At 59.9% G+C, this 57,671-nt stretch carries 51 protein-coding genes and 1 tRNA gene (2 of these 52 cut by a window edge); 29 read left to right on the forward strand and 23 right to left on the reverse strand.

Translation table 11 applies throughout. The features are described from left to right. Both KW403_RS03800 and KW403_RS03805 read right to left on the reverse strand, forming a co-directional pair. A protein-coding gene (locus KW403_RS03800) for an alpha/beta fold hydrolase (protein WP_223021425.1) crosses the window boundary here: on the reverse strand, positions 1–414 show its 5' portion. Its footprint begins 444 nt before the window's first position; 414 of the gene's 858 nt are visible here — the first part of the coding sequence; the start codon lies at positions 412–414; the stop codon falls past the left edge of the window. 69 nt (positions 415–483) lie between these two features. Continuing rightward, the gene (locus tag KW403_RS03805) at positions 484–1,077 is read right to left on the reverse strand and encodes a TetR/AcrR family transcriptional regulator (protein ID WP_223021426.1); all 594 of its coding nucleotides are present in this window, start codon (positions 1,075–1,077) and stop codon (positions 484–486) included. 146 nt (positions 1,078–1,223) lie between these two features. On the opposite strand from KW403_RS03805, the gene KW403_RS03810 reads away from it, so the two are divergent. From KW403_RS03810 to modC, 5 genes are all read left to right on the forward strand, one after another. Continuing rightward, the gene (locus KW403_RS03810) at positions 1,224–1,430 is read left to right on the forward strand and encodes a hypothetical protein (RefSeq protein ID WP_223021427.1); all 207 of its coding nucleotides are present in this window, start codon (positions 1,224–1,226) and stop codon (positions 1,428–1,430) included. Positions 1,431–1,601: 171 nt separating this feature from the next. Then, a complete protein-coding gene (locus tag KW403_RS03815) occupies positions 1,602–2,297 on the forward strand; it encodes a tellurite resistance TerB family protein (protein ID WP_223021428.1) in 696 nt (231 codons plus the stop codon). A gap of 360 nt (positions 2,298–2,657) precedes the next feature. Beyond that, on the forward strand, positions 2,658–3,395 hold the full coding sequence (gene modA, locus KW403_RS03820; RefSeq protein ID WP_223021429.1) for a molybdate ABC transporter substrate-binding protein: 738 nt from the start codon (positions 2,658–2,660) through the stop codon (positions 3,393–3,395). Between the two features lie 9 nt (positions 3,396–3,404). Further along, on the forward strand, positions 3,405–4,088 hold the full coding sequence (gene modB, locus KW403_RS03825; protein ID WP_223021430.1) for a molybdate ABC transporter permease subunit: 684 nt from the start codon (positions 3,405–3,407) through the stop codon (positions 4,086–4,088). After that, positions 4,085–5,206, forward strand: coding sequence for a molybdenum ABC transporter ATP-binding protein (gene modC, locus KW403_RS03830; protein WP_223021431.1), 1,122 nt, complete (start codon positions 4,085–4,087; stop codon positions 5,204–5,206). Before modB ends, modC begins: the two co-directional genes overlap by 4 nt. On the opposite strand, the gene KW403_RS03835 is transcribed toward modC, so the two are convergent. After that, entirely contained in the window at positions 5,181–5,690 is a 510-nt protein-coding gene (locus KW403_RS03835) for an OsmC family protein (RefSeq protein WP_223021432.1), read from the reverse strand. The two genes, modC and KW403_RS03835, sit on opposite strands and share 26 nt — an antisense overlap. Before the next feature lie 203 nt (positions 5,691–5,893). On the opposite strand from KW403_RS03835, the gene KW403_RS03840 reads away from it, so the two are divergent. From KW403_RS03840 to KW403_RS03855, 4 genes are all read left to right on the forward strand, one after another. Continuing rightward, complete coding sequence (locus KW403_RS03840; RefSeq protein WP_223021433.1) at positions 5,894–7,930, forward strand: 5'-nucleotidase C-terminal domain-containing protein; 2,037 nt, start codon at positions 5,894–5,896, stop codon at positions 7,928–7,930. Positions 7,931–8,057: 127 nt separating this feature from the next. After that, on the forward strand, positions 8,058–9,122 hold the full coding sequence (gene hemH / locus KW403_RS03845) for a ferrochelatase (protein ID WP_223021434.1): 1,065 nt from the start codon (positions 8,058–8,060) through the stop codon (positions 9,120–9,122). A 202-nt stretch (positions 9,123–9,324) separates the two neighbouring features. Continuing rightward, positions 9,325–10,284, forward strand: coding sequence for an SPFH domain-containing protein (locus tag KW403_RS03850; RefSeq protein WP_223021435.1), 960 nt, complete (start codon positions 9,325–9,327; stop codon positions 10,282–10,284). A 4-nt stretch (positions 10,285–10,288) separates the two neighbouring features. Next, a complete protein-coding gene (locus KW403_RS03855; RefSeq protein ID WP_223021436.1) occupies positions 10,289–10,750 on the forward strand; it encodes an NfeD family protein in 462 nt (153 codons plus the stop codon). A 38-nt stretch (positions 10,751–10,788) separates the two neighbouring features. Here the strand turns inward: KW403_RS03855 and KW403_RS03860 are convergent, their stop codons facing one another. Then, positions 10,789–11,418, reverse strand: a complete 630-nt coding sequence (locus KW403_RS03860) for a LysE family translocator (RefSeq protein ID WP_223021437.1) — start codon at positions 11,416–11,418, stop codon at positions 10,789–10,791. Positions 11,419–11,642: 224 nt separating this feature from the next. Next, positions 11,643–12,638 (reverse strand): KpsF/GutQ family sugar-phosphate isomerase, encoded by a 996-nt coding sequence (locus tag KW403_RS03865; protein ID WP_223021438.1) that lies wholly within the window; start codon positions 12,636–12,638, stop codon positions 11,643–11,645. Positions 12,639–12,815: 177 nt separating this feature from the next. On the opposite strand from KW403_RS03865, the gene KW403_RS03870 reads away from it, so the two are divergent. Next, complete coding sequence (locus KW403_RS03870) at positions 12,816–14,399, forward strand: outer membrane beta-barrel protein (RefSeq protein WP_246637882.1); 1,584 nt, start codon at positions 12,816–12,818, stop codon at positions 14,397–14,399. 87 nt (positions 14,400–14,486) lie between these two features. On the opposite strand, the gene galU is transcribed toward KW403_RS03870, so the two are convergent. Beyond that, positions 14,487–15,359: a UTP--glucose-1-phosphate uridylyltransferase GalU gene (gene galU, locus KW403_RS03875; protein WP_223021440.1), complete on the reverse strand. Its 873-nt coding sequence runs from the start codon at positions 15,357–15,359 to the stop codon at positions 14,487–14,489. 198 nt (positions 15,360–15,557) lie between these two features. On the opposite strand from galU, the gene KW403_RS03880 reads away from it, so the two are divergent. Continuing rightward, positions 15,558–16,784 (forward strand): lytic murein transglycosylase, encoded by a 1,227-nt coding sequence (locus KW403_RS03880; protein WP_223021441.1) that lies wholly within the window; start codon positions 15,558–15,560, stop codon positions 16,782–16,784. A gap of 22 nt (positions 16,785–16,806) precedes the next feature. Next, positions 16,807–18,048, forward strand: a complete 1,242-nt coding sequence (locus tag KW403_RS03885) for an SGNH/GDSL hydrolase family protein (protein WP_223021442.1) — start codon at positions 16,807–16,809, stop codon at positions 18,046–18,048. A gap of 24 nt (positions 18,049–18,072) precedes the next feature. On the opposite strand, the gene KW403_RS03890 is transcribed toward KW403_RS03885, so the two are convergent. The 3 genes from KW403_RS03890 to gltB are packed head-to-tail and all read right to left on the reverse strand — an operon-like array spanning position 18,073 to position 24,895. Then, positions 18,073–19,527: a glutamate synthase subunit beta gene (locus tag KW403_RS03890; RefSeq protein ID WP_223021443.1), complete on the reverse strand. Its 1,455-nt coding sequence runs from the start codon at positions 19,525–19,527 to the stop codon at positions 18,073–18,075. An 18-nt stretch (positions 19,528–19,545) separates the two neighbouring features. After that, positions 19,546–20,136, reverse strand: coding sequence for a glutathione S-transferase family protein (locus KW403_RS03895; RefSeq protein WP_223021444.1), 591 nt, complete (start codon positions 20,134–20,136; stop codon positions 19,546–19,548). 25 nt (positions 20,137–20,161) lie between these two features. After that, on the reverse strand, positions 20,162–24,895 hold the full coding sequence (gene gltB / locus KW403_RS03900; RefSeq protein ID WP_223021445.1) for a glutamate synthase large subunit: 4,734 nt from the start codon (positions 24,893–24,895) through the stop codon (positions 20,162–20,164). A 547-nt stretch (positions 24,896–25,442) separates the two neighbouring features. Between gltB and KW403_RS03905 the strand changes: the two genes are divergently transcribed. The 5 genes from KW403_RS03905 (at position 25,443) to KW403_RS03925 (ending at position 29,332) form a co-directional block, all read left to right on the forward strand. Next, positions 25,443–26,495, forward strand: coding sequence for a threonine aldolase family protein (locus tag KW403_RS03905; RefSeq protein WP_223021446.1), 1,053 nt, complete (start codon positions 25,443–25,445; stop codon positions 26,493–26,495). A gap of 168 nt (positions 26,496–26,663) precedes the next feature. Next, on the forward strand, positions 26,664–26,969 hold the full coding sequence (locus KW403_RS03910; protein ID WP_223021447.1) for a BufA1 family periplasmic bufferin-type metallophore: 306 nt from the start codon (positions 26,664–26,666) through the stop codon (positions 26,967–26,969). A gap of 44 nt (positions 26,970–27,013) precedes the next feature. Continuing rightward, positions 27,014–27,958 (forward strand): MNIO family bufferin maturase, encoded by a 945-nt coding sequence (gene bufB, locus KW403_RS03915; RefSeq protein ID WP_223021448.1) that lies wholly within the window; start codon positions 27,014–27,016, stop codon positions 27,956–27,958. Then, positions 27,942–28,757: an HvfC/BufC N-terminal domain-containing protein gene (locus KW403_RS03920; RefSeq protein ID WP_223021449.1), complete on the forward strand. Its 816-nt coding sequence runs from the start codon at positions 27,942–27,944 to the stop codon at positions 28,755–28,757. The genes bufB and KW403_RS03920 overlap by 17 nt, the downstream gene beginning before the upstream one ends. Positions 28,758–28,816: 59 nt before the next feature. Beyond that, the gene (locus KW403_RS03925) at positions 28,817–29,332 is read left to right on the forward strand and encodes a DoxX family membrane protein (RefSeq protein WP_246637945.1); all 516 of its coding nucleotides are present in this window, start codon (positions 28,817–28,819) and stop codon (positions 29,330–29,332) included. A 157-nt stretch (positions 29,333–29,489) separates the two neighbouring features. On the opposite strand, the gene KW403_RS03930 is transcribed toward KW403_RS03925, so the two are convergent. Then, positions 29,490–29,948 carry an Hsp20 family protein gene (locus KW403_RS03930; RefSeq protein ID WP_223021451.1) on the reverse strand — a complete coding sequence of 153 codons (459 nt, stop codon included), beginning with the start codon at positions 29,946–29,948 and terminating at the stop codon, positions 29,490–29,492. A 426-nt stretch (positions 29,949–30,374) separates the two neighbouring features. On the opposite strand from KW403_RS03930, the gene KW403_RS03935 reads away from it, so the two are divergent. Then, on the forward strand, positions 30,375–31,334 hold the full coding sequence (locus tag KW403_RS03935) for an alpha/beta fold hydrolase (RefSeq protein WP_223021452.1): 960 nt from the start codon (positions 30,375–30,377) through the stop codon (positions 31,332–31,334). Between the two features lie 6 nt (positions 31,335–31,340). Here KW403_RS03935 and hisN read toward each other — a convergent pair whose 3' ends face one another. Both hisN and KW403_RS03945 read right to left on the reverse strand, forming a co-directional pair. Continuing rightward, on the reverse strand, positions 31,341–32,111 hold the full coding sequence (gene hisN, locus KW403_RS03940; protein WP_223021453.1) for a histidinol-phosphatase: 771 nt from the start codon (positions 32,109–32,111) through the stop codon (positions 31,341–31,343). Positions 32,112–32,387: 276 nt separating this feature from the next. After that, a complete protein-coding gene (locus KW403_RS03945) occupies positions 32,388–33,278 on the reverse strand; it encodes an N-formylglutamate amidohydrolase (protein WP_223021454.1) in 891 nt (296 codons plus the stop codon). 184 nt (positions 33,279–33,462) lie between these two features. Here KW403_RS03945 and cpdR point away from each other — a divergent pair, with 184 nt between their 5' ends. After that, positions 33,463–33,825, forward strand: coding sequence for a cell cycle two-component system response regulator CpdR (cpdR, locus tag KW403_RS03950; protein WP_007008549.1), 363 nt, complete (start codon positions 33,463–33,465; stop codon positions 33,823–33,825). A gap of 117 nt (positions 33,826–33,942) precedes the next feature. Beyond that, positions 33,943–34,017 (forward strand) — tRNA-Val (locus KW403_RS03955). A 160-nt stretch (positions 34,018–34,177) separates the two neighbouring features. Here KW403_RS03955 and KW403_RS03960 read toward each other — a convergent pair. Further along, positions 34,178–34,852 carry an amino acid ABC transporter permease gene (locus KW403_RS03960; protein ID WP_223021455.1) on the reverse strand — a complete coding sequence of 225 codons (675 nt, stop codon included), beginning with the start codon at positions 34,850–34,852 and terminating at the stop codon, positions 34,178–34,180. Between the two features lie 133 nt (positions 34,853–34,985). Further along, on the reverse strand, positions 34,986–35,726 hold the full coding sequence (locus KW403_RS03965; protein WP_246637883.1) for a GntR family transcriptional regulator: 741 nt from the start codon (positions 35,724–35,726) through the stop codon (positions 34,986–34,988). Between the two features lie 87 nt (positions 35,727–35,813). Between KW403_RS03965 and kynU the strand changes: the two genes are divergently transcribed. The 5 genes from kynU to KW403_RS03990 all read left to right on the forward strand — a co-directional run bounded on the left by kynU (position 35,814) and on the right by KW403_RS03990 (position 42,990). Continuing rightward, positions 35,814–37,034, forward strand: coding sequence for a kynureninase (gene kynU / locus KW403_RS03970; RefSeq protein ID WP_223021456.1), 1,221 nt, complete (start codon positions 35,814–35,816; stop codon positions 37,032–37,034). 195 nt (positions 37,035–37,229) lie between these two features. Next, positions 37,230–38,402: an efflux RND transporter periplasmic adaptor subunit gene (locus tag KW403_RS03975; protein WP_223021457.1), complete on the forward strand. Its 1,173-nt coding sequence runs from the start codon at positions 37,230–37,232 to the stop codon at positions 38,400–38,402. After that, on the forward strand, positions 38,399–41,521 hold the full coding sequence (locus KW403_RS03980) for an efflux RND transporter permease subunit (protein WP_223021458.1): 3,123 nt from the start codon (positions 38,399–38,401) through the stop codon (positions 41,519–41,521). The genes KW403_RS03975 and KW403_RS03980 overlap by 4 nt, the downstream gene beginning before the upstream one ends. A gap of 67 nt (positions 41,522–41,588) precedes the next feature. Beyond that, a complete protein-coding gene (locus KW403_RS03985; RefSeq protein ID WP_223021459.1) occupies positions 41,589–42,113 on the forward strand; it encodes a MaoC family dehydratase in 525 nt (174 codons plus the stop codon). A gap of 169 nt (positions 42,114–42,282) precedes the next feature. Beyond that, positions 42,283–42,990 (forward strand): class I SAM-dependent methyltransferase, encoded by a 708-nt coding sequence (locus KW403_RS03990; protein WP_223021460.1) that lies wholly within the window; start codon positions 42,283–42,285, stop codon positions 42,988–42,990. A 73-nt stretch (positions 42,991–43,063) separates the two neighbouring features. Here KW403_RS03990 and KW403_RS03995 read toward each other — a convergent pair whose 3' ends face one another. The 7 genes from KW403_RS03995 to KW403_RS04025 form a co-directional block, all read right to left on the reverse strand. After that, entirely contained in the window at positions 43,064–45,070 is a 2,007-nt protein-coding gene (locus tag KW403_RS03995) for a BCCT family transporter (protein WP_223021461.1), read from the reverse strand. A 213-nt stretch (positions 45,071–45,283) separates the two neighbouring features. After that, the gene (locus KW403_RS04000; protein ID WP_223021462.1) at positions 45,284–46,294 is read right to left on the reverse strand and encodes a DUF2156 domain-containing protein; all 1,011 of its coding nucleotides are present in this window, start codon (positions 46,292–46,294) and stop codon (positions 45,284–45,286) included. 202 nt (positions 46,295–46,496) lie between these two features. Further along, complete coding sequence (locus KW403_RS04005) at positions 46,497–46,937, reverse strand: hypothetical protein (RefSeq protein ID WP_223021463.1); 441 nt, start codon at positions 46,935–46,937, stop codon at positions 46,497–46,499. 73 nt (positions 46,938–47,010) lie between these two features. Next, a complete protein-coding gene (locus tag KW403_RS04010) occupies positions 47,011–47,553 on the reverse strand; it encodes a sarcosine oxidase subunit gamma (protein WP_223021464.1) in 543 nt (180 codons plus the stop codon). Next, complete coding sequence (locus KW403_RS04015; protein ID WP_223021465.1) at positions 47,546–50,527, reverse strand: sarcosine oxidase subunit alpha; 2,982 nt, start codon at positions 50,525–50,527, stop codon at positions 47,546–47,548. The genes KW403_RS04010 and KW403_RS04015 overlap by 8 nt, the downstream gene beginning before the upstream one ends. Then, entirely contained in the window at positions 50,527–50,820 is a 294-nt protein-coding gene (locus tag KW403_RS04020; RefSeq protein WP_223021466.1) for a sarcosine oxidase subunit delta, read from the reverse strand. Before KW403_RS04020 ends, KW403_RS04015 begins: the two co-directional genes overlap by 1 nt. 16 nt (positions 50,821–50,836) lie before the next feature. After that, positions 50,837–52,090 carry a sarcosine oxidase subunit beta gene (locus KW403_RS04025; RefSeq protein WP_223021467.1) on the reverse strand — a complete coding sequence of 418 codons (1,254 nt, stop codon included), beginning with the start codon at positions 52,088–52,090 and terminating at the stop codon, positions 50,837–50,839. Between the two features lie 240 nt (positions 52,091–52,330). Between KW403_RS04025 and KW403_RS04030 the strand changes: the two genes are divergently transcribed. After that, positions 52,331–53,092 carry an SDR family oxidoreductase gene (locus tag KW403_RS04030; RefSeq protein WP_223021468.1) on the forward strand — a complete coding sequence of 254 codons (762 nt, stop codon included), beginning with the start codon at positions 52,331–52,333 and terminating at the stop codon, positions 53,090–53,092. Between the two features lie 10 nt (positions 53,093–53,102). Here KW403_RS04030 and KW403_RS04035 read toward each other — a convergent pair whose 3' ends face one another. Further along, positions 53,103–54,167, reverse strand: coding sequence for a hypothetical protein (locus tag KW403_RS04035; protein ID WP_223021469.1), 1,065 nt, complete (start codon positions 54,165–54,167; stop codon positions 53,103–53,105). 251 nt (positions 54,168–54,418) lie between these two features. Between KW403_RS04035 and rpsU the strand changes: the two genes are divergently transcribed. The 3 genes from rpsU to KW403_RS04050 all read left to right on the forward strand — a co-directional run bounded on the left by rpsU (position 54,419) and on the right by KW403_RS04050 (position 56,264). Then, positions 54,419–54,646, forward strand: a complete 228-nt coding sequence (rpsU, locus tag KW403_RS04040) for a 30S ribosomal protein S21 (protein WP_007008828.1) — start codon at positions 54,419–54,421, stop codon at positions 54,644–54,646. A gap of 142 nt (positions 54,647–54,788) precedes the next feature. After that, entirely contained in the window at positions 54,789–55,637 is an 849-nt protein-coding gene (locus tag KW403_RS04045; protein ID WP_223021470.1) for a tetratricopeptide repeat protein, read from the forward strand. A 141-nt stretch (positions 55,638–55,778) separates the two neighbouring features. Then, positions 55,779–56,264 carry a DUF992 domain-containing protein gene (locus KW403_RS04050; protein ID WP_223021471.1) on the forward strand — a complete coding sequence of 162 codons (486 nt, stop codon included), beginning with the start codon at positions 55,779–55,781 and terminating at the stop codon, positions 56,262–56,264. A 75-nt stretch (positions 56,265–56,339) separates the two neighbouring features. Here KW403_RS04050 and KW403_RS04055 read toward each other — a convergent pair whose 3' ends face one another. Next, positions 56,340–57,671 carry the 3' portion of an NAD(P)(+) transhydrogenase (Re/Si-specific) subunit beta gene (locus KW403_RS04055; protein ID WP_223021472.1) on the reverse strand. The gene runs 66 nt beyond the window's last position, so 1,332 of the gene's 1,398 nt are visible here — the last part of the coding sequence; the start codon falls outside the window, past its right edge; the stop codon is at positions 56,340–56,342.

Here is a 57,671-nt window from a genome sequence, read left to right on the forward strand (position 1 = left end):
CTCAGGCAGTCGCGAAAACATCTCGGGCGCGGCGAGCTCATCCTGCCCTGACACCACTGACACAGCCTTGACCAAACCGACATCCGCCAGTGCCAGGGCAAAGGGCGCTCCTTGCGAAAAGCCTATGGCAAAAGCTGCATCGTCCTCAAGGTGCTGAAGCAGGGAAGCGATGTCGCCACTCCAACTCGCAAAGCTCTTCTCCGTATTTGCGTCCGAGGCACCAAGACCCGCTCGGTCTACGGAAAGAATGCGCAAGCCCATTCGCCGGGCAGCATCCTCACCAAACGGGATAGCCCCAGCCATGCCGGCCCCAGGGCAAAAAATTACCGCCTTGCCATTCTCTGCACCCCATTCGTGCCAGCCAAGACGCCGACCATCGGGGAGATTCAGTCGGTGGGAAACAACGTCGTTCACGGTCAACACCTACAGCAATAAGGGGGGCGAGAGCGATTGCCACCGGACGTGCAAAATGTCAAAGCTAAATTATCCAGTGCCGGTTGCCACCGCGACGGTAGCACGCGCAAAATGCTCCAGGTCCGCTCGCATGACACCGGCACGCGCCTGGATCGCGATGCTGGCCAGCGTCGCTGACATCAACTGTGCGAGACCTGCCACATCTTTGACGTCCTGGCCCTCGACAGCGGCACGGAGGATCCTCCCTTTGAGGTCCTTCTCGATCTCCTTGAGCGCATCCGCAAGCACCGCACTGATTTCCTTATCCGCAGGCGCTTCTGCTGGAGCCGTACACAGCACAAGACAGCCCGGAGCAATGCCTTCATGATAAAAGGCGATAACTGCATCAAAGAAACGCACCAGAACCTCTGATAGCGCTCCATCACTTTCCAGAGCCGGGGAAACCGCTACCCGCATCCGCCTGCGGTAATCTTCAACGGCCGCCAGAAACATAGATTTCTTGTTACCAAAGGCTGCAAAAAGACTGGGCCGGTTCATCCCGGCCGCACGCGCGATCTCATCCAGAGAGGCACCAGCGTAGCCCCGCATCCGAAACGTTTCCGCAATCGCGAGGAGAGCCGCATCGCGATCATAGGCAGGCGGTCGGCCTCGACGAGCGTTCATTTTGTACCATCTTGCATAAAAATTACCTCTGTGTATTTTTATGCGAAACAGTACAAATATCAAGACGTGCCATGATGACCAGTAAATTTCATCCCGGACACGCGGCCATGGGGTCCCTTGCCTGGGGGCACGGCAGAGATGGGAGTTTGACCAGAACCGAGAAAATTCGCCTCTTGAGCAATCTTGCCTTTGTGCAGGTGCGTGAGGGGCTCGATACTCTGCGAAGCAGGCTTGGCCTTCTGAAGCCAGCGCAGCTGGAGCTCGATGTGGTCTTACCTTCGAATACCGCATTGGTCGAGGCGCTCAATTCGAAAACGCCAGGCATAGAAAAGCCACGCGCCCCGCCGTCATGACCAGTCTTTCAGGAGGCAAGACACCCAAAGAGCCGTTTAGATGACCGTCGATCATCTGTGATCACCGGCGTTGTCACGGCGATGCCCAGCGTTTTCATTGCAATGGGATAAATGCATCCCTACTTTTCTGCCAACCCTAGGGTGTATGCTGCGCGAAACGAGGAGATGCGGATGTTCGACCCCAAGAAACTGCTGAACGACCTTTTGGGCTCACAAGTGCCCGGAACTGAAGGCACAGTGCGTGACAAGGCAGGCCAGGCCGTTCAGCTGGCCAAGGACAATCCGCTTGCGACCGGCGCGATCGCCGCCGTTCTTTTGGGCACCAGCACAGGACGTTCGGTTACCGGCAGCGCGCTCAAGTTCGGCGGCATCGCTGCCGTGGCCGGTTTGGCCTACAAGGCCTATCAGAATTATCAGGCGGGCAAGGAGCCTGCCGCAGCAGCACAGGAAGGTGAACTCCTCCCCCCGCCGGAGGATACCAGTTTCAACCCCGCGCAGGCACCGCAGGGTGAAAGTGAATTCGCCCTTGCGCTCGTACGCGCCATGATTGCCGCTGCCCGTGCCGACGGGCACATTGATGAGGCCGAGCGCGGGAAGATCGCCGACAAACTCAGGCTGGCCGGCATAGATGGAGAAGCGGAAGCCTTCCTTCTAGAGGAACTGGAGCGCCCGGTGGATCTGGACGCTTTGGTCGAAGCTGCCCAAACCGATGCCCAGAAGATCGAGCTATACACGGCTTCACGGCTCACCATCGAACCCAAAACCCGCGCTGAGCGCGGCTACCTCGACATGCTCGCCGGCCGTCTGCGCCTCCCCGACCCGCTTGTCGAGCATATCGAGGCAACCGTCTCCGAAGCCACGGCCTGAGGTTCGTATTGGCCGGGGCTGTTCACCCCCGGCCAAGCTCACGAAGATCGGACACAGGGTCGAAACCCCTTCTCCCCACTGGCGGGGAGAAGGTGAGGATGCTCAAAGGCTGGCACCACCATTCCCGAAAGGTCTTCCTTCGACACAGCCGCCCCTTCACACCCCGCCCGGCGCTCAACTTCATCCTCCCTTGACCCCGCCACAACGCCCCCCCTAATATCCCTGCCAGGCAGCGTGTGATGGCTGCCTCTGGCCCAAGGTTCGGGCGGCATTCGGGGCGCGAATGTTCAGACCTGACCACCATGCATTCTTGCTGAACGGGCGCGACATCTGTCCGCGCCATTGATCTATGGTGGTTCCATGTTTCCACGCACTCTTGTGAGCTTCGCTTTCCTCGCGGCTCTTTCTACTGCGGCTTTCGCCGAAAAGCTCACCGTCTTCGCTGCCGCCAGCATGAAAGACGCCATTGAGCGCGCCGCGAGCGAGTATCAGACATCCGGCGGCAATGAAGTCGTCGTCTCGTTTGCCTCCAGTTCTGTTCTCGCCCGCCAGATCGAGGCTGGTGCGCCGGCGGATGTGTTCATCTCCGCAAACATCGACTGGATGGCGTATTTGGTCGAACGTGATCTGGTCCGCACCGACAGCGAGACCATCATCGCCGGCAACAATCTCGTCATCGCAGGTCCGGCAGGAACAGAGCCGGTGGAAAATCCTAGCGCCATGCTCAATGGGCGCTTCGCCATGGGGGACCCCACCCATGTGCCCGCTGGCAAATATGCTCGCACGGCGCTCGAAAACCTCGGCCTCTGGAAAAACGTCGAGAAGAACGCCGTGTTCGGCGAAAACGTCCGCGTGGCGCTGGAGCTCGCCAGCCGTGGTGAGGTGAAAGCCGTGATCGTCTACGGATCGGATCAGAAAGCCGCCGGCGAGTTGGTGCGCGCCTATGTCTTCCCGGCAGACAGCCATGCGCCGATCCTCTACCCCGCCGCCGCTACGAGGGATGGAGCCGAAAGCGCTGAAACCTTCCTCGCCTTCCTGAAAAGCGAGGCCGGTCGAGCGATCTTCACCGATCTCGGTTTTTCGAAAGCCACGGAATAGATTGCCGACATGGGTGAGACCGAACTTTCGATCATACTTCTTTCCGCGAAGGTGGCGTTCGCCGCAATCCTCTGCGCGCTCGTCCCGGCCTTTGCGGTCGCCTGGCTCCTTGCCCGCAAGGAGTTTGCCGGCAAAAGCATCGTTCAGGCGCTGGTCACCCTGCCGCTCGTGTTGCCGCCGGTCGTCACCGGCTATGGCCTGTTGATCCTGTTCGGCTCCAAAGGGACCGTCGGCCTGCTTTTTGAAAACCTGTTCGGCATCAGCTTCGCCTTCCGCTGGACGGGTGCAGCACTCGCCGCCGGCGTCATGGCGTTTCCGCTCCTGGTGCGGCCCATCCGCCTGTCGCTCGAAGCCATGGATCAGGGCTTTGGCGAGGCCGCGCGCACGCTCGGCGCATCGCGTCTCACCGTGTTCTTCACCGTCACCCTGCCGCTCGCCCTTCCAGGCGTCATTGCCGGGGCGGTGCTTGGCTTTGCCAAGGCGCTTGGCGAGTTCGGGGCGACGATCACCTTCGTCTCCAACATTCCCGGCGAAACACAGACCCTGTCGCTCGCCATCTATGCCCTACTGCAATCGCCATCGGGCGATGCGGCCGCCCTTCGCCTGATCGCAATCGCCATCGCCCTGGCGCTCGCCGCCATTGTCGCGTCGGAATATCTGGGCCGAAAACTCACCGCGGGAGCGCGCGCATGACTATGCTCGACGTCGATATCAGGGGCTGCGCCGGCAGGTTCGAGATCGAAACCGCCTTCCAGGCGGGCGCAGGCGTCACAGCTCTCTTCGGGCCATCAGGTGCCGGCAAATCCACGCTCCTGAAGATGATCGCCGGCACGGCACGTCCGCAGTCGGGGCGCATCATGGCTGGCGGGCGTACACTGTTCGATGCGGCCACAGGCACGAACCTCCCGCCGGAAAAACGCGGCATCGGTTTCGTCTTTCAAGACGCGCGCCTCTTCCCGCACCTCTCGGTGCTCAAAAACCTCACCTATGCCCGCTGGGCCGGTCGCCGACCGGCATCCCGCGCCTTCGATGAAGTGGTGGCCCTGCTTGGCCTTGAACAACGTCTCGACGCCGCACCCGCCACGCTTTCAGGCGGCGAGCGCCAGCGCGTCGCCATCGGCCGAGCGCTGCTTGCCGACCCCGCTCTGCTCCTCATGGATGAGCCGCTGTCCTCGCTCGACAAGGCGCGGCGCGCCGAGATCCTACCCTATCTGGAAGCAATCCGCACCGAAGCCGGTATTCCCATCCTCTATGTAAGCCATGAAACTTCCGAGGTCGCCCGTCTGGCCGATACAGTTGTTCTCATTGAAAACGGACGTGTTGCGGACAGCGGCCCCGCAGCAGCGATGCTCGCCCGCCTAGGCCTTGCCGCGGGCGGCGATCCCGATGAGGCCGGAGTGATCCTGGAAGGCTGCATCACCGCAATTGACCCCGCATACCAAACGGCCGTCATTGCGCTGGGAAATGATCGCATCGAGCTGACCGGAAACGGTTTCGCACCCGGGATGACGGTGCGGCTGCGTGTGCGGGCGGGCGATGTCGCCATTGCCAATGCGCCCCATGACGGCCTGTCGATCCGCAACCAGCTTCCCGTAACGGTCGAGAAAATTCGCCGCGAGGGCGCATTCGCCATCATTGCGCTCGGCTTTGGCGGACAGCAGCTTCTGGCCCGCATCACGGCGAAATCGGCGGATGCGCTCGACCTTCAGCCGGGCAGCCGGGTCCACGCCCTTCTCAAGGCCGTTTCCGTCGAGATGGCCCGCATCGAAAAGCCGCGCCCCGCGCTTACATCCGGGTCATCGCCACGCTGAGCGGAGGGCCATTCGCAATCGTCCGGTAGACCACGCAGTAGCGTTCGGTGAGCTTCAACAGCTGATCGAGTTGCTCCTGCGATGGATCCGTGTCGAGAGCAAACAAAAGCCGGATTTCCGTAAAACCCACTGGCGCATCCTTCACCACCCCCAGCGTCCCGCGAAAGTCGAGATCGCCCTCCGCCGAGACGGTGCCAGCCCGGAGCGGTATCTCCAGCGCCGTGGCCACTGCCTTCAGCGTCACGCCCGCGCAGGCGATCAGCGCCTCAAGAAGCATATCGCCGGAGCACAGCTCCAGCCCCGTTCCCCCCGTCGCCGGATGCAGCCCGGCAACGGCGATCGCACGACCGGTCTCCACCTTGCAGGCAATGTTATGATCGTCGAGCGCGCCCCTGGCGCGAAGTGTGATAAGAGCAGCACCCGGTTCTCCGCGATAGCGGTCCTTGATCGGCGCCTGAATGGCGCGCAGTTCTGCAGCGTCCATGGCATTCACCTCCCTGGAGCCCATTGGGCTCGTCAGCATCGCCCAGAATAGCACTTTGAGCGACCTTCAGCGAACTTTCGGTTCGCGACCCAACTTTCTCTTGCATCGCCATCTGCCCGGTGAAAACATGCTGGTCGAAGCCTTTAACAGGGCGTCACAATGCGGCGGTAGAGACCGCAAAGAGCCATTCGGGAGAAGTCACCATGCACAGATCGACCTTCAGAAAACGCCTCGCCATTGCATCGCTCACCGCATCCGCATTGACGCTGAGCGCCGGTGCGGCCTTTGCCGATTACACGCTCAACATTCTCCACATGAATGACTGGCATAGCCGTATTGAACCCATCAACAAATACGATTCCACCTGCTCGCCAGAAGACGATGAAGCCGGCGAGTGCTTCGGCGGCGCTGCCCGCCTCGTCACCGCCGTGGCCGAGTCCCGCAAGGCGCTTGAGGGCGAAAACGTCCTGCTTTTGAACGCCGGTGACAATTTCCAGGGCTCGCTCTTCTACACCACTTACAAGGGTGCTGCCGAAGCCGAGTTCCTGAACCTCATGAAGACCGACGCCATGGTCGTCGGCAACCATGAGTTCGATGATGGCGAAGACGGTCTCGCCACCTTCCTCGACAAGGTCGAGTTCCCGGTTCTGGGCTCCAACGTCAAGGCCAAGGAAGCTTCAGCACTCGGTGACCGGGTGAAGGAGTATCTCATCCTCGATGTGGGCGGCGAGAAGATCGCCATTGTCGGCGCAGTCGCCAATGACACGGCGGAGCTTTCCTCGCCCGGCGAAAATGTCTCAATCATCGAGGACGTGGCCGGCATCACCGCAGCCGTGAAAGCCGCCACCGCCGAAGGCGCAAACAAGGTCATCGCGCTCACCCATGTCGGCTATCCGCGCGACCTTGAAGCCATCGCGAAAATCCCAGGTGTCGACGTGGTCGTCGGTGGCCACTCAAACACGCTGCTGTCCAACACGGTGGAAGGGGCGGCTGGCCCCTACCCAACCATGGTCGACAATCCCGACGGCCATCAGGTGCCCGTGGTGCAGGCCGCATCCTATTCGAAATATCTCGGCGAGCTGAAACTTACCTTCGATGATGAGGGCGTCGTCACCGCCGCCACGGGCGACGTCAAGCTGATAGACGCCTCCGTTGCGAAGGACGAAGCTGTTGTTGCCCGTGTCAAGGAACTAGCCGGTCCCATCGAGGAACTGAAAAACAAGATCGTGGCCGAAACGTCAGCCGCTGTCGATGGCAGCCGCGAAACGTGCCGTGCCGGCGAATGCGAGATGGGCAATCTCGTTACCGATGCCATGGTGGCGCGCGCCAGGGATCAGGGCGTGCAGTTCGCCATCACCAATGGCGGCGGCCTGCGCGCCTCCATCGATGCCGGCGAAGTCACCATGGGTGAAGTGCTCGGTGTTCTGCCCTTCCAGAACACGCTTGCCACCTTCCAGTTGAAGGGTTCAGACGTCGTTGCCTCACTTGAAAGCGGCGTTAGCCAGATCGAGGAAGGCGCTGGGCGCTTCCCTCAGGTTTCGGGCCTGCGTTACAGCTTCGACCCGTCTGTCGCGCCCGGCGAAGGCCGCATCAAGTCCGTCCAGGTAAAGGACGGCGAAGGCTGGACAGCAATCGACCCGGATGCCACCTACACGATCGCCTCCAACAATTTCATGCGCAACGGGGGCGACGGTTACAAGCTCTTCGCGGAGAATGCCGAAAACGCCTATGATTACGGCCCGGGCCTCGAACAGGTGCTTGCCGACTATTTGGCCGAAAACAGCCCGTACAAACCTGCCATCGACGGCCGCATCACGAAAATCGATGCGAGCGTCGCCGCTGCTGAGGCTGAGGCCACGACCCCGGACCTGCCCGAAATGTCGAAAACAATCGCCAGCGAGGCACCCAAAGCCGTTGAGGAGACCATGGAAAAGGCAGGCGAGGCCGTCGAAGCCGTGACTGAAGGCGCAAAGGAAATGGCCGAGAAGGCCGCCGACGACGCCGGCGAAGCCATGGCGAAGATGACCGAGGCGACCGAAGATGCAGCAAAAGACGCCGGAGAGACCATGACAGCCGAGAAAAACACCCACACGGTTGTGCGCGGGGACACGCTCTGGGAGATCGCCCGCACACATTATGGCGACCCGGTGAAGTGGAAGGCCATCGCGGAAGCCAATCCGCAGCTAAACCCACACCGCATCGATGTGGGTATGGAGATCAATCTGCCGACCGCAAACTGACCCGCCCCATCGGCACCGGTCCAGAGCCTCGCCAGGCGGCGGGGCTCTTTTTTGCCCCTGCGGCTACGCGCTCCATTGAAAACCGGCTCGGCTTCGCTAGCTTCCCTTGCATGATCGGAGCCAAAGCATGAATCTCCCCACCACAATCGACCCCAAAGCAGCGAAAGCCGTCGGCCCGCTACCCGCAGAACACCCACCTATCCATATCGGCAAGGTAGGCGTTTTGCTTGTAAATCTCGGCACACCAGACGGAACCGACTACGCGCCGATGCGGCGATATCTGAAGGAGTTTTTGTCAGATCCCCGCGTCATAGAATGGCCGAAGGCGATCTGGTATCCGATCCTCTACGGCATCGTTCTCAATACACGGCCAAAGAAGTCAGGCGCGGCTTATGCGGAAATCTGGAACCACGAGCGCAATGAATCGCCGCTGCGCACCTTCACCCGGTCGCAGGGCGAAAAACTCGCCCAGGCGCTGTCGGGGCATGAGCATGTGATCGTCGACTGGGCCATGCGCTATGGCCAGCCCTCCATCGAGACGGTGACAAGGAGCCTGATGGAGCGCGGCTGCGACCGCATCGTCATGTTCCCACTCTACCCGCAATACTCCGCCACCACCACCGCAACGGTGAACGACAAATTCTTCGAAGCGCTCATGCAGATGCGCTTCCAGCCGGCCATACGCACCGTGCCCTCCTATCAGGACGAACCGGTCTATATCGAGGCTTTGGCCCGCTCCATCGAGAAGCACCTTGAGAGCCTGGATTTCGAGCCGGAAGTTGTCATCGCTTCCTATCACGGCATCCCGCAAAGCTATTTCAGGCGCGGCGACCCCTATCATTGCCATTGCCAGAAAACGACCCGCCTCCTGCGCGAGCGCCTCGGCTGGGACGAGAAGAAGCTCATCACCTGCTTCCAATCCCGTTTTGGTCCGGAAGAATGGCTCCAGCCCTACACCGACAAGACCGTCGAGAAGCTCGCAAAAGAGGGTGTCAAATCCATCGCGGTATTCAATCCGGGTTTTGTGTCCGACTGTCTGGAGACCCTGGAGGAGATCGCTGGAGAAGCCGGAGAAATCTTTCATGAGGCTGGTGGCAAGAATTTCACGCACATACCCTGTCTCAACGACACCGGCGAAGGGATGGCTGTGATCGAGACCCTGGTGCGCCGGGAGCTTGCTGGCTGGGTGTGAAACGTCCTGCCACAAGGGTGTCATAATTGGCGAAGCATATGCCGTACGCTGCAACTTTTTGTGGAAACAGCCTGTGTCGACGCGCTGTCCGTTTCCGCGGCAATGGGATCCGTGATCTTTCTGTTCACATCACAGCGCAGACCCTTAAACTGCGTGCCAGCCTAAACATCCGTTCCCGCACAAGCGGTTCCAGGAGCTGAATATGCTTTTCTCTGGTTTTGACATCATCATTCCCGTCCTCGTTGTCCTTGTCCTGCTTTTGCTCTTTGCAGGCATCAAGACCGTCCCTCAGGGTTTCAACTACACAGTGGAGCGCTTTGGCCGCTACACCAGAACGCTCACGCCCGGCCTCAATCTCATTGTCCCGTTCATCGACCGCGTTGGCGCGAAGATGAATATGATGGAGCAGGTGCTTGACGTCCCCACCCAGGAAGTCATCACCCGCGACAATGCCATCGTCGCAGTCGACGGCGTTGCCTTCTATCAGGTGCTCACCGCCGCTGAGGCTGCCTATCAGGTGTCGGGTCTGGAAAATGCGATCCTGAACCTGACCATGACAAACATCCGCTCGGTCATGGGGTCGATGGATCTCGATGAACTCCTGTCCAACCGGGATGCGATCAACGAGAAGCTTCTGCGCATTGTCGACGATGCTGCAAGCCCCTGGGGCATCAAGATGACGCGTGTCGAAATCAAGGACATCAATCCACCGGCCAACCTCGTGGAATCGATGGCGCGCCAGATGATGGCCGAACGCAACAAGCGTGCGCAAATCCTTGAAGCGGAGGGTCTGAAACAAGCTGAAATTCTGGAGGCCGAGGGCCGCAAGGAAGCCGCCTTCCGAGACGCTGAAGCGCGCGAGCGCGCTGCCGAAGCAGAAGCCCGCGCAACCCAGGTGGTTTCCGAAGCCATTGCTGCCGGCGACGTTCAGGCCGTGAACTATTTCGTAGCCCAGAAATATACGGAAGCATTGGCCACCATCGGCTCCTCCAGCAACAACAAGATCGTCCTCATGCCTTTCGAGGCTTCCTCACTGATCGGTTCGCTGGGCGGCATCGGCTCCATCGCGCGCGAGGTGTTTGGCGAAGGCAATGCATCCTCAGCAACCAGCCAGCGTGTCTCTTCTGCCCGCCCTCCCCGCACGGGACCGTCGCAGGAGTAACCCCATGATCGAGCATGTCATCGCGGAACTCGGCCCCTGGAACTGGATGCTCCTCGGCTTCGTCCTTCTTGCAGCCGAAATCCTGGTACCCGGCGTCTTTCTTTTATGGATCGGGATCGCCGCGATCCTGACCGGCGCGCTCTCGCTGCAATTGTGGGAACTGTCGGTCTGGACATGGCAGGTGCAGGTTCTGGTCTTTCTCGCCCTGGCCCTGATCTCGGTCTATGCCGGAAAACGCCTGATGGATTCGCGCCGCAATGAGGAAACCGACCAGCCGCTTCTGAACCGGCGCCGAGAACAGCTTATCGGCCGCACGGCAACGCTCGAAGAACCCATTGAAAACGGGTATGGCCGCATTCGGCTGGATGACACTTTGTGGCGTGTCGCGGGTCCTGAACTGCCGACTGGAACGCGCGTCCGGGTCGCATCGGTGGACGCCGGAACCCTGCGTGTCGAGGTTACCTGAATTCGCAGAAGTCCCGGAGCGCGTCCCTCCTCCGGGACTTATGATCTGGAAAAGAGCAGCCGAAAGCCGGCATAGCCAAAAACCACCGCCAAAGCTCCTTCAATCCATTGGCTGAACTTCTGGTAGGCCCGTCCCAGAACGTCAGTCGAGAAAAGCAGAGCGTAGCCCACATTCACTGTAAGCCCGAGAACGGCACACCCTGCTACGATTGTGATCAAAACATGTGATGGCGCATCATGCCCCAATCCGAGGGCCATGATTGCCACCCAGCCGAGAACGGCTTTGGGGTTGGACAAATGCAAGAGCACACCTCTACGGTAGAAGATTACCTTCCTTGCCGGCTCCATTGATTTCATGCCTACGGCCCGCGGCGACATGGCCGACCTCGCGGATTTCCAGGCAAGGTATAGAAGATAGAGCCCACCAGCGAGCTTGATGAAAAAGATCGCTTCGGCATAGGCGGTCAGCATCGTCGCCACGCCGGTCGCTGCACAAACGGCCCAGAACAAGCTTCCCGTCACCACCCCAAGGGCGAGAAGAACCGCACTTTCTCGCCCCTGTTTCATCGCAACCCCCATAATCGCCATCGTGCTGGGACCGGGGCTCGCAATCACAACGAAGTAAGCCGCAAAGACGACCAGAAGATGCTGAACGTGTTCTCCAAGCATCGGTTTTCCCCCAGATGATCCGGCCGTTGGGCGGCAAATGCTTCAGTTCTAAAAGGCCAGTATGGCACGGGGGGTAGACACCCCCAATTGAAGAATTGTCCCCCTTCGCATGGTCTTCTCGGGCAGCCCCCAGCTAAAACGATACGGCGAACCAAAAAAAAACGCCCCGTTTACAACGGGGCGTCTGTCTATGTTCTCACTGTGCGCGAAGTTGCGCACTTTCTTCAGGCGGCGCCAATTCGCAGCAGATCGTGGAGGTGTACGACGCCGCAAGGTTTGCCACCTTCGACCACCATCAGCGTGGTGATGGCCGAAGAGTTCACGATCTGCAACGCGCTTTCGGCCAGTGTTTCCGGTCCAATCGTCTTCGGATTGCGCGTCATCACCTGATCCACGGTCATTGCCAGAAGCTCACTGTCGATGTGTCGGCGCAAATCGCCGTCGGTAATGATACCGATCAATGCACCATCGCCGTCAGTGATGCCGACACAGCCAAAGCCCTTCTGTGTCATTTCCAGGATCGCCTCGCGCATCAACGCACCGCTTTTCGCCAGTGGCAGCTCAGCTCCCGAATGCATGATCTGGCGCACTTGGGTCAATTTCGCGCCCAGTTGACCACCAGGATGGAATGTACGGAAATGGTCGGCGGTAAAGCCCCTAGCTTCCAGCAATGCAACCGCAAGCGCATCTCCCATGACCAACTGCAGAAGGGTCGAGGTGGTCGGTGCCAACCCATGCGGACAGGCCTCAGGAGCACGTGGCAGACCGAGAACCACCGTCGCCTCTTTCGCAAGCGCGGATGACTTGCCTGCTGTGATGGCAATGATCGGAATGGCGAAACGTCGCGCATACGCGACAATGCCATGCAGCTCTGTGGTCTCCCCCGACCATGACATGGCGAGTATCACATCGTCATCACCAATCATGCCGAGATCGCCGTGGTTTGCCTCTGCCGGGTGCACGAAGAAGGCCGGCGTCCCTGTCGAAGCGAGCGTGGCGGCAATCTTGGAGCCTATATGACCACTCTTGCCCACACCGGTCACGATCAGGCGTCCCTTGACCCCGGCTATGATACGCACCGCGTCTGCAAACGGGTCGGCTAGACCATTATCGAGAGCGTCGGCCAGCTCTTTCAAGCCTGCCCGTTCTGTTTCGAGCGTGCGAACGGCAGAAGCGACTACGCTTCTCCGATCAATTTTGATGGAAGAGTCTTTCAGCATGGCACTGCCCTTACCGCCTTGATGGCCGGCTGTCCATTCAGTTTGTCCGTTGTTCAGTGGGTGAGCATAGAGCGGCAGAGCTCAACCTTCCGTTAACCACGAGGGTTTAGATTTCGGTAAGCATAAGAATGGCGCGTCTCGATAGTCTGGATCTGTATGTCTCGTCCCGGTGTCAGAGTGGGTTCCCGCATACGCGGATGGTACAGGTCGACCGCAATCGGCCTGTCGCTGATTGCGCTGACACCCGACTTCGCGGACGCACAACAGGCGGAAGGCCTGCGCGGGCTCGTGTCGGAAACAGACATTACATCCTCCATTCAAGACAATTCCGGAACCGGAATTTCCGCTCCGGCCTACACGCCGGTCACTCCTAGCCCGGAAGACCGGGCTGAAACGGAGAATGACCGTGCGACCCGTGCTCCCTCCACAGCCGTCGAGCGAGAACGCGTCCGTGCTGCGCGAAACAACCCTACGCTGACCATTACAGAATCAGCCCCCCTGGACCCCGTCGTCACCGAGGCAATTCCTGCAACGGGCGATGAAACATCGGCTGCGGAACGCATCGAGCGCGGGGAAGCACTCAATCCGCGGACCGGCGCCATCGAAAGCGACTATCAGGCAACCGATGAAAATCCCTACGCACCGCTGGGATTGCGGGTCGGCACCTTCATCGTCACCCCGACACTTGAACAGGGTTTGACGTGGACCTCAAACGCCGATTCCAGCACCAATGGTGCGGAAGCGTTGATTTCGGAGACAACACTACGCCTGAATGCGGCTTCGGACTGGTCGCGGCACGCCGCGACAGTCGGCGCCTATGGCATCTACCGGAAATCCGTTGACGGCGAAGAGGTGTCCGACCTCGAGGGCGGCATCGATGGCAGCCTTCGCTTCGATCTCGCACGCGATTACACTGCGCTTGCCAGCCTCGGTTACTCGATCAGTCCCGAATCGGCTTCATCCCCTGTGATCATCACAGGCGTGGATGATCGTCCGCTGCGTCACGCAATCGATGGCAGTCTTGGTCTGTCGAAGGATCTCGGAAAACTGCGCCTCAGCGTCACCGGCTCGGTATCGCGCCAGCAATATGGCGACGCCACGTTGATCGATGGGAGCACGCTCTCTCAGGACGAGCGAAACTCAACCCTGGCGACGATGCGGCTGCGCACAGGCTATGCTGTCTCACCGGCGCTAACACCCTTTATCGAAGGTGAGTTCGGACGCCGGCTCTACGATGAGAAGCAGGACAGCGCCGGTTATGAGCGTTCAGCAACACGCCTTGCCGCCCGAGCCGGCGTGATGGTGGACATCGAGGAAAAACTCTCCGGTGAAGCGTCCATCGGTTGGATTGCAGAGGATCTGGATGACGAGCGCCTCGATACGGTTTCGGGGCTCGCGCTCGCAGCAGCGCTTAACTGGTCGCCGCAGCGTGGCACAGATGTAAGGCTCGATGGATCGACCACCATTGAAGGCACGACAGACGCCGGAGACAGCGGATCGATCCTTTATGCCGGAACCCTGCGGGTTGAAAGGCAGATCCGCGCCAATCTGACTGCCGAAGCAGCGGCCGGCCTTTCATGGCGAGACTATATGAGCGGCGGCCATGACCTGACCATGAATGGCGAAGCGGGCATGACATGGTGGTTGAACCGCACGCTCGGCCTGACGGGTCGGGCCCGTTACGAAAAGCGGACCAGCAGCCTGCCTGACCGCGACTACGACGCCACAAGCGTCTTCATGGGCATCCGGATGCAGCGTTAAAAACCGTTTTCCGGAATTCCGCTGAAAACTCCGAAAAACAAACAAAAACGCCGCCATTTTAAGGAAATGGCGGCGTTTTCATGAAATTTAGCTACGGTCCGAAGCGGCAACCGCTTTCAGCACATGTTTGCGCAAATCGGGCCTCTCCAGAGCAAAGGCGAGATTGGCTTCAACGAAGCCTTCAGGCGATCCGCAGTCGAAGGTTCGACCAGTGAAATGGTACCCGTGGAACGGCTGCTCTTTCATTAGGGTGAGCATCGAATCGGTGAGCTGGATCTCACCGCCAGCTCCGCGTTCCTGCTTCGCGAGAAGATCGAAGATGGTCGGCTGAAGAATATAACGGCCATTGATATAGAAATTCGACGGCGCATCTTCCGGCTTAGGCTTCTCGACCATGGCGTTGATCTCGAACCCTCCGGCAACATCGGCGCCGCGTCCGACAATGCCGTATTTGTGTGTCTGCGAGGGGTCGCATTCTTCCACCGAGACCACATTGCCCCCGGTCTTCTCGAACACTTCCGCCATCTGTGAAAGACACCCTTTCGGCGCCTGCATGATCATGTCGGGCAAAAGAAGCGCAAATGGCTCATTGCCGACAAGTTCCCGTGCGCACCACACCGCATGGCCAAGGCCCAGCGGCTCCTGTTGGCGCGTATAGCTTGTCTGACCCGGTTGGGGCTGCAGACTGCGCAGCCGATCAAGCACTTCGGTCTTGCCGCGCCGCTCCAGCGTGTCATACAATTCCACCTGGATGTCGAAGTGATCCTCGATGACAGCCTTGTTGCGCCCAGTCACGAAGATGAAGTGTTCTATCCCTGCTTCACGCGCTTCATCCACCACATATTGAATGACGGGTTTATCGACAACGGTCAGCATTTCCTTCGGCACCGCTTTGGTAGCAGGCAAGAATCTCGTTCCAAGACCGGCCACAGGAAAAACCGCTTTGCGAAGTTTCGTCATCAGAAATTGACCCCCGAAGGTTTATGAGAATGAGATCGTCGTTGCCTTAGCAACGCCGGATTGATGTTTCCATAATGAATTCGCGTATTTCGTGACGGAAATGCGAGAAGTTTGTTCACGAAGGATAACAGCATGGTAAACGTTTTTCTAACCGGGACATGCCATGGATAGGCTGGAGTACCTGTAACGGAGATCGTGATGTTGTTCCGCTTGCCCCCACGAAACCTCGTCGCGACATTGGTCGCTTCTTTCGTGGTCGCCCTCACCGCAACCCTTCAACCGGCCAGCGCGGACGCCGGCTTCCAGAAATGGATTCAACAGTTCCGCAACGTGGCGATCCAAAACGGCATTTCCGGCGCCACCTATGACCGCGCCTTCCGTGGCATTACAGCCCCGGATCCGGAAGTGTTGGAAAAAGCACGCTACCAACCTGAGTTCCGCGCCGAGCCGTGGGAATATTTCGACAACCGTGTACAGGAAGACGCAATACAGCGCGGCCGCCAGCTTGCCCGCCAGTGGAAACCGTGGCTCGACCGCATTGAAAGCCAGTTCGGCGTCAGCCGCTACATTCTGCTCGCCATCTGGTCGGTTGAATCGAACTACGGCGAAGTGCTGAAGAATGACCGCATCATGCGCAGCGTCCCTCGCTCGCTTGCGACGCTCGCCTATGCCGACAAGCGCCGTGCGAAGTTCGCCCGTCAGCAGCTAATCGCAGCGTTGAAGATCCTGCAGTCTGGCGACATCGATGTGGGCCATCTCACCGGTTCCTGGGCTGGTGCGATGGGGCACACCCAATTCATACCCACCAGCTATCAGGCCTATGCAGTCGATATGGACGGCAACGGCCGGCGCGATATCTGGACCTCGATCCCCGACGCGCTGGCGACGGCTGCCAATCTGTTGCGCCGCAATGGCTGGCGAACCGGCGAGACCTGGGGTTATGAAACCGCAGCCCTTCCCAGCGGCCGAAAATTCCCCGGTGGCAACATGGCATTGAGCCGCTGGCAATCGATCGGTGTGGTCCGTGCCAATGGCAAGCCCTTCCCGCGACCCAGCGACACCGCAGAGCTGAAGGTACCGGACGGACGCAACGGACCGGTCTTTCTCGTGACCAAGAATTTCCAGGTCATCAAGCGCTACAACAATTCCGACAAATATGCCCTCGCAGTCGGACTGCTTGCAGACGAGATCGCGGGCTATGGCGGCTTGGAGCGGGACTGGAATCGTCCGTTCGAACGCCTGAGCTATTCTGAAACCGAGGAACTGCAAAAGCGCCTCGGTGCGCTCGGCTACTATGAAGGGCCGATTGATGGCAAGATTGGTTCGGGCTCGCGTGCCGCCATTCGGGCCTTCCAGGCTCGCAACGGCATGCAGCAGGACGGACATCCTGGCAAGGAAGTCCTGCGTCGCTTGCGCGGGAACTGAACCGGGACCAAGGGGAGCGGCCATGGAAATTGGACGAGGCAGTATCGATGGCGGCTACAAAAGCCGGTTGTTCGCGATCACTGTTGCCCTGGTTCTTGCCGTGCCCGCTTCTACCGCAATGCCTTCCTTCGCCGAGGCGCAGGAATCTCAACGAGAGCAGCGGCGTGGTCTGTTCGATCTTCTGTTTGGCGGTGCTCTACGTCAACGCGAACCGCAAAAACCGGTAACCCGCCAACGCTCGGCGCCCAGAAAACAGCAAGGTACATCACGGCGCCGATCGTCTGCCCCCGCTGCGCCTAGTCAACCGCCGCCTTCCCTGGAAGTCGAGAAGCTGGACAATGCGCGTGTCATCCTTGTCGTGGGGGACTTCCTTGCAGGTGGTCTTGCCGAGGGGCTGAGCACAGCCTACTCGGAATCGCCGGGTGTGCGAGTGGTCAATCGCAGCAATGGGTCGTCAGGCTTCGTGCGTGACGACTATTACGATTGGAACACCGAGATTGCAGGTATTCTGGACGATTTATCGCCCGCTGTTGTGGTGATGATGATCGGCTCCAACGATCGCCAGCAACTCATCGTTGACGGCAAACGCGAAGCTCCGCGCTCAGAGGCCTGGGTCGCAGAGTACACGCAGCGTGTCGAAGCCTTTGCTGCAGCGATTGAGGATAGACAAATCCCTCTCGTCTGGAGCGGACTGCCGTCATTCAAATCATCTACGATGTCCTCCGACATGCTTGCGTTCAACGATATCTACAAAACCACAGTCGAAGCTATCGACGGCTCCTTTGTCGATATCTGGGACGGCTTCGTGGACGAGAACGGCGGCTTCGTCTTCACCGGACCTGACATGAACGGTCAGCCCGTTCGGCTACGCGGCAGCGATGGCATCAACCTCACCCGCGCGGGAAAGCGCAAGGTGGCGTTCTATGTGGAGAAGCCACTTAACAAACTGCTCGGCGAGGCTGTGTCTCCAGATATCGGCGAGCTTGGTATCGAGAGCCTCCCGGCGCTTGTGCTTCACCCGGAAAATCCTGCGCCGGTAAACCGGACAATGCCTATCTCACTTTCCGATCCTTCCCTTGATGGCGGGCTGGAACTCATGGGCGCGGTCGTAAAACCGATCCAACGTCAAAAGCGCATCGAAAGCGAGGGAGGCCCTGGCGAGACTGAAACTCAGCCTGGCCGTGCAGACAATTTTTCCCTGCCAACAAGAAAATCACCGAAAAGCAAAACGCCGCCCGAACCCTCGGCCCAGGCGACGCCCTGATCTTTCAAACTCTGCTTAAAGCATTCAGCGCGGCAAGACGGAACTTCCCATAAGGAACTCGTCGATTGCATGTGCTGCCTGGCGTCCCTCACGGATGGCCCAGACCACGAGCGACTGGCCACGGCGGACATCGCCTGCGGCGAACAACCGGTCGACGGTGGTCTTGTAGTCGCGATCATTGGCATTGACGTTGACCGAGTTGCGGCGATCAACATCGGTTTTCAGGCGATCCCCGAATTCCGACAGAACACCCGTCTCGGCCGGACCGGAAAACCCGATGGCGATGAAGGCGAGATCGGCGCGGATAACAAATTCCGTACCGGCGACAGGCTTGCGCTTCTCATCCACCTCACAGCATTTCACACCGGTCAGAACGCCATCCTCACCGATAAACTCCAGCGTTGCGACCTGAAACTCGCGCTCCGCACCCTCGGCCTGCGAAGAAGAGGTACGCATCTTGGTCGCCCAATAAGGCCAGACTGCCAGTTTGTCTTCCTTTTCCGGTGGGCGCGGACGAATATCGAGCTGGGTCACGCGCACCGCCCCCTGACGGAACGAAGTGCCCACACAGTCGGATGCCGTGTCACCGCCACCGACAACCACCACATGCTTGCCGCCGGCGAGAATGGGATCGGAAGCCCAGGCCACGGATTGAATGTCCTCGCCGCCAACACGGCGGTTCTGCTGCACCAGATAGGGCATGGCATCGTGCACGCCTTCAAGATCAGCGCCGGGAATACCAGCCGGACGCGGACGCTCGGAACCACCGCAATAAAGAACGGCGTCATATTCGGCGAGCAGTTCCTCAACGGGCTTGTCGACGCCGACATTCACGCCGCAATGGAAGGTGACGCCTTCGCCCTGCATCTGTTCGACGCGGCGGTCGATATAATGCTTCTCTATCTTGAAATCGGGAATGCCATAGCGCATCAGACCGCCCGGCCTGCTCTCACGCTCATAGACATGAACCTGATGGCCCGCGCGGCCAAGCTGCTGGGCCGCCGCCATGCCAGCGGGACCGGAACCGATGATGGCCACGGTCTTGCCAGTCTTGTGCTCAGGCGGATAAGGGCGAACGAAGCCGGATTCATAGGCTTTGTCGGCAATCGCCTGTTCCACCGTCTTGATGGCCACGGGAATGTCTTCAAGATTGAGCGTACAGGCTTCCTCGCAAGGAGCCGGGCAGATGCGGCCCGTCCATTCGGGAAAATTGTTGGTGGAATGCAGGTTGCGGATCGCCTCGTCCCAATCGCCATTGTAGACGAGATCGTTCCAGTCCGGGATCTGGTTGTGAACCGGACAGCCTGTCGGCCCGTGGCAATAAGGGATGCCGCAATCCATGCAGCGCGCGGCCTGTTTCTCGACTTCCTTGTCCGACATGGGCAGCGTGAATTCGCGGAAATGGCGAATGCGGTCGGATGCCGGCTGATACTTGTGGACCTGCCGGTCGATTTCGAGAAAACCTGTAACCTTACCCATCGAGTAAACCCCGTAATTCTATTGAAGTGCCGGAAGTCCGAGGACATCCTCGCACCGTGCAATCCAGCGGGTGAGCGCCTTGCGCCCGTCGAATTCAAAACCGCCCTGCGGCGCAAGCCGCGTGTAGCCGAGCAGCGCAATGTCAGCGATGGTGAGCGCACTGCCCACAAAGAAATCGCGCGTCTTCAACGCCTGATCCATGAAATCGAGCGCGGCATCACCCCGCTCGACCTTGGCTGGATCCCGTGTTTCCACCGGCTCCCTGCGGTAAACCACGTGGAAGCGTGTGCCTGCCACATTGGGCTCATGAAAGTTCTGTTCCCAGAACATCCACTGATCGATTTCGGCCTGCATGAACGGATCATCGGGCAACAGCGCAGAGCCACGCGCGCAGTACCTGATGATCGCCCCCGACTGCCCGAGGACACACCCGTCATCAAACCGCACCACCGGCACCTGGCCGAACGGCGACATGGCGAGAAACGCATCCGTGCGGCTCTCACCCGCCATGATGTCGAGCTCGTGCCACCGATAGGCGAGACCAAGATGGTCGGCCGTGTATTTCACCTTCAGACAATTGCCCGAATTCTGATCGCCGAAGATATCCATTGGCAACAGACCCCGAAAGCGGCGGCTATTCAGCCGCCAGGCCCAGTTTCATGCGCTCCATCTCCTCCAGCGCCCGCCGGTATTCGACCGGCATCACCTTGCGGAATTTGGGGCGGTAATCGGCCCAGTTTTCCAGAATGGTGCGTGCCCGTTCGGACCCCGTGTGGTGGAGATGGTTGGCAATCAGCTGTGCGAGGCGCTCCTCGTCGTGACGGGTCATGTCGCCGGAAACGTCGACACGGCCCTTGTGCATGAGATCGCCGCCATGGTGGTGCAGCTTTTCGAGAATGTCGTCTTCCTCCGGCACCGGCTCCAACTCGACCATGGCCATGTTGCAGCGCTCGGCAAAGTCGCCCGCCTCATCCAGCACATAAGCCACACCGCCCGACATGCCGGCTGCGAAGTTGCGGCCCGTCTGACCAAGCACGACGACGACGCCGCCGGTCATGTATTCGCAGCCATGATCGCCAACACCTTCTACCACGGCGATGGCACCCGAATTGCGCACGGCAAAACGCTCGCCCGCGACGCCCCGGAAATAGCACTCGCCCTCGGTGGCACCATAAAGCACAGTGTTGCCGACGATGATGGAATCCTCCGCGACGATCTTTGAATCGTCTGTCGGACGAATGATGATGCGCCCGCCAGAAAGCCCCTTGCCGACATAATCGTTCGCATCGCCATGGAGCGTGAAGGTGACGCCGCGCGCCAGAAACGCGCCAAAGGACTGACCGGCGGTGCCCGTGAGGCGAACATCGATCGTATTGTCCTTCAGGCCCTTCTGGCCGTAGCGCTTTGCCACTGCGCCCGACAGCATCGCGCCGGCGGAGCGATCAGTGTTGCAGATCGAGACATCGATCGATACGGGCTCGCGGCTTTCGAGCGCGGGTCTCGCCGCCTCGATCAGCTTGCGGTCGAGAATGTCGTCGATCGGATGCACCTGCCGCTCGGTCCAGCGTAAAGCTTCGCGCGGGGCGTCGGGCTTGTAGAAGACCTTGGTGAAGTCGAGGCCACGCGCCTTCCAATGCGCGATCATCGCGTTTTTCTCAAGAAGATCCGACTGGCCGATAATGTCATCGAGCTTGGTGTAGCCCATCTCGGCCAGATATTGGCGCACCTCTTCGGCGACATAGAAGAAGTAGTTGATCACGTGCTCGGGCGTGCCCTTGAAGCGCTTGCGCAGCACCGGATCCTGGGTGGCGACGCCGACGGGGCAGGTGTTGAGATGGCACTTGCGCATCATGATGCAGCCGGCGGCGATGAGCGGTGCGGTGGAGAAGCCGTATTCGTCGGCACCGAGAAGCGCGCCGATGATGACATCGCGACCGGTCTTCAGCCCGCCATCGACCTGCAGCGCGACGCGCGAGCGCAGACCGTTCAGCACCAGGGTCTGGTGGGTTTCGGCAAGCCCCATCTCCCACGGGCTGCCGGCATGCTTGATGGAGGTGAGCGGGGAAGCGCCCGTGCCGCCATCATAGCCCGAAATGGTGATGTGATCGGCGCGTGCCTTGGCGACGCCGGCCGCGACCGTGCCCACGCCAACTTCCGAGACGAGCTTGACGGAGACATCCGCATCCGGATTGACGTTTTTCAGATCGTAGATGAGCTGCGCCAGATCCTCGATCGAGTAGATGTCGTGATGCGGCGGCGGCGAAATGAGGCCGACACCCGGCGTGGAGTGGCGCACCTTGGCGATGGTGGCATCCACCTTGTGACCGGGAAGCTGACCACCCTCGCCAGGCTTTGCGCCCTGCGCCACCTTGATCTGCATCATGTCGGAATTGACGAGATATTCGGTGGTGACACCGAAGCGGCCACTGGCGATCTGCTTGATGGCCGAACGCTCGGGGTTCATCGTGCCATCGGGCATCGCCGTGTAGCGGTCCGGTTCCTCGCCGCCCTCGCCCGTGTTGGACTTGCCGCCCAGCGCATTCATGGCGCGCGCCAGCGTGGTGTGCGCCTCGCGGCTGATGGAACCAAAGGACATGGCGCCGGTGGAAAAGCGCTTGACGATTTCGGACGCCGGCTCGACCTCGTTGAGCGAGACCGGCTTGCGGCCCATATCCTTTGCCGTCCTGACCGCGAAAAGGCCGCGAATGGACTTGGCGTCTACCGCCTCGCCATCGACCATTTTTGCGAAATCGCGATAGGTCTCCCAGGACTTGCCGCGCACGGCGTGCTGGAGGGAGGCGACGGCATCGGGCGACCAGATGTGGGATTCGCCGCGCATGCGGAAATTGTATTCGCCCCCCACTTCGAGCGCATTCTTAAGCACCGGGTCGGGGCCGAACGCCGACGTGTGGCGGCCAACCGTTTCGGCTGCGATCTCTTCCAGCCCGACACCTTCGATCGTGGTGGCGGTGTTGGTGAAATAATGTTCGATGAAATCGCTTTCGAGGCCGACGGCATCGAAGATCTGCGCGCCGCAATAGGACTGATAGGTGGAAATGCCCATCTTGGACATGACCTTCAGAATGCCCTTGCCTATGGCCTTGATGTAGCGCTGCACGACCTCCTGCGGGTCCACCTCCGGCGGGAACTCTCCGGCCTTGTGCATGGCAAGCAGAGTGTCGAAGGCGAGATAGGGATTGATCGCCTCTGCGCCATAGCCGGCAAGGCAGCAAAAATGATGCACCTCGCGCGGCTCGCCGGATTCGACCACGAGGCCGACCGCCGTGCGCAGTCCCTTGCGGATCAGGTGATGGTGAACGGCAGCGGTGGCAAGCAGCATCGGGATGGCGATGCGGTCCGGACCGATCTGACGATCCGACAGGATGATGATGTTGTAACCGCCGGCAACGGCCGCCTCTGCACGGTCGCAGACACGTTCCAGCGCGCCGCGCATGCCGGATGCCCCCTCGCCCGAAGCATAGGTGACGTCGATGGTCTTGGTGTCGAACCGGTCCTCGGTGTGGCCGATGGAGCGGATCTTTTCCAGATCGCCATTTGTGAGGATGGGCTGGCGCACCTCAAGCCGCTTGCGGCGCGAGGAACCGACCAGATCGAAAATGTTGGGACGCGGGCCGATGAAGGAGACGAGGCTCATCACCAGCTCTTCGCGGATCGGATCGATCGGCGGGTTGGTAACCTGCGCAAAGTTCTGCTTGAAATAGGTGTAGAGCAGCTTGGGCTTGTCGGACATGGCCGAAATCGGCGTGTCGGTGCCCATCGAGCCGATGCCTTCCTGGCCGGTCGTGGCCATGGGCGCCATCAGCATCTTCGTGTCTTCCTGCGTGTAACCGAAGGCCTGCTGCAGATCGAGCGGGGAAACATCCTTGCGCAGCGCGCGCGGCTCCACTGGCTTCAGATCCTCAAGAATGAGCTGGGTGTTGTCGAGCCACTTCTGGAAAGGATGCTTCGTGGCAATCTTCGCCTTCACCTCTTCATCGGAGATGATGCGGCCTTCTTCCATGTCGATCAGGAGCATCCGGCCGGGCTGAAGACGCCATTTGCTCACGATATTCTTCTCCGGCACCACAAGCGCACCGGCTTCCGACGCCATGATGACGCGGTCATCGTCGGTGACGACATAGCGCGCTGGACGCAGGCCGTTGCGGTCGAGTGTGGCGCCGATCTGGATGCCATCGGTGAACGCCACGGCGGCGGGGCCGTCCCACGGCTCCATCAAGGCAGCATGGTATTCGTAGAACGCCTTGCGCTCGTCGGTCATCAGACGGTTGCCAGCCCAGGCTTCAGGGATGAGCATCATCATGGAATGGACGAGCGAATAACCGCCCTGGAACAGGAATTCGAGCGCGTTGTCGAAACAGGCCGTGTCGGACTGGCCCTCATAGGAAATCGGCCAGAGCTTGGAAATGTCGTTGCCGAACAGCTCCGAATCCACCGAGGCCTGACGTGCGGCCATCCAGTTGACGTTGCCGCGCACGGTGTTGATCTCACCATTGTGGGCGACCATGCGATAGGGATGCGCGAGTTCCCAGGAGGGAAAGGTGTTGGTGGAGAAACGCTGGTGCACAAGCGCCAATGCTGTCTCGAAACGCGGATCCTTCAAGTCTTTATAATAGGCGCCTAGCTGGTAGGCGAGGAACATGCCCTTGTAGACGATTGTGCGCGCCGAAAGCGAAACGGTGTAGAAACCGTGCGTGCCGCCTTCCAGCTCCTCGCGCACACGGCCCGAGATCACCTTGCGGAGGATATAAAGCCTGCGCTCGAAATCCTCTTCATGTTCGATGCCGCCACCGCGCGCGATGAAAATCTGCCGGTGGACCGGCTCGGACGCCACGATTTCGGGTGCCTTGGAGAGGCAGGAATTGTCGACAGGCACATCGCGGAACCCGATCAGCTCCTGACCTTCCGAGCGCACCACGTCTGCGATGATCGTGTCGATCTTCTCGCGCAGCGCGCCATCGCGCGGCATGAAGAAATGACCGACGCCATATTGACCGGGCTCGGGAAGCTCGACGCCACGTTCAGCCCACTCCTCACGATAGAAGCGGTCCGGGATCTGCATGAGCATGCCCGCACCGTCACCCACGAGCGGATCAGCACCCACCGCACCACGATGGGTGAGGTTTTCGAGCATGGCAAGCCCGTCCTGAACAATGCTGTGCGAACGCTTGCCCTTCATGTGGGCAACAAAGCCGACACCGCAGGCATCATGTTCGTTGCGCGGATCGTAAAGCCCCTGCGCAGCCGGCAGGCCGGGGACGATGGTCGATCCTGTGCGTTTGACGGTGGCCGCTCCAGCCTCGGCGGCAGGTTCGAACTCAGTCGAAACAGATGGCGTCATTTCCGTCATCGCAATTCCTCACAATTGTTGCCCGGAGCCTCTCCTCACCGGGCGGTCGTTCAGTCGCCGGGCTGCCCTTGCGGCCATCCGGGGTGCATGCTCGGCATTTCATTATAAAAGCCGGGGAACGCTACCGGTTCGCTCCGGCGCATTTTCTTGTTCTTGGGCGGAGCACTGCTGCCTTGCTGATTATCCAGCGCAGCCCGGACCGCCTATGTCGCGCCAATCGACCGACACACTACCACAACCTCATCAGGCCATTGCAATGCATCGGCGAAACGATTTACGCGCAATAAGACAGGATTGCTGTCCTATTGGCTGAAATGCCAGAAATACCAACACCAGACAAGACCGAAATGCAAATTTTTTGCGCAAAAAGCGAAAGAAAATTCCCGTGCTGCAAGTATTGTCGAAATTATCCATCACCACCGCAGATCATGCTGTAGAGGAGCCGAATGGCCGCAACATCTGATCTTCGGGACTTGATACAGGGGCATGATATGCGCAATGTCGCACCGCCACTGCTTATTTTAAGGTCAAAAGAGAGATCGACTGCATGAATTTCGCCTCCGACAACTGGGCCGGCGCCCATCCGCAAATCGCTGAAGCGCTCACAAACAATGCAGGCGGCTATGCATCGGCCTATGGGACAGGCGATCTGGACAAACAGGTAGAGCGAATCTTCTGTGACGTCTTCGAGCGCGACGTGGCGGTTTTCTTCGTCGGGACCGGTACGGCTGCCAATAGCCTTTCACTGGCCTGGGCTGCCAGGCCGGGCGGGGTCGCCTTTTGTCATGCGGAAGCCCACGCTATCGAAGATGAGGGCGGGGCGCCGGAATACCTGACCGGCGGCGCGCGTCTGAAAGGGGTCGCGGGACGATTGGGACGCATGGATCCGAACGCGCTCGGCGCTGCGATCCGCGAGCACCCGGCCGAATTCGTGCATGCGGGACAACCCATGGCCGCTTCCATCACACAGGCCACCGAGATCGGCACGCTCTACTCTCTCGACGACATCGAGACGATTGCCGGCATCTGTCGTGAAGCGGACATCCCACTGCATCTCGATGGCGCCCGATTTGCCAACGCACTTGTGGCTCTCGACACCACGCCGGCACAGATGACGTGGAAACGTGGTGTCGACATCGTATCCTTCGGCGGCACCAAGAATGGCTGCTGGTGCGCGGAGGCCATCGTGGTGCTCGATCCCGCGAAGGTCGGGCAAATGCATTTTCTGCGCAAGCGAGCCGCGCAGCTCTTTTCCAAGTCGCGCTTCATCGCCTCACAGTTCGAAGCCTATTTCAGGGACGATTTGTGGCTCAAAACGGCGCGACACGCCAACGCTATGGCCCGCGAACTCGCCACTGCGCTTTCCGCAGCAGAGGGGGTGCGCCTTGCCTGGCAACCTCAAGCGAACGAGGTGTTTGCACTCATGTCTGCCGAGAAGGCAAAAGCCCTTCAGGCCTCCGGCGCCCGTTTTTACCCCTGGAAACCGCCATTGTCTTTCGCCAGCGAGATCAGGGATGGAGACGTACTCCATCGCTTCGTAACCAGCTTCGCAACCGAGCCTTCTGAAATCACGCAATTTGCAGACCTGCTGCAAGGCTGAGCTCACGCGCGCGTGCCTGACATAACGACGCTGCGATAAACACGCTTTCACGCCCATGTGATGGTGGCTCGCGCGCGCTTGATTTCCAAGTGAAGTGTCCCTCTGAAAAAACGGTATGTGCCGGAGCGGAGATCCGGCTTCGACAAGACCTCGAGAGGAGACCATCCCATGTCCACGAAAACCGCACTGACCGCTGCCTATATCGCAGGCACAGTTGCAGCGGCCCTGTCTGCAAGCACTTTTGCTACCACCACAGCCGCCCAGGCGCAGGAAAAAGAGAAATGCTATGGCGTGTCCATGGCGGGCAAGAATGATTGTGCGGCCGGTCCCGGCACCACCTGCGCCGGCACATCGAAGGTCGATTATCAGGGCAATGCCTGGACTTATGTGGATTCCGGCACCTGCACCACGATGGAGCTTCCTGGCGACCGCATGGGTTCGCTTGAGCCACTCGATCGCGATCTGCCGTCCTGAGCGGCCTGACAGCATCCTGAACCCACAATGCCGGGAGGCGCCCGATGCTACGCGAAGTCAAACTTCCATCCGCAGACGACAGTCGCTTCCCGGCATTCCATCCGGCCGGCAGAGCCGGTGCAAGCTTCAAGCCGCAACATTTCGATGCGATCACTGCGGAGCCCGCCTCCGTAGGGTTCCTTGAGATCCATGCAGAAAACTATATGGGCGCGGGCGGTCCGCCTCATGCCGTCCTGACCGAAATCCGCAAACTGCTCCCCGTCTCGCTGCACGGTGTCTGCATGTCCATTGGGGGTCGGGACCCGCTCGATCCCGAGCATCTGTCCCGCTTCGCCAGTCTCGTCGGACGCTACGAACCCTTCAAGGTGTCCGAACATCTTGCATGGTCGACCCATGACGATGTGTTTTTCAACGATCTCCTGCCCCTGCCCTATACCGACGAGACGCTGGCGCGTGTGTGCGAGCACATCGATCAGGTGCAGGAAGCCATCGGCAGACCCATGCTGCTTGAAAACCCGTCAACCTATGTTCTCTTCTCCGAGTCCAACTGGAAGGAGACCGATTTCCTGCGTGAAATCGTGAAACGCACGGGTTGCGGCCTGCTGCTCGACATCAACAATGTGTTCGTTTCGGCCACCAATCACGGCTTCAGCGCCACCGAGTATCTGGCCGAGTTTCCGCTCGAACATGTGGGCGAGATACATCTCGCCGGCCATGACGAGCAGAAAGATGACGAGGGCGCACCGCTCCTGATCGACAGCCATGACCGGCCCGTCGCGGATCCGGTGTGGAGCCTTTACGAGACGGTGATCGAACAATGCGGTCCGATCGACACACTTGTTGAATGGGATTCGGACGTACCCGACTGGCCAATCCTGCGCTCGGAGGCCATCGCCGCTGAACGCATCCTCGATCGCCATCGTGGTCGCAATCGTGGTCGCAATCGTGGTCACCGGGCATCAGTGAAACCGCATGAGCTCCAATCCTGAGATGGCCGTCGAACGCAAACCTGCGACCTTTGACGTCGCGTTTGGCTCGGTTCTGCTGGATCCTGAGTGCGCAACTCCACAGGGCGTTTCCGGCCCACATGGCAAGGCCGCGAACAAGCGTTTCAATGTCTATCGCAACAATGTCACTCACAGTCTCGTCACGGCGCTGACCGAGATTTTCCCTACGGTGATGCAAATTCTCGGTGCGGACAACTTTCGCATGATCGCGCGAGACTTCATCCGCGCACGGCCCCCGCGCTCACGGCTCGTTTTCGAATATGGACGCGACTTCGCTGCCTTTCTCGCCGACTACCAACCCATCCGCCATCTTCAATATCTGCCTGACGTCGCCCGGCTCGAGCGCGCCTGGCTGGATGCCTTTCATGCAGCCGACCAAGCCCCGCTCGCCGCTGAGGATCTGAGTGCGCTGCCACCGGAAGCTCTGGCAGATGCGGTTTTCGTGCCGCATCCGGCCACCAGGCTCATCTCGTCCATCTATGCGGTTCACACGATTTTCACCGCGCATCGACAAGGACCGATGCCCGAACGCATCAATGCCGGCATTGCTGAGGCGGCTCTTGTGACGCGACCGGGCCTTGAAGTGCAGGTACGTGGAATCGACCACGGCCAGTTTCTGTTTGTCGATGCACTCAGCCGGGGAGTGCCTCTTCAACGGGCCGCCGGCCGGTCGATCGAAGCTGAACCGGACTTCGACTTTCCAGCTGCCATCGCCTTGACCATTGAAAGCGGCGCTTTTGCAGGTTGCCGTGCCAGCAACGAGAGTGACGAAAAGGATTAGGCCCCGTGTTTCAGACAATCGAGGCGCTGCATGCGCGTGTATTCTCGACCGTGGAGCGGATGCTCGATGGATGGTTCCTGGGCCTGGTGGCCCGCTTTTCATTTCTCGCCGTCCTCTATTTGTACTTTCTCAACTCCGCACGTACGAAGGTCGGAGACGGCTTTTTCGGCTTCTTTCACATCGCTGACGGCGCCTATTACCAGATCGCGCTGCCGGCCGTGGAAGCGGCAGGCGGCAACGTCTCAGCCGTATCATTCATCCCATGGGGGCTCATTGTCTGGCTGGGGACATATTCCGAGTTCGTGTTGCCATTGTTGATCGTGCTCGGACTGCTCACCCGCATCGCCGCACTTGGCATGATCGGTTTCGTGCTTGTCCAGTCCTATGTCGACATCGTGGTTCACAATGTAGGTTCCGAGACGGCAGGCGCCTGGTTCGACCGCTTTTCAGACGGGCTGATCTGGGACCAGCGCACGCTCTGGGTTTTTCTGCTTCTCTATCTGGCGGTCAAGGGTGCGGGCCTGGTCTCGCTCGACGCGTTCCTTTCGCATCGCCGCGCGATTTCAAAGGTCTGAACCAAAGGCGGCGCCACAAGGGCGCCGCCGACAGCTCAAAGAGCATTGCGATGGTTTGGAACATCGGACCGAAAGTTGGAGACCGGTGTCGGATTATCCCAATGTCCCGTTTACGGTTCAGATCGTCCTTTGTGTGTCCGGATGGTCACGCGGCGATCTAGTGGGCCTTGGCCTCGATCTCCTTCGCATCCTTCACCGAAACGATGGGGATCCGGCGCGGCTTCATCTCCTCGGGGATGTTGCGTGTGAGCTCGATATGAAGCAGGCCATTCTCCAGATTGGCACCCGACACCTCAACGTGATCGGCAAGCTGGAACCGGCGCTCGAAGCTGCGTGAGGCTATGCCGCGATAAAGAAGCTCGCCGCCATCTTTCTGCTCCGCGCTCTTCTCACCCTTGATGGTCAGCACGTTGCGGTGAGCCTCGATGGAAATGTCCTCGTCGCCAAATCCGGCGACCGCCATCGAAATTCGGTAGGAATCCTCACCTGTGCGCTCGATATTGTAGGGTGGATAGGTCTGGCCATTCTCCGGCTGCCCGAGCGTGTCGAGCATCGAGAAAAGCCGATCGAAGCCCACGGTAGAGCGATAAAGAGGGGAAAAATCAACATGACGCATGGTCTGTTCTCCTGTTGAGCAACATTGCGTTATGGCCGTCTCCGAAACCCGCGAATGGGCGTTTCTGTCTGACCAACGGTCCCGTTCTGGCGACCGCAGAATTTATATGGGGACGTCAAAAATCCGGTTCAAGAGCGCGCCGCTCGCACATGAACAGCCGATGAACAGCCCAATCGGAAACTGTTCAGCTTGATCACGTTATGGTTGGTGAACCTGATGGATGGCCTTGTGCTGCCATCAGGCAAGCACCGGATGTAACGTCCCTTCCACCGGTGCGGAACGCCGGAAGCGGCACCTCGTCGCTTCCGGCATTCGTTTCCGCAAACCTTTCGGATTCTTGCCTTTCCGGCAACTCGGCTCTATCAATCCGTAGGAATATCCTCTTCTGTCGCCCCTCATCTTCACTCTTGAGGCCAGTGTTTCCACATGGATGACCTGCTTATCGTGGTTCCGGAAAATCCCGCGCCAGACGGGATTGCGGCAGGTTTGTTGCGGACAGGCGACGGGCTATCGATCCGGTACGCACGCGTACCGGGCCGGGGCGAGGCAAAACGCGGCACGGTGGTGCTGCTTCCCGGCCGAAACGAATACATCGAGAAATATTTCGAGACCGCCGACGATCTCGCGAAACGCGGCTATGGATCGGCGATCCTCGATTGGCGTGGACAGGGTGGCTCCGAGCGGCTGTTGGCGAATGCCAACCGGGGCTATGTGGAGAGCTTTGACGATTATGTCCGCGATCTGGATGCGCTGTTTGAACAGGTTGTCTTGCCGGATTGCCGGGGCCCCTACTATATCCTCGCACATTCGACCGGTGTGCTGATTGCCCTTCTCGCCTCCCCCGGCCTGACCAACCGGGTTCGCCGCATGGTGCTTTGTGCGCCTTTGCTTGGCCTTGCCGCTTCATCTTCGACCACGGTCTGGGTAACGCGGCTTGCCCGGGTTCTCTACGCGATAGGGCTCGGCAAAATGTACATGCCGGGCCGCCGCAACCGCCACAAGACCCCGGAATTCTCGCCTGTGGCACTGAGCTCCGACCCAGTACGCTTCAACCGCAACCGCGCGACTGTGACGGCCTGGCCTGGACTTGCCATCAACGGGCCGACGGTGGCCTGGACGCGGGCAATGTTCCGCGCCGTGGAACAGGTAACGGATCCGGAATTCATGGCGCGGCTCCACATCCCGTCGCTGATACTGGCAGCGGGCAGCGACCAGGTCGTTTCCAACAGGGCGATTGAGGCCTATGCGCGGCATCTGCGCAGCGGGTCCCTGTTGACGATCGACGGAGCGCGGCACGAATTGCTTCAGGAAGCCGATCGCTATCGCGAACAGGCGCTTGCAGCTCTGTTCGCCTTTCTGGAAGGCACAGGCGACATTGACTACTGAGCAGGGTCAGCGCAGAAGCGCCATCGCTTTTTCGTGAAGCTCGCCGGTGGCCGCCGCAATGATGTCGCCGCCGCTTTCAGGTCTGCCTCCTGCCCAACTCGTGATCACCCCACCCGCCTGCTCGATGATCGGGACCAGCGCGACAATGTCGTAAGGTTGCAGCCCCGATTCGATGACGAGATCGACCTGCCCGGCCGCCAGCATGGCATAGGCATAGCAGTCCGTCCCATAGCGGGGGAGGCAGACCGCCTCTTCCACCCGATCGTAGGCTGGACGACGCAGGGCATCGAAGAGCGCAGGCGTGGTGGTGCACAGCGTGGCGTCAGAAAGCTCGGTCGTACCACGGGTCTTCAATTGGCGCCCACCGCCGGGGCCCTCATAATGGGCACCCTCACCGACCGTGTAGAAAAGCTCGCCCGTGAAAGGCTGTGACATCATGCCCGCGACCGCGCGGCCCGCGACCGTGAGCCCCACAAGCGTTCCCCACAGCGGAAGCCCGGAGATGAAAGCGCGGGTGCCATCGATGGGATCGATGATCCAGCGGTGTTCACTCTCCTCGCCCTCGAGGCCAAACTCCTCGCCCAGTATGCCATGGTCGGGATAGGCCTCGCCGATCAAAGCGCGAATCGCCTTCTCGGCCTCGCGATCGGCTTCCGTCACCGGATCAAAACCGCCCTCCATCTTGTTGTCGACCAGCACCGGCTGGCGAAAGCGCGGCAGTGTTTGTGCCGCGGCAGCCTCGGCAATACGGCGCATCAGCGCCGGTGATACGGTCATGGAAAACTCCTGGATGCTGGATTTGCTTGCGGGCGATCGGTCGGGAGCCGATCTTCGCTGTGATTGCGACGGTTTGCAACGGTTCAGGAACGGTTAACGCTTGACAATGCTGCAATGCAACATAAACTTCACATCAGGCAGTTTATCTGCCGAATGCCCTTTTTGGGCGTTTCCTCCCTAGACTTTTGACCGTGTCGCCGCTGCGATACGGTCTTTTTTTTCGCTCTATGCCGGAAACTGAAGCCGGAATATGCTGCACTGCCGCATACTTACGGATCATTCCGCTGCCAGAGGGAAAGCGCTGAAATGCCGACTGGCGATCAGCATCAATTCACGGGCGAAATCTGATAAATCCTCCTTCAAGGCGTAAAAGCCGGAGTTTTTTTCGAGCGTACGCTCGTCCATGTAGAGACTTCGATTGATCTCGATCTGCAGGGCGTGAAGCCCCTGTGCGGGGCGTCCGTAATGCTCGGTGATGAAGCCTCCCGCATAAGGTTTGTTGTGCACCACGCAATAGCCGCGCGCCGTCAGCAACCCGATCACCCATTCCGTAAGAACGGGAGCCGCCGAAACGCCGAATCGGTCGCCTATTATGAAATCAGGCCTCAGCCCCCCCTCGCCGGAACGCACACCAGTAGGCATGGAGTGGCAATCGATGAGAACGCCATGCCCAAACGCGCAATGCGTGTCGATGAGAAGGCGTTTGAGGCATTCATGATAGGGCTGGTAGATCGTCTCTATCCGTGACACCGCTTCTGCGAGCGGCAACCGCCCCTGATAGATATCGAGCCCCTCTCCCACAAGTTTGGGCACCGTGCCTAACCCTCCCGCCACCCTGGGCGAGCGGATATTGGCGTAAGGCGGCACCGGCTCGGAAAACATGCGCGGATCGAGTTCCCAGGGCTCACGATTCACATCGAGATAGGCCCGCGGGAAATTGGCTTTGAGGAAGGGAGCGCCGCAGGCAACGACGCCGGAAAAGAGTTCATCCACGTAGCAATCCTCCGAACGGCGGATCACCTGGGCGTCGAGCCGGCTCATCTGGAGAAATCGTTGCGGATAATGGCGTCCACTATGTGGCGAGTTGAAAACGAAGGGCACATCTTGCGACGCTGGAGAATGCACCTCGAAGGCAGGTACCTTGCCGAAATCCGCTGCAGCATTCATCCGTGTTTTGCGCCTCCGCAACGCCGTATTCTGCCAAAGCCTGCCACCGGCGCACCCGCCTGTCCAGCCGCTCCACAGACTGGCCTATAAGGATTCACTTGATATTTACCATGCGAGAATCATATAGCTGGGAACACATAAGCGGTTTGCGGGACAACCGCTCTCGCACGATTCGGACGGCACAATGGCACGGATTCTCCTGGCGGAAGACGATAACGATATGCGGCGCTTTCTCGTGAAGGCGCTGGAACGGGCAGGCTACGAAGTGGTGGACTTCGACAATGGCGCTGGCGCCTATGACAGGCTGCGTGAGGAGCCCTTTTCTCTCCTTTTGACTGACATCGTGATGCCGGAAATGGACGGCATCGAGCTGGCAAGGCGCGCGACGGAAATCGACCCCGACCTCAAGGTGATGTTCATCACCGGTTTCGCCGCTGTCGCGCTGAACCCGGATTCAAACGCTCCGCAGGATGCAAAAGTCCTGTCCAAGCCCTTCCACCTGCGCGATCTCGTGAACGAGGTGGAGAAGCTTTTGCAGGCGGCCTGAGGGCCGATCCGCCCAGGGGGATCGCGGCATTCGGGACGCTTTTCGAAATTGGCGCAAAATCCCCAAACTACCTATTGACGCCTGCCGCAATTTTATGATCTATGCGCGGCGTCGGATGGGCGTGTAGCTCAGCGGGAGAGCACTACGTTGACATCGTAGGGGTCACTGGTTCAATCCCAGTCACGCCCACCATCCGCTTCTCATTAAAATCAGTAGTTTATTCTTGAACATCGACCGCGCCGTGTTGGCATGCATGGTCCGTGTTGCCGTCCGTTCTGACTATCGTTTTTGGTGCGCGCCGCGCCCTTGAAGAGCGCGGCATTGCCGGGGACAAAACCGGAGTGAGGCTGGTTCAGCGCTTCACCGTTCGAAAACGCTCTTCCAAATACGAAACGAGCCGCACCGCCGGCCAAAGGACGATCAGATACATGACTGCGGCGGCAATCAACGGCGTGGGGTTGGCTGTCAGTGCCTGGGCGTCGGTCGCCTGCTTGAGAAGATCAGGCATCGCAACCACGGAAGCCAGAGATGTGTCCTTGGCGATTGCCACGGAATTGCTCGTGTGCGGCGGGATCGCAACGCGGAAGGCTTGGGGCAGAATGATCTTGTAGATGATTGCCCAGAAAGGCATACCGAGAGCCTTCGCCGCCTCGGTCTGCCCCTCGGGAATGGACTGTATGCCAGCGCGGAAAACCTCAGCCGTGAAAGCCGAAAAGACCAGCCCAAGCGCCAGGGTCGCTGATGTGAAGGCGTTGAGGCGGATGCCGACAAACGGCAAGGCATAATAGATCAAGACGAGGACAACGAGGATCGGCAGCGCGCGAAATACATCCACGTGCAACACTGCCAGAAGGCGCAACGGACGCGGACCATAAAGTCTTGCGAGGCATATCAGCACCCCCGCAAGCCCTCCGAGCGTGATCGTCGTCAGGGCGAGGAGGATCGTGTTTCCAACCCCCTTCAAGAGCATCGGGAAGATGCGAAAAAACACCTCGGCATTCAAAAAAGTGTCGACGAAACCCGGCATGATTCTACCCCTCCCACGGCACTTCCCGTTTTTCCACGGCTGGCCCATTGATCCTGATGGCCTGAGGAACGGGTCTAACGACCTATCTCTCGCTTTGCCTCACTTTGACGTCACGCCCCGGCCGATGCATCGCTCATCGGTTGTGCGATACCGATTGATAAACCGCCAGCGTGAATTGGACATGCTCACGCAACAGACCGACTGCCTGCTCGGCATCGCGCGCAAGAACGGCGTCCATCAACCGGGTGTGATTGGAAATAGACAGAGCCTCGCCGAGCAGCGCCTCCGTTGCCTCACCCTGTTCGGACGAGCGCCCCGCAATGTTCTCCGGCAGAAACAGAAGTGCCTGATGATGCCGCCTCAATTGCTCGGAAATCTGCTGCTGAAAGGATTTCAACCAGCCTGATCTGGCAGCCGAAAGAAGTGACTGATGGAATGCATCATGCGCGTCCATCCATGTGGCTACTTCTCTCGAGCGATCTCGAACAAGGGCAGCCGACGCGCATGACAATCGGTGATGACTTGCCACGATTGCGCTTTCCCATTCCAGATCGCCCTGCGCTATGGCGTCCTTGACGAGAGCCGTTTCCACCACACTGCGCGCCTGCTCGAGATCCTCCAGTTCCGCGACGGAAACGGAGGCGACACGATAACCGCGATTGGGACTGAGAACCGCAAGACCAGCCTCTTCAAGCCGTGGCAACGCTTCTCGCAGTGGCGTGTATCCAATTCCATAGCGCTTCGACAGCGCCATCAGGCGCAACGGCTCCCCTGGAGCCAGAACTCCGTCAACGATGTCCCTTTTGAGCGCGGCGAGCGCACCTTCATGCTCCTGCAGTTCACGCCCCGGCATTGTTTCAGGCTCAGATTTCATATAATCAGCTATATTATATATAATATATCGGGCCAACAGGATTTTGATCAAATGAGCATAGCCGACCAAAATCAGGATACAAAGAGGATGGCAAGTGCCCAGGAGAGCGACCACCTCGACCCGTTGAAAGACCTCCGCTCCCGTTTCACGCTACCAGACGGCCTGATATACCTTGACGGCAACAGCCTTGGCGTTCTGCCGACTGGTCTCGGTGATCGCATGAGCGAGGTTATCGAACGTCAGTGGGGCGAACGTCTTGTGCGCGGTTGGAACGACGCGGGCTGGATCGACCTGTCTTCTCACGTGGCGGGAAAGATTGCCGCTCTGGTCGGCACAGGTGCCAACTGCGTTGCAGTTGGTGACTCCACATCCATCAACATCTTCAAGGTGCTCTCCGCCGCCCTCTCCCTGCGCCCCTCTCGCCGCGTCATTCTCTCCGACAAGAACAACTTTCCGACCGATCTCTATGTGGCCGATGGCCTCACGCGTCTCATCGGGCAAGGTTATGAATTGAAGCTGGCCACGGCCGAGACGATGACCGACGCCCTCGACGACAGTGTCGCTGCGGTTCTTTTGACGGAAGTCGATTATCGGACCGGCGAACGCTACGACATGAAGGCCATGACCCGGCACATTCACGACAAGGGCGCGCTGGCGATCTGGGACCTGTGCCACAGCGCCGGTGCCTTCCCGGTTCATCTCGATGCCGCAGGGGCGGATTTTGCCATCGGCTGCGGCTATAAATACCTGAATGGAGGGCCTGGCGCGCCCGCCTTTCTTTATGTTGCCCAACGCCACCTGGAAGACATAACCCCGGCCCTGTCGGGATGGATGGGGCATGACGCCCCGTTCGCCTTCACAACGGATTACAGGCCGGCAGAGGGAATTGGCCGCATGAAAGTGGGCACACCGCCGATCCTCTCCCTCTCCGCGCTCAACATAGCACTCGATGCGTTTGACGGTGTCGACATGAGCCTGCTACGCCGGAAATCGCAGGAACTGTGCGATCGTTTCATTTTCGAAGTGGAGCATCGTTGCCCTGAACTGGAACTGGTCACCCCGCGCGACCGAGCCAGGCGTGGAAGCCAAGTCTCCTTCAGACATCCTGAAGGTTATGCGATCATGCAGGCCCTGATCGCCAATGGTGTTATCGGCGATTTTCGGGCCCCCGATATCTTGCGCTTCGGCATGACGCCACTCTATTTGCGGCATATCGACATTCTGGCCGCAGCAGAAATCCTGGAGCGTGTAATGCAGGGAAGGCTGTGGGATCGGGAAGAATACCGCGCACGCGCCAAAGTAACCTGACAGCCGTCACCCATACCGTCTTCAGGCCCAAGCCGGGAAGCAACTCCGTTTGCTTCCCGTAGCCTTACGATAATTTAATACTAGAATAGATGAAAAGCCGCCCGGAAGCTGGCATAAAGAGCGAGGCTCGAAGCGACCGGTCCACCGGCTGATGAGTGCCGCCTCCATTGTCAAAACCGAATCGCCGGAGCGTGCATGTCTTTTTGGAAACAGGCAATTGCCTGCCTCATCGTTCTTATCGCCGCAGCATTCGTCTGGTTTCTGTACTACCCAGGCGCGCAGGATGTCTTGGCGCGCACAGGGCTTGTCTCAACTGGCGCAGGCTCTACACAGACAACCGCCGAGCGCGGTCCGCAGCGGGGTGGCCGTGGCGGAGGTGGTGCGCCAGGACCGGTCGTGACTGCACCAATCACGCACGCCACGATCAATGACCGGCTCACCGCTATCGGCACCGGCCGGGCCCGGCGCTCGGTCGTCGTCAATCCGCTCACCGCTGGCACTCTGGTCGAGATCGCGGTCGCTTCCGGAGCGGACGTAAAGACTGGCGACCTTATCGCCAAGCTCGATTCTGACGCCGAGGAAATCGCGCTCGATCGCGCCGTCATCGCCCTGGATGACGCCAACGCGACGCTCGAGCGCATCAAGGCGCTGCGCACGTCCAATACCGTGAGCGTGGTGCAGCAGAACGAAGCCGAGCTTGCCTTGCGCAACGCCGAGCTGGCGAAACGCGAGGCTGAACTCGCGCTTGAACGGCGCTCCATCACCGCTCCGATCGACGGGACGGTGGGCATTCTTCCCATCTCCGCCGGCAGCTATGTAACGAGCAGCACGGAAATCGCCAGCATAGACGACCGGTCGCAAATTCTGGTGGATTTCTGGATTCCCGAGCGTTACGCCGGATTGGTCGATATCGGCTCGCCACTGACGGCCGTTTCCGTCGCCCGCGCATCTTCGGTTCACGAAGGCGAAATAAGTGCGATTGACAACCGCATCGACCCGGAAAGCCGAACACTGCGCATCGAGGGGCGCATCGACAATCCCGACGACCGGTTGCGCGCCGGCATGGCCTTTACCATCTCCATGCGCTTCCCCGGTGAGACCTACCCGGCCATCGACCCTCTCGCCATTCAGTGGAGCTCCGACGGGCCTTTCGTCTGGGCTGTGGAAGACGGTACGGCCCGCCAGAAACCGGTACGCATCGTGCAACGCAATGCGGACAGCGTGCTTGTTGACGCCGAGTTCGACGAGAACGCCCTCGTTGTCACCCAGGGCATTCACAACGTGCGGGAGGGCTCTCCCGTTGAAACGGCCGGCAATCCGGCCAACGCCGGCGCCAGGCAGGCCAACGCGGGAGGATCCGCGTCATGAAGGAAACGCTTCAGAACGCCCAGACCGGCATCACCGCTCTTTTTGTCCGCCGCCCGGTCCTTGCCTTTGTATTCAATACGCTGATTGCAGTTGCAGGTCTTGCGGCGCTTTTCGGCATCGAGGTCCGTGAACTGCCCGACGTCGATCGTCCCGTCATCACCGTCTCCACCGATTTCTCCGGCGCCGCCGCCGAAACGATGGACCGAGAAGTCACGGCGATGATCGAAGGCGCTGCAGCCCGTGTTTCCGGCGTGGTGGCGATATCTTCAGACTCCTCCTATGGCCGCAGCCGGGTGACTGTGGAGTTCAGCGACAACGTCAACCTGGATACAGCCGCTTCCGATCTGCGCGATGCGGTAAGCCGCATCCAGAACAGTCTTCCCGATGATGCCGACGCGCCGCGCATCATCAAATCCGACAATGACGCGCAGGCGGTCATGCGGATTGCACTCACCTCCGTCAGCCTACCCGTACAGCAACTCACGACCCTGGTGGAAGATGAAGTCGTCGATGCGTTTTCGGCCGTGCCGGGGGTTGCCGACGTTCAGGTTTATGGCGACCGAACGGAAATCTTCCGCGTCGATATCGACCAGACCAAGCTCTCAAGCATGGGGCTGACGGTCGCCGATGTTTCCAAGGCGCTTGACACTGTCGCTTTCGACACTCCGGCGGGCTCCCTCAGCAACACGACACAGGACCTGACGGTACGCGCCACAGCCGCCATCTCGACACCGCAAGAGTTCGAAGCAATCTATCTCAAGGACAATGTCCGCCTGGGAGAGGTGGCGACCGTGACCCTTGGCGGTGATTTGGGGGAAAGCCAGCTGCGGGCCAACGGCCGCACCGGCATCGGACTGGGCATCGTGCGCCAGGCTCAATCGAACACGCTCGAGATCTCCACCGGCGTCCGCAAGGCGGTGGAAGAAGTGCGCGCAATTTTGCCTGAAGGTGTCGACATCGAGGTGACCAGCGATGACGCGACCTTCATCAATGGCGCCATTCACGAGGTTGAGATCGCACTGTTGATCTCCGTAACGGTCGTGCTTCTGGTGATCTTCATCTTTCTGCGCGACGTCCGTGCGACGATCATACCGGGTCTTGCCATTCCGGTGGCGCTGATCGGCACGCTGGCCACCATTTATCTCACCGGCTTTTCCATCAACATCCTGACCCTTCTTGCCCTCGTTCTGGCGACTGGCCTTGTGGTGGACGACGCCATCGTGGTTCTGGAGAACATCGTGCGCCGGCGCAATGAAGGCATGGGCGCGCGCGCTGCCGCCGTGCTCGGCACGCAGGAGGTCTTCTTCGCGGTTCTGGCAACGACAGCCACGCTTATCGCCGTCTTCGTTCCCATCTCCTTCCTCCCCGGACAGGCTGGCGGCCTTTTCAAGGAATTCGGCTTCGTGCTGGCCATGGCCGTCTTCCTGTCCTCGATTGTAGCGCTATCGCTATGCCCGATGCTCGCCTCCCGCATGCTGGCCTCGCACCCCGAAGGGGAAGCACAGAAAGAGGGCGGTGCCGGGTCGGGCACCGGCCGGGTCCTGTCCGCGCTGTATCGGCGCTGCCTGCAGGCCTGCCTCAACGCGCCTGCCGTTGTGGTGGTGATTTCTGTGCTGTTTGCTGCCGCTTCCTACGGTGCCTTCGGCTTCATCAAATCCGAGATCACGCCGAACGAGGATCGTTCGCTCGCCTTCATGCGCGTTTCGGCTCCGCAAGGGGTCAGCCTTGACTACTTTGCCGAGCGAATGCGCCGCATCGAAACGCTGATAGAGCCCTTGCGCGACAGCGGCGAGGTGGTCAGCACATTCTCGATAGCCGGGCGCGGCGCCTCCAACAGCGGCTTTCTCGTGCTGCAACTTGCCGACTGGGAGAACCGCGAGCGCAGCCAGCAGGAAATCGTTGCCGATATCTCCGCCCGTGTACGCAATGAGCCGGGTGTTCGCGCTTTCGTCTTTCAGCCGAACAGTCTGGGCATTCGTGGCGCTGGCAACGGCCTCAGTTTCGCGATTGCCGGCAACAATTACGCCAAACTGACGGAGACCGCCGAGAAGATCGTCGCCGCCATGGAGGAGGATCCGAGTTTCCGCCAGGCCCGGCTCTCCGATGACACGACACAACCCCAGCTTTCGATCGCGATCGACCGCGACCGCGCCTTCGATCTCGGGATCGATATCGACGGACTTGGCAACACGATCCAGGCGATGCTCGATGGCCGCAAGATCGGCTCGGTCTTCATCGACGATCGCAGCGTGGACGTGAAACTGGTCTCGACCACGAACCCGGTCAATGATCCAACCGATCTGGAGAACATCTACATCAAGGCTGGTGACGGTCGCTTTGTGCCGTTGTCCGTTATTGCAACGCTCCAGGAGAAGGCGGTCCCGCCCTCCCTCTCGCGCGAGGACCAGTTGCGCTCCGTGGGCGTCAACGCTGCCCTCGGCAATGTCGCCCTCGGCGAAGCATATGAACGCGCACAGGCGATCGCCGAACCGTTGCTCGAACCCGGCATGCGGCTCGTGCCGCTCGGCGAGGCGGCCGCACTCGGCGAAACCGCCAATTCGATGTTGATCATTTTCGGCTTCGCGCTGGTCATCATCCTCCTTGTGCTCGCCGCCCAGTTCGAGAGCTTCACCAGCGCGGTCATCATCATGGCAACAGTACCGCTCGGGCTCGCCTGTGCTGTCTTCGCGATGCTGCTGACGGGCACCAGCCTCAATGTCTACAGCCAGATCGGCCTCGTCCTTCTGGTTGGCATCATGGCCAAGAACGGAATTCTCATCGTCGAGTTCGCCAATCAGCTGCGTGATCGGGGGATGGGTGTCCGCCAGGCCATTGAAGAGGCATCGCTGATCCGTCTGCGTCCGGTCGCCATGACGATGATCTGCACCATCGTCGGCGGGGTACCGTTGGTGCTTGCAAGCGGCGCGGGCGCGGAAGCGCGTGTCGCTCTTGGCTGGGTGATCGTGGGCGGGCTTGGCCTTTCCACATTGTCGACCCTTTTCCTGACCCCGGTGGCTTATCTGCTGCTTGGCCGGTTCATTACCCCGAAAGTGGAAGAAGAAGAAAGGCTGGAGCGCGAGCTTCAACACGCATCGCGGATCGGTGGCAAGCTGTCCTGAACATCGGACCGGAAGCGGGTGACAACCGCAGGACAAAACTGTATCTGTGCGCGGCGCGCGGGGGCGAATGCATCCCGCGCGACCCCTTCAACAGCCACGGAGTGCCCCGTTGATTACCGGGACAATCAGCATTGAGGAAGCCGAGAAACTGGTGGGCCAGGAAGTCGGCCTATCCAACTGGCGTGTCGTCACCCAGGAAATGATCGACCAGTTCGCTGCGGCGACCGATGATCATCAGTTCATCCACACCGATCCCGAACGCGCCGCGCGAGAAACCCCCTATGGCGGCACGATCGCGCACGGCTTTCTCTCCCTGTCCCTTCTTTCAACCATGGTGTTCGAGGCGGTGCCGCGTCTTGAAGGGGCAGCGATGGGCGTTAATTTCGGTTTCGAGCGGATCCGCTTCCTGGCGCCCGTGCGATGCGGCGCCCGCATTCGCGCGCGCTTCGTGCTCGCCGCGATCAAACTGCGTCCCTCGGGTATCGCCGAGGTGAACTATGATGTCTCGGTGGAAATAGAGAACTCTCTGAAACCGGCTCTGACAGCGCATTGGCTGACACTGGCGATGCCCGATCGTAGTCGGGAGGAATAGAGGAGCGAGTTTCCTTTAGAATAATCCGGTCTGGCTTCGAATCGAGGCACTGCGTTAACGTTACCGGGCAGCAAACAATTGCTCGTCCGTCTTCATACAGTTATTCAACTAATGAATACTTGCAGCCTTCAGATTCTGGAAGGCATTTCTGTTCCTCCAAGAGTTATCCATGCCGCTCAGTTCCAGCCCATCGCTCCAAGAGGAAGAACGGAAAAATCCATACCGAGATCCTGAAAGCCTGGAGTTCAACTTCAGAGCAAGACGATTTCAGCATATCCGCCCGCTTATCGAAGACGCTTTGGACGAGGCGCAACACATCAACATTCTCGATCTCGGCGGCACGGAAGAATACTGGCGGATCGGCGCTGATTTTCTGAACCACCATCGTCACAAGCTCAAAATCACGCTTCTCAATCTGGAAGCGGAGCAGGTGGAAGATACAGAGATCTTCGAAGCATGTGCTGGTGATGCTGCAGATCCCCTATTGCTGGAAGGTGAGCGTTTCGACCTCGTGCACTCCAATTCCGTTGTCGAGCATATGGGTAGCTGGGACAGGATGCAGAGATTTGCCGAAAACAGCAAAAGACTCTCCAGACGCTACTTCGTCCAGACCCCGAATTACTGGTTTCCCTTCGAGCCGCATTTCCGTCTGCCGGGATTTCAGTATCTGTCCAAGACCATGAAGGTCTCACTCGTGCAGCGGTTTCAACTCGGGTTTTTTCCCCGGACACCGGATCGGGGAGAAGCGTGCGATCTGGTCAGGCACAACACGCTGATTTCAGCGACACAGATGCAACGACTGTTCGATGACGGGACCATTGTTTTCGAGAAGTTCGCTTTCTTGAACAAGTCGATCATGGCGGTCCGCGCGCGCTGACCACGCGCTTCCTCTGCAGGCTGGCCGGTCAGGTGAGGCCGGACGCGACTGCAACCCGGCCTCAATGAGCGTGCTATTCTTCTTTCTGCGCCTGAACGTCATGTTCCGGTGCGGCCGAGACCAGCTCTGAGGCCGTCGACTGGACCAGCAGCAGATAGCGCTCATACTGGATCAGAACATCATGGATGATCTGGTCGCGCGTCATCCCCATGACGTCATACCCCTTGCTGCCACTTGAGAACTCGGTCCGGGCTTCGTAACGCAGGCCGGATCTTGCAGCATCGAAGGCGGAGAATGCAGGTAGTTTCTGAGAGGCTGGTGCGACACCGTAGACAAAGTTTCGCATGTCTTCGGCAGGCGAAGTCAACGCGATGGCCCCGCTTTCCTCTTGCTCGACAAATGCCTCCCGTCCCCGCTCGGTTAGTTCCTTTGCCACCTGTTCAAGCGCGGGCTTCACCTCCTTCTGAATGAAGGCGAGGATCTCCTTTTCGCTCGGCGCATGCAGCATCAACCCAAGTCTCCGCTGCCAGGTCAGCCCGGAAGCCGGAAAGGCTGGAGCAACCTGTGGCACAGCGGCATGAGCTTCGCGTTGCGCCAGATCGGCCCGCATCCCTACATAGAGCGCCCAGACCAGGGCCAGCATGACGAATGTGAAGGGCAAGGCGCTGGCAATCGTGGCCGATTGCAACGCACCCAACCCACCCGCAAGAAGCAGGGACCCAGCAACCAAGCCTTCAAGCGCACACCAGAAGACGCGCTGGATGGTTGAGGTTTCCGTTTCGCCACCGGCCGCGATGGTATCGATAACGAGCGAACCGGAATCGGAGGAGGTGACAAAAAAGATTGCGACCAGCGCGACGGCCAGCGCCGATGTCAGCCCCGTGAGTGGCAGATAGGTGAAGAATTGGAAAAGGCCAACTGAGACGTCCTTTGCCACTTCCGCCCCCAGCTCGCCAGCAGCGATGCCCGTATCCACGAAAATCGCCGTGTTGCCGAAAACGGTCATCCAGAAGAAGGTGAAGCCGGCTGGAATGAAAAGGACGGCCGTCACGAATTCCCGCACTGTGCGACCGCGTGAGATGCGGGCAATGAACATGCCCACGAAAGGTGACCAGGAGATCCACCACGCCCAGTAGAACAGCGTCCAGCCATCAACCCAGGGCGTCGGCTCATAGGCATAGATGTTGAAGGTGCGCAGGACAAGCGTGTCGAGATAAAGTCCGATATTCTGAACGAAATCGCGAAAGAGATCCGCTGTCGGCCCAACGACAAGCACGAAGATCATCAATAGGACCGCCACGATCAGGTTCGTTTCCGAGAGGATGCGAACCCCCTTGTCCAGCCCTGTGACCACCGAGATGGTGGCAAACGCGGTGATGACAGCGATAAGGGGCAACTGCACCCAGGGCGCAATGGGCAATCCGATCAGGTAGTTGAGACCTGCGTTGATCTGGGTGACACCCAGACCAAGCGATGTCGCGATCCCGAACATAGTGCCCACTATGGCAAAGATATCCACCGCATGGCCGATGGGTCCGTTAATCTTGTCCTTCAACAGCGGATAGAGGCCCGAACGGATGGTGAGCGGCAAGTTGTAGCGATAGCCGAAATAAGCAAGCGAAAGTCCCACCACTGCGTAGATGGCCCAGGCATGGATACCCCAGTGGAAAAAGGTGACCGTCATGGCCTCGCGCATCGCAGCGATGCTTCCCGGCTCTGCTGTTGGCGGCGCCAGAAAATGGGTCATTGGCTCGCCCACCGCATAGAACATGAGCCCGATGCCCATACCCGCGGCGAACAGCATGGCAACCCAGGAATGATACTTGAACTCAGGTTCGGAATCATCCGGTCCCAACTTCAGTCTGCCAAACTGCCCGAACGAAAACAGAAGCACTGCAGCCAGGAAAATACCGACAGAGAGGAGATAGAGCCAACCGAAGCTCGCCAGGATGCTGCTCTGCAAAGCAGAAAACATCTCCCCCGCCCGGTCGGGAAACACGATACCGATCAAAAGAAACACGGCGATGATGGAAACCGCACCGAAAAAGACCGGTGGATTGATAACAAAGCGATTGAACATGAAGGAATACTCTCTGCGCTTCCGTTTTCGAAATGGCGATTGGCGCTCTCAAAAAATGGCTCGCGGAGGGTAACCCCCCGAATGTCTAGCACACGCTAACAGAGCGCCGGCGGCAAGCGACTCGTTTCTGCGGTGCATGACGTGGATTGTCAATGATTGGAGACCAATGCCAAGGCGCGCACTCGGGGGGGCCTTAACAGAAGATGTATGTTTTCAGACGACTCCGCATGCCCGAACAAGCTTGAGAAGGCGGGGCAGCGAGGGCTTCGTGTTCATCGCGCACCAGGTCTCACGCGTTTCCCCCCCATAGCTTTCCTTATGTCTTGCGAGCGATTGCGTGGGATAGACGAGCTTTTGTGCGATCGGATTGGTGTAGATGAACCGGAATGCGCGGCGGGTCAGCCAATCCTTCTCGAACTCCTGATCCTCAATCTTGTGAAATGGCATGAGACCCAGATAAAGCTTCGGCACGCCTTCAGCCTGAAACGTTTCAACAGCATTGCGGACGAGAAAATATGCCGCCAGCGGATCCGTATCGGGCAACCAGCGCCGCGTGGCCGAGAGGTAGCCCATCAGCTTGCCGTCTTCATATAACGGATCGAAGAAGGCGAAGGCGAGCGGCTGGTCATTCCCGTCCAGAATGAAAAACTTTCGGACATCGGGTTCGTCACGCAACTGGATCGGACGCACGAGAAAGGAAAGCTCGCGGCGCTTCGTGGTGCGGGTGCGCCGCCAGCCAAGGGAGATATCCTCGACCTGTTCCGGCTGCAGCGAGGCCAGGGGAACTTCGGCAACGCGGCACCCCATGCGGGTAAAACGGTTCGTCGCCGTCCGGAAACTACGTTTGGAAGGCCCGGCGAAACTATAGGTTTCGAGATCGATCAGGCTCTCGATACCAAGCGCATTGACGAAGAACCCCTTCGACGAAAGAAGTTCCACCATAGGCCGGGAGACCTGCCAGAAGGTCACGTCTTTCTTTGAAGCGACAAACGCATCCAGAAGCGCCGGCCAAAACTCTCGCGGGGCAAGTGGATCGGCCAACGCATAGGCTGTGCGCCCCACCATGCGGTACGCGATCACACCATCTTCATTGCCGAAATACCGCATTCCCGGCTGATGCGCGACCGAATAGGCGAGCACGAAACATCCGTGCCGCTGGAGAAGCGCATGGCGCTGTTTATCGGTGAGAAGAGCGTTGTCGCTCAGACGATCGAAATTTGACAAGCGAGCTATCTGGTTCACGGCGAAGAATCATGTTCCGCGCCCCCACGGACGGAGGGATGCCACGCATCACACGGCGTGACAAGGCAAAGATGACGACGGGATCCTGCTTTGCAGGCCCTCCGCCATGAACAAGACCCACGCTGCATGTGCGTTGCCCACGAAACACTGCTGCAGTGATGCCGCAACCAAGCTGCGATCGGGACTATTCGTCGCGCTGTGGACGACCCGTGCGGCTCGTCCGGGTGACCGATACGGGATCGCTGGCGGGAAAACTGTCCTCCAGCCCTTCTTCCAACTCTTCCTCGAGTTCATCTTCCTCGCTATCGCTTTCCGGCTTCCTTGCGAATTCTCCCGGTGCGCCGGTACGGGTGGCGCGCGTCACGGAAACCGGATCGCTGGCCGGAAAGCTCTCTTCGAGGCCTTCTTCCAGCTTCTCCTCAAGCTCGGCCTCGTCCGAGTTCTCATCCGGCTTGGGCGCGCCTTCGTCTTTCTTGGAGTATTCGCCCGGGGCGCCGGTGCGGGTCACATGAGTGACGGACACGGGGTCGCTGGCGGGGAAACTTTCTTCAAGCCCCTGTTCGAGCTTTTCCTCCTTGGTGGAGGGATCTTCCTGCGTTTTCGTCTTCTTGGGGTCAGGCAACATAGAGAACATCCTTTTCCCGTTTAATGTCGAAGACCGCCTTCCGGTTCCGCCTCGGGACCGGTGAAAACAGGAATTAGCGGTCGCGTGCTGCAGCCTCCAGATGCATGAAAACGTAATCGGCAAAGGAACGCCAGGTTTCCACACGGAACGCGTCGTGGCCGGTACGCCACAGGATGATTTCGACCTTGCCGAATACAGTGCGCGAGCAGGCACCGACCGGAAAGGCGTCGAGGGAAAGGTCTTGCGGGCAACCGGCATTGAGCACCGGTTCGCAACGCGGGCCAGAGACAAGTACTGCAGTATTGCGATGGGAAACATCCACGGCTGAGTGAAACGCCGTGACCGAGGCACAGATGCCGGAGAGATTTACCCGGTTCACGTCGATCACCAGCCATTCATCCGGCCCGAGCCAGAGTGCGGCGCGACCATCCTTTGAACTGGAGGTTTTCGGAAGCTTGGGCAAAGCGAGCCCGAGAGCGTTCGACAGGGGTTTTACTGCGGCTTCCGGCGCACGCAAGGAAAGGCGCGACGCTGGCTCGGCCCGAACCAGCGTCAGACCGTCCGTATGGAGAAAGCGGCCCTCAAGCGCGCTTGCGCGGGTTATCGTTTCAGCCATCGGTGCGCACTCCCTTTTCATCGAAGAAGACGGTGGAAGCGACCTCCACTTCGATCACGCCGTCGGGCATGGGCACGTAAAGCGTGTCGCCCATGCGTTCATGACCGCCCGCGACCAGCGCCAGCGCGATGGAATGACCGCAATTCTCCGACCAGTACGAGGAGGTGACATGGCCGAGCATGGGCACGGGCACCGGCGCTTGCGGGTCGGCAACGATTTGCGCGCCTTCCTCCAGAACCGTTTTCGGATCACGTGTTCTGAGACCGACAAGCTGCTTGCGGCCTGGGGCGGTGAGGTCCGGGCGCATCAGCCCTCGCATGCCGACGAAATCTGCTTTCTTCTTGCCTATCGCCCAGGAAAGCCCCGCATCGTGCGGCGTGACGGTGCCGTCTGTCTCCTGCCCGACAATGATGAAGCCTTTTTCGGCTCTGAGCACATGCATGGTTTCGGTGCCATATGCGCAGGCGCCCTGCTTCTCGCCCTCGGCCCACACCGCAGCCCACACGCCACGGCCATAGTCGGCCGGCACGTTAATCTCGAAGCCGCGCTCACCGGTGAACGACATGCGGAAGAGCCTTGTGGGAACACCGCAGATCCTCCCCTCACGCACCGACATGTGCGGCATCGCTTCATCAGACAGGTCGATGCCTTCGACCAGCGGGGCGATGATGTCGCGGCTTTTCGGCCCCTGCACGGCGATGACAGCCCATTGCTCCGAGGTGGAGGTGAGATAGACCTTCAGGTCCGGGAATTCGGTCTGAAGATAGTCTTCCATGTGGTTAAGCACGCGCGGTGCGCCGCCGGTCGTGGTGGTTACGTGGAAGCGGTCTTCGGCGAGACGCCCGACCACGCCATCATCATAGATGAAGCCGTCCTCGCGCAGCATGATGCCATAACGGCAGCGCCCGACGCCGAGCTTCTGCCACGGGTTCGTGTACATCAGTTCCATGAATCGCGCGGCATCGGGCCCGACGACCTCGATCTTGCCGAGCGTGGAGGCATCGAAAATGCCCGCACTCTGGCGCACCGTACGGCACTCGCGGGCGACGGCGGCGGCCATGCCCTCGCCGGCTTGCGGAAAATACCAGGCGCGCTTCCACTGGCCGACATCCTCGAACACGGCCCCGTGAGCCTCCGCCCAATCATGCATGGGCGTGCGCCGCACCGGCTCGAACAGACGGCCCTTGCCGTGTCCCACAAGCGCGCCGAAGGTGACGGGCGTGTAGGGCGCGCGGAAGGTGGTGAGGCCGACTTCGGGAATGGTTTTTCCGAGCATTTCGGCAGCGATGGCCAGACCGTGCATGTTGGACGTCTTGCCCTGATCTGTCGCCATGCCGGTGGTGGTGAAGCGCTTGACGTGTTCGATGGAGCGCATGCCCTCCCGCACCGCCTGGCGGATGTCTTTCGCCGTCACGTCGTTCTGGAAATCGACGAAGGCCTTGGCGGTGCTTTCGGCACCAGCCCCCTCGCCTGTGCCCAGCATGCCGCCGCTCCAGCGCTCGGTGCTATTGGAGGAAAGCTTTGGTGGCTTGCCGGATGCGCCGCCGGCCTCGTGCCCGGCCTTCAAGGCTTGTGCGACTGTCTCGCCCAAATCCACCGTGCCGGCGCACGCGCCAATCGAGACCAGTTCCTGAACCGACTGGCCGGGGAGGAAGCGCTGTGTTTCGGCATCAAAGGCAAGCTTGCCGCGCGACTGCGAGAAGAGATGAACGGCAGGTGTCCAGCCGGATGAGGTGATGAGTGCATCGCAAGAAATGCTGCGCTCGGCCCCGCCGGACACCGGACGGACGGTGATGGAAGAAATGCGAAGCCGTCCGCTCGTACCGGTTACGGCATGCCCCGTCAGGCACTCAATGCCGAGACGTTGCGCCTCTTCCACATGAGGCCCCTGCGGATCGGTGCGGCAATCGACAATGGCGGCAATGCCCACGCCCGCGCGTTTCAGATCGATAGCGGCCTGCCATGCGCTGTCTTCACCCGTGTAGGCTGCCACATTGCGCCCGACCGCAACACCGTAATGGTTGAGATAGATGCGGGCGGCAGACGCAAGCATGATTCCCGGCCGGTCGTTGTCGGGAAACACCATGTGCCGCTCGATGGAACCGGTGGCGAGCACCACCCGCTTTGCCCGCACCTGCCAGAGCCGCTCGCGCGGCTGATCGGCCGCGGGGCTTGCAAGGTGATCGGTCACCCGCTCGACAAGGCCCACCATATTCTGCGCGTAATATCCAAACCCCGTGGTGCGGGTGAGAAGCTGGACATTGCTGCGCGCGGCGAGATCCGCGGTCACGGATTGAGCCCACTCCCAGCCGGACATGCCATCGATCATCGCGCCGGTTTCGTAGCGCAGCGCACCGCCAGCCTCTGGTTGTTCATCGGCAAGAATGACGCGCGCGCCGGCATCGGCGGCAGCGAGCGCGGCAGAAAGCCCCGCCGCGCCACCGCCAATAATCAGCACGTCGCAATGGGCGAAGCGGTTGGCATAGCAGTCGGGGTCGGGGCGGTCGGGCGCTTCGCCCAATCCGGCGGCGCGCCGGATGAAAGGCTCATAGAGCTTTTCCCAGGCGGCCTTCGGCCACATGAAGGTCTTGTAGTAGAAACCGGCGGAGAAGAAGGGCGATGCCAGATCGTTGAGCGCGCCGACATCGAAGGAGAGCGAGGGCCAGCGGTTCTGTGATACCGCTTCGAGCCCCTCATGGATTTCCTGAACGGTGGCCCGCACATTGGGCGCCCTGCGCGCTGCATCACGATGGACGCCGACCAGCGCATTGGGTTCTTCCGCACCGGCGGAGACCATGCCGCGTGGGCGGTGATATTTGAAGGAGCGACCGACAAGATGCACGCCATTGGCAAGCAGAGCCGATGCGAGCGTGTCGCCGCGCAGCCCCTCGAAGGATTTGCCGTCGAAGGTGAAACGAACGGGATCGGCCTTGCCGAGCCGGCCGGCAGTGGCAATGCGGAAAGGCTGGGTCATCACTTGCCCTCCCCATCGAGATCGGGCTTCGGTTCGCCTGCCTTGTAGGTCGTCAGGAACCGGTCCGATACCGTGTCGCGTGCGGCGTTGAAGAAGCGGGCACAGCCGTGGATGTGCCGCCAGCGTTCATAGACGATGCCCTTGGGGTTTGAGCGAATGAAGAAAAAACGCTCGAAATCTTCGTCCGAGAGTTGGGCCATGTTTTCAGGCCGCGCAATATGCGCCTCGCCGGCATGGCGGAATTCAAGCTCCGGCCGGTCTTCCTTGCAATAGGGGCAATGAATGAGAAGCATGTGATCCCCTTTGAGTCTAATGCGCCACGGCGGCGGCAGCAGCCTCGTCGATGAGTCGGCCGTTGCGGAACCGCTCCAGCGTGAAAGGTGCGTTGACGGGATGCGGCTCGTCGCGCGCAACGGTGTGGGCAAAGACATGCGCCGAGCCCGGTGTCGCCTTGAAGCCCCCCGTGCCCCAGCCGCAATTCACATAGAGCCCGCTGACCGGCGTTTTTGCGAGAATGGGCGAGCGGTCGGGCGTGACATCGACAATACCGCCCCACGACCGCAGCATCTTCATGCGGGTGAAGATCGGGAACATCTCGCAGATGGCGTCGAGCGTGTGCTGGATGATGTGCAGCCCGCCGGTTTGCGAATAGGAGGTGTATTGATCGGTGCCGGCCCCGATGACCAATTCGCCCTTGTCGGACTGGGAGATATAGGCGTGAACCGTGTTGGACATGACCACACAGGGAAAGACCGGCTTGACCGGCTCGGACACCAGAGCCTGAAGCGGGTAGGATTCCAGCGGCACCTGAACGCCCGCCATCTGCATCAACACCGAGGAATGGCCGGCGGCGACAACGCCGACCTTCTTCGCACCGATGGTGCCGCGCGTGGTCTCTACGCCTGTGACCGCGCCATCCGGTCCACGATTGATGCCAGTAACCTCGCAATTCTGAATGATGTCGACGCCGCGCGCGGCTGCGGCTCGCGCATAGCCCCAGGCGACTGCATCGTGGCGCGCCGTGCCCCCGCGCCTTTGGAGCGCCGCACCCATGACCGGATAGCGCGCCTCGCGCGATATGTTGAGCGGCGGGCAAAACGCCTTAGCCTCCTCGGGCGTCAGCCATTCGTTGTCGACCCCGTTCAGCCGATTGGCGTGAATGTGGCGCTTGAACACCTGCACATCGTGCACATTATGCGCCAGCATCATCACGCCGCGCGGCGAATACATGACGTTGTAGTTCAGATCCTGCGAAAGCCCGTCCCAGAGCCTGACGGAATGATCATAGATGCCCGCACTCTCGTCATAGAGATAGTTGGAGCGGATGATGGTGGTGTTGCGACCGGTATTGCCGCCGCCGAGCCAGCCCTTTTCCAGAACGGCGACATTGGTGATGCCGTGCTCCTTTGCCAGATAATAGGCCGTCCCAAGCCCATGGCCGCCGGCACCAACGATGATGACGTCGTAATTCTTCTTCGGTTCGGGAGAGGACCACTGCTCCGGCCAGCCCCTGTGGCCACGCAAGGCCTCGCGGGCGATGGCGAAGACGGAATATTTGCGCATGGGCCTCTCCGCAATGCAGGCAGCGCGCCGCAGCCGGGCGCCTTCAGACACAGCCTAGCAGTAGCGAAATCCCGCGCAATGCTTTGCGCTGATTGCGACGGCGATTGCCGTTTTGCGCCAACGCTCGTTGCCATTCGGTTCGTCTGACGTCTCGGCTGGTTTCGGGTGGCTGACACGCCGCATTGCTGAAAGTTTCGCATCACCCGGCTACGCCGGCAACGCGAAACGGAAGGATATTAGATGACATCGCTGAATGAGAAAGTCGCCATCGTAACCGGCGCAAGTGCCGGTATCGGCCGGGCGGCGGCCAGGCTGTTCGCCCGGCACGGCGCCAAGGTCGTCGTTACAGCGCGGCGGCAGGCAGAACTGGACACACTTGTGGACGAAATCGAAGCGAATGGAGGCGAAGCACTCGCGCTTGCCGGCGATGTGCGCGAGGATTCTCACAATCAAAAACTTGTCGCAGTCACAGAAAGCCGCTTTGGAGGTCTCGACATCGCCTTCAACAATGCCGGCGCTGTCGGCCCGCTGGTGCAGATCGACGCACTTGAACGCACGGACTGGAACGATGTGATCGAAACCAATCTGAGCTCCGCCTTTTCGGCTGCCCGGTACCAGGTACCCGCCATGAGACGCCGCGGCGGCGGTTCGCTGATCTTCACGTCGAGCTTCGTTGGGTATGAGACCGCAGGCATGCCCGGCATGGCGGCCTATGCGGCGAGCAAGGCCGGGCTGGTCGGCCTCGTTAAATCGCTCGCATCGGATCTCGGGCACGAAGCCATTCGCGTGAATGCCCTTCTTCCCGGCGGCACCGACACCAGAATGGCCACGTTCGAAAACGAGGAAGAGCGCGCCTTTGTCGAAGGCATGCACGCGTTGAAACGCATCGCACGTCCCGAAGAGATCGCCCAGTCGGCACTCTTCCTCGCTTCGGACGCATCAAGCTTCACGACCGGCACAGCCATGCTGGCCGATGGCGGCGTTGCCATCAACAAGGTCTGACTGGGGCGCGCTATCGCTGCTGGCGAAATCGCTTCGCCAGCATCCATCCATAGGCGAGGAAAAGAATTGAGATATAGAACTCGCGCACCTCGGACAGCTCATACCCATCCACCATTTCGACCCCGCGCGTGATAAACACCAGTTTGGAAACCACATAGATGGCCGCAAGGGCGGTGGCGGCAAGGCGCAGCTCGAAGGATTTGAGTTGGCGAACGATGTCGAGACAGATCAAGAGCCCCAGGAAGAACCAGACCTGATAGGGTACGATGTTCCAGGATTCGAACATCAACGACGCGACGGGCAGCCCGAAAAGCGCAAAGATGCGCGGTGGCAGATAAGGCTCCACCTGGCCGAAAAGACCGTCCGCACCCCGCGGCCAGCACCAAGGCAGGACCACAAAGCAGAAGATCGCGCTCGTGTAGTAGATGGCCTCGAACTGGTAGGTGTAGAAATTGTGGATGTTGGTTTCGTTCTGAACGTTTTTGCTGAAGAGCTCGGGCGTAGCCCAGCCAAGCCAATGCTGGCCCCAGGACATCTCTTCCATCAGAATGAGAAACACCACACCGGCCATGCCAGCCAGCACCAGCAGCGGCGGGAAGATGCCGAGCAGCCGTGTGCCACGCATGCCGCGCGCACGCCAGGCAGCGATAAGGAAACCGACGACAGCTGCAATGAGCAAAACCTCGGTGGCCATACCCAGCGGCTGCATCTCGCGGACAAAACCATTCAACGCAGTGGGAACAAAATGCACGGCGGCTGCAACCGCCAGAAGGAATGTGCCGGCAGCAGCCATGGCCCAGAACGCCTGCGTGCGTTCCCCTCTTGCCAGGACCACGGCACTCATGGCCGGCTTCAAGGCGAAAAAGAGGAAGAGCGCTGCCAAAAAGGAGAAACCTATACGGACACGGCCGAAGGGCGTGAAATCAGGATCGCCCTTGCGCAACAATCCATACCCATGGACAACCTCGCCATAGACGACCGAACCGAGGACCAGTGCAAAAGTGGCCACGCCAAAACCAAGCCGCATGGCCCCCATTCCCGAGCCGGTCACAGCCCGTCCATATCCATCCGCCATGTCGATATACTCCAGTATGCAAGACACGCCTGTGTAGTAACGCACCCTTTTTTCTACGTTAACGCGAGCACGGGAATAGGCTTTCACAAGCTACATCCACAAGAAAGCACTCGACAGCGGGCAATGCGTCTGCTATGTGCCACCGCTATTCGTGGCTGAATTGCGTCACGGAACCCTTTGCCCATGGGCAAATGGAAAATCGAATTCACTGCTAAACAAACCGAAGACCAACGTTCTGACAGGAAACCCACGTGCAGGTACTCGTCCGCGACAACAATGTTGATCAGGCGCTTCGCGCGCTGAAGAAGAAAATGCAGCGCGAAGGCATCTTCCGCGAGATGAAGATGCGTGGGCACTATGAAAAGCCGTCAGAAAAGCGTGCACGCGAAAAGGCTGAAGCCGTTCGCCGCGCGCGCAAGCTGGCGCGCAAGCGCGCGCAGCGCGAAGGTTTGGTCGGCGGCCGGCCGGGCGCCCGCTGATAGCGCCCAGTTTTCGACTATTTTAGCTTATAGAGGACGCGGTACGATCTTTGGATCGTGCCGCGTTTTCGCATATCCGATGACTTTTCGCATGGGGACGGCAATGGCTTGGTTTGGCACGCGGGTTATGGCATTAAGTGGCATGACTTCTTTCGACACGCCCCCATCCCGCGCATCGCGCAACGCGTTTGCCGGTCTTGCACTCGCAGCGCTTCTACCCTTGGCAGCCTGTCAGACCGCCACAAACCCCGCGACCGATCTGAGCAGGATTGACACTGCGCAGGGTTCTGCCGAGAACATCGGCTCACTGAGTGCCGTGATTCAGAGAACCCCCAATGAACCGGAAGCCTACAACATGCGTGGCGCGGCTTACGGGCGCGCGGGCCGGTACCAGGACGCGCTGAAGGACTTCGACAAGGCAATCTCGCTGAATCCACGTTCACCGAACACGTATGCCAATCGTGCCTTGATCCATCGCTACATGGGCAACAATCAGCAGGCGCTGGCGGACTACAATCAGGCGATCTCACTCGATCCCAACTATGACACCGCCTATATCGGGCGTGCAGAAATCTATCGCCTCTCCGGCCGTTCGGCCGACGCGCTTGCCGATCTGGAACGTGCCATACATCTCGATACGACAGATCCACGGGCCTATTACCGTCGCGGACTGCTTTATCAGGGAAGCGGCCAGCACCAGTTTGCCATCGAGGATTTTGCCAAGTCGATCTCGCTTTCGCCGGATGCGCCCTATGGCTATAACGGGCGCGGACTATCCTATCTGGCGCAGGGTGACGACGAGAACGCCTTCTCCGACTTCAACACCGCCATCCGGCTCAATGACGATCTGGCGGAAAGCTGGGCAAACCAGGCGCTCGTTTACGAGAAGCGCGGTGACAAGGAGAAAGCTGCGAAATCCTACGCTCGTGCGCTTCAGCTCGATCCGGAATATATGCCAGCCCGCGATGGATTGGCCCGCACGCGGCTTTAATTTCTTATATCTATCAAACCCTTAGCCTCGGCCACCGGCGCCGGGGCTTTTTGTTGAGTTCGTACGGGACTGCATAAAATATTCTGGAACCTTCTTCGCAGTGGCGTGTTTTGAGCCCGGACCACAAAAGGAGTTCCAGTGATGAAAAAAGCAATCATTCTCGCTTCCGCCCTGACGGCCGCAGCAGCCACGCCAGCCTTTGCCCAGGAGCGTGTCGAAGTCGGTGTCCTCGACTGCGTCATCGAAGGCGGAGCCGGCGTGGTGATCGCCTCCTCCCAGGAACTGGCCTGCACCTTCGAGCCGGCTGATGACAGCCGTCCGCCTGAAACCTATGTGGGTGTCGTGAACAAGTTCGGCCTCGAAGTGGGCGTCAAGGACGCCACACAGATGCAGTGGCTGGTGATGGCCCCTACGGCCGATGCCTATGCGCCCGGCGCGCTTGAGGGCGATTACGCTGGCGTGAGCGCGGAAGTGGCAGCCGGTCTCGGCGCTGGCGCCAATATTCTTGTCACGCAGGACAGCCAGAGCCTCATGCTTCAGCCACTGAGCTTGGAAGGCAAGGCAGGCATCAATGTCGCGCTGGGTGTCAGCGAGTTCCAGCTGCGCTCCACCTCTGCTGCCGAGTGACCATCCCCTGCCCCACCCGGCAACAAAAAAGCCCGGCTTCGCGCCGGGCTTTTCTTTGATGAGAGTTCCTCGATGTCAGTGATCCATCGCCTTGACGATGTCTTCCGTCATCTTCTTCGCATCGCCCAGAAGCATCATCGTGCCATCCTTGTAGAACAGCGTGTTGTCGATGCCGGCATAGCCGGAGCCGAGTGAACGCTTGACGAAGAGACAGGTGCGCGCCTTGTCCACGTCGAGGATAGGCATGCCGTAGATCGGCGACGACTTGTCGTCGCGCGCGGCCGGGTTGGTCACGTCATTGGCGCCGATGACATAGGCAACGTCGGCCTGCGCGAACTCGGAGTTGATGTCTTCGAGCTCGAACACCTCGTCATAAGGCACCTGGGCCTCGGCGAGCAGCACGTTCATATGGCCCGGCATGCGGCCTGCGACCGGGTGAATGGCATATTTCACCTCGACGCCCGCTTCCTTCAGCTTGTCAGCCAACTCACGCAACGCATGCTGTGCCTGGGCGACGGCCATGCCATAGCCCGGCACGATGATGACCTTCTGCGCATTCGCCATCAGATAGGCGGCATCGTCGGCGGAGCCCTGCTTGACCGTGCGGTCCATGTCATCGTCGGCGGCAGCAGCCGTCTCGCCGCCGAAGCCGCCGAGAATGACCGAGATGAAGGAGCGATTCATGCCCTTACACATGATGTAGGACAGAATCGCGCCGGATGAGCCTACGAGTGCGCCGGTGATGATGAGCGCGAGGTTGCCGAGCGTGAAGCCGATGCCGGCTGCAGCCCAACCCGAATAGGAGTTGAGCATGGAGACGACGACCGGCATGTCTGCACCACCAATCGGGATGATGATGAGCACACCCAGCACGAGGGATGCGGCTACGATCAGCCAGAAGATGGTGGTGCTCTGCGTGGTGACAAGCAGCACAATCATCACGACCAGAGCAATGGCGAGACCCGCATTCACCACATGGCGCATGGGCAGCATGATCGGCTTGCCGGACATACGGCCATCGAGCTTTAGAAAGGCTATGATGGAGCCGGTGAAGGTGATGGCGCCGATGGCCACACCAAGCGACATCTCCACCAGCGCCTGCGCGTGGATAGCGCCCAGCTCACCAATGCCGAAGCTTTCCGGCGCATAAAGAGCGGCAGCGGCCACCATCACGGCGGCAAGACCGACGAGCGAATGAAACGCGGCCACCAGCTGCGGCATGGCGGTCATGGCGATGCGCTTGGCAATCACCGCGCCGATGCCACCGCCAATGGCGAGGCCAACAACGATGAGCACAAACCCGCCAAAAGACGGCGTTGCGTAGAGCAGGGTGGTGCCGATGGCGATGGCCATGCCGACCATGCCATAGACATTGCCCTGACGGCTGGTGGTGGGATGCGACAGGCC

Source organism: Nitratireductor kimnyeongensis (genome assembly GCF_019891395.1).
Taxonomy (GTDB): domain Bacteria; phylum Pseudomonadota; class Alphaproteobacteria; order Rhizobiales; family Rhizobiaceae; genus Nitratireductor; species Nitratireductor kimnyeongensis.

Excerpts from the sequence above, each read along its gene's own strand:
- KW403_RS03805 (WP_223021426.1), bottom strand. The coding sequence starts at position 1,077 with ATGAACGCTCGTCGAGGCCGACCGCCTGCCTATGATCGCGATGCGGCT.
- KW403_RS03815 (WP_223021428.1), top strand. The coding sequence starts at position 1,602 with ATGTTCGACCCCAAGAAACTGCTGAACGACCTTTTGGGCTCACAAGTG.
- modA (WP_223021429.1), top strand. The coding sequence starts at position 2,658 with ATGTTTCCACGCACTCTTGTGAGCTTCGCTTTCCTCGCGGCTCTTTCT.
- modB (WP_223021430.1), top strand. The coding sequence starts at position 3,405 with ATGGGTGAGACCGAACTTTCGATCATACTTCTTTCCGCGAAGGTGGCG.
- modC (WP_223021431.1), top strand. The coding sequence starts at position 4,085 with ATGACTATGCTCGACGTCGATATCAGGGGCTGCGCCGGCAGGTTCGAG.
- KW403_RS03835 (WP_223021432.1), bottom strand. The coding sequence starts at position 5,690 with ATGGACGCTGCAGAACTGCGCGCCATTCAGGCGCCGATCAAGGACCGC.
- KW403_RS03840 (WP_223021433.1), top strand. The coding sequence starts at position 5,894 with ATGCACAGATCGACCTTCAGAAAACGCCTCGCCATTGCATCGCTCACC.
- hemH (WP_223021434.1), top strand. The coding sequence starts at position 8,058 with ATGAATCTCCCCACCACAATCGACCCCAAAGCAGCGAAAGCCGTCGGC.
- KW403_RS03850 (WP_223021435.1), top strand. The coding sequence starts at position 9,325 with ATGCTTTTCTCTGGTTTTGACATCATCATTCCCGTCCTCGTTGTCCTT.
- KW403_RS03855 (WP_223021436.1), top strand. The coding sequence starts at position 10,289 with ATGATCGAGCATGTCATCGCGGAACTCGGCCCCTGGAACTGGATGCTC.
- KW403_RS03860 (WP_223021437.1), bottom strand. The coding sequence starts at position 11,418 with ATGCTTGGAGAACACGTTCAGCATCTTCTGGTCGTCTTTGCGGCTTAC.
- KW403_RS03865 (WP_223021438.1), bottom strand. The coding sequence starts at position 12,638 with ATGCTGAAAGACTCTTCCATCAAAATTGATCGGAGAAGCGTAGTCGCT.
- galU (WP_223021440.1), bottom strand. The coding sequence starts at position 15,359 with ATGACGAAACTTCGCAAAGCGGTTTTTCCTGTGGCCGGTCTTGGAACG.
- KW403_RS03880 (WP_223021441.1), top strand. The coding sequence starts at position 15,558 with ATGTTGTTCCGCTTGCCCCCACGAAACCTCGTCGCGACATTGGTCGCT.
- KW403_RS03885 (WP_223021442.1), top strand. The coding sequence starts at position 16,807 with ATGGAAATTGGACGAGGCAGTATCGATGGCGGCTACAAAAGCCGGTTG.
- KW403_RS03890 (WP_223021443.1), bottom strand. The coding sequence starts at position 19,527 with ATGGGTAAGGTTACAGGTTTTCTCGAAATCGACCGGCAGGTCCACAAG.
- KW403_RS03895 (WP_223021444.1), bottom strand. The coding sequence starts at position 20,136 with ATGGATATCTTCGGCGATCAGAATTCGGGCAATTGTCTGAAGGTGAAA.
- gltB (WP_223021445.1), bottom strand. The coding sequence starts at position 24,895 with ATGACGGAAATGACGCCATCTGTTTCGACTGAGTTCGAACCTGCCGCC.
- KW403_RS03905 (WP_223021446.1), top strand. The coding sequence starts at position 25,443 with ATGAATTTCGCCTCCGACAACTGGGCCGGCGCCCATCCGCAAATCGCT.
- KW403_RS03910 (WP_223021447.1), top strand. The coding sequence starts at position 26,664 with ATGTCCACGAAAACCGCACTGACCGCTGCCTATATCGCAGGCACAGTT.
- bufB (WP_223021448.1), top strand. The coding sequence starts at position 27,014 with ATGCTACGCGAAGTCAAACTTCCATCCGCAGACGACAGTCGCTTCCCG.
- KW403_RS03920 (WP_223021449.1), top strand. The coding sequence starts at position 27,942 with ATGAGCTCCAATCCTGAGATGGCCGTCGAACGCAAACCTGCGACCTTT.
- KW403_RS03925 (WP_246637945.1), top strand. The coding sequence starts at position 28,817 with ATGCTCGATGGATGGTTCCTGGGCCTGGTGGCCCGCTTTTCATTTCTC.
- KW403_RS03930 (WP_223021451.1), bottom strand. The coding sequence starts at position 29,948 with ATGCGTCATGTTGATTTTTCCCCTCTTTATCGCTCTACCGTGGGCTTC.
- KW403_RS03935 (WP_223021452.1), top strand. The coding sequence starts at position 30,375 with ATGGATGACCTGCTTATCGTGGTTCCGGAAAATCCCGCGCCAGACGGG.
- hisN (WP_223021453.1), bottom strand. The coding sequence starts at position 32,111 with ATGACCGTATCACCGGCGCTGATGCGCCGTATTGCCGAGGCTGCCGCG.
- KW403_RS03945 (WP_223021454.1), bottom strand. The coding sequence starts at position 33,278 with ATGAATGCTGCAGCGGATTTCGGCAAGGTACCTGCCTTCGAGGTGCAT.
- cpdR (WP_007008549.1), top strand. The coding sequence starts at position 33,463 with ATGGCACGGATTCTCCTGGCGGAAGACGATAACGATATGCGGCGCTTT.
- KW403_RS03960 (WP_223021455.1), bottom strand. The coding sequence starts at position 34,852 with ATGCCGGGTTTCGTCGACACTTTTTTGAATGCCGAGGTGTTTTTTCGC.
- KW403_RS03965 (WP_246637883.1), bottom strand. The coding sequence starts at position 35,726 with ATGAAATCTGAGCCTGAAACAATGCCGGGGCGTGAACTGCAGGAGCAT.
- kynU (WP_223021456.1), top strand. The coding sequence starts at position 35,814 with ATGGCAAGTGCCCAGGAGAGCGACCACCTCGACCCGTTGAAAGACCTC.
- KW403_RS03975 (WP_223021457.1), top strand. The coding sequence starts at position 37,230 with ATGTCTTTTTGGAAACAGGCAATTGCCTGCCTCATCGTTCTTATCGCC.
- KW403_RS03980 (WP_223021458.1), top strand. The coding sequence starts at position 38,399 with ATGAAGGAAACGCTTCAGAACGCCCAGACCGGCATCACCGCTCTTTTT.
- KW403_RS03985 (WP_223021459.1), top strand. The coding sequence starts at position 41,589 with ATGCATCCCGCGCGACCCCTTCAACAGCCACGGAGTGCCCCGTTGATT.
- KW403_RS03990 (WP_223021460.1), top strand. The coding sequence starts at position 42,283 with ATGCCGCTCAGTTCCAGCCCATCGCTCCAAGAGGAAGAACGGAAAAAT.
- KW403_RS03995 (WP_223021461.1), bottom strand. The coding sequence starts at position 45,070 with ATGTTCAATCGCTTTGTTATCAATCCACCGGTCTTTTTCGGTGCGGTT.
- KW403_RS04005 (WP_223021463.1), bottom strand. The coding sequence starts at position 46,937 with ATGTTGCCTGACCCCAAGAAGACGAAAACGCAGGAAGATCCCTCCACC.
- KW403_RS04010 (WP_223021464.1), bottom strand. The coding sequence starts at position 47,553 with ATGGCTGAAACGATAACCCGCGCAAGCGCGCTTGAGGGCCGCTTTCTC.
- KW403_RS04015 (WP_223021465.1), bottom strand. The coding sequence starts at position 50,527 with ATGACCCAGCCTTTCCGCATTGCCACTGCCGGCCGGCTCGGCAAGGCC.
- KW403_RS04020 (WP_223021466.1), bottom strand. The coding sequence starts at position 50,820 with ATGCTTCTCATTCATTGCCCCTATTGCAAGGAAGACCGGCCGGAGCTT.
- KW403_RS04025 (WP_223021467.1), bottom strand. The coding sequence starts at position 52,090 with ATGCGCAAATATTCCGTCTTCGCCATCGCCCGCGAGGCCTTGCGTGGC.
- KW403_RS04030 (WP_223021468.1), top strand. The coding sequence starts at position 52,331 with ATGACATCGCTGAATGAGAAAGTCGCCATCGTAACCGGCGCAAGTGCC.
- KW403_RS04035 (WP_223021469.1), bottom strand. The coding sequence starts at position 54,167 with ATGGCGGATGGATATGGACGGGCTGTGACCGGCTCGGGAATGGGGGCC.
- KW403_RS04045 (WP_223021470.1), top strand. The coding sequence starts at position 54,789 with ATGACTTCTTTCGACACGCCCCCATCCCGCGCATCGCGCAACGCGTTT.
- KW403_RS04050 (WP_223021471.1), top strand. The coding sequence starts at position 55,779 with ATGAAAAAAGCAATCATTCTCGCTTCCGCCCTGACGGCCGCAGCAGCC.